This is a genomic window from Pelotomaculum sp. FP (assembly GCF_004369245.1).
Lineage (GTDB): Bacteria > Bacillota > Desulfotomaculia > Desulfotomaculales > Pelotomaculaceae > Pelotomaculum_C > Pelotomaculum_C schinkii.
The window spans coordinates 1-43,033 of record NZ_QFGB01000034.1 but is presented as its reverse complement, the minus strand read 5'-3'; the positions used below and the strand labels follow the sequence as shown (position 1 = coordinate 43,033).

At 44.4% G+C, this 43,033-nt stretch carries 38 protein-coding genes and 1 pseudogene; 32 read left to right on the top strand and 7 right to left on the bottom strand.

Annotation, left to right across the window (positions count from 1 at the left end; genetic code table 11):
• Nucleotides 1-128 precede the first annotated feature (128 nt).
• The 5 genes from Psfp_RS13495 to Psfp_RS13460 all read left to right on the top strand — a co-directional run bounded on the left by Psfp_RS13495 (nucleotide 129) and on the right by Psfp_RS13460 (nucleotide 6,109).
• On the top strand, nucleotides 129-1,676 hold the full coding sequence (locus tag Psfp_RS13495) for an IS1634 family transposase (RefSeq protein ID WP_243120645.1): 1,548 nt from the start codon (nucleotides 129-131) through the stop codon (nucleotides 1,674-1,676).
• Between the two features lie 449 nt (nucleotides 1,677-2,125).
• Nucleotides 2,126-2,836, top strand: coding sequence for an ABC transporter ATP-binding protein (locus Psfp_RS13485; RefSeq protein ID WP_134219062.1), 711 nt, complete (start codon nucleotides 2,126-2,128; stop codon nucleotides 2,834-2,836).
• Nucleotides 2,833-4,062, top strand: a complete 1,230-nt coding sequence (locus Psfp_RS13480; protein WP_134219061.1) for an ABC transporter permease — start codon at nucleotides 2,833-2,835, stop codon at nucleotides 4,060-4,062. The genes Psfp_RS13485 and Psfp_RS13480 overlap by 4 nt, the downstream gene beginning before the upstream one ends.
• A 560-nt stretch (nucleotides 4,063-4,622) precedes the next feature.
• Nucleotides 4,623-4,946 (top strand): cupin domain-containing protein, encoded by a 324-nt coding sequence (locus Psfp_RS13470; protein ID WP_134219060.1) that lies wholly within the window; start codon nucleotides 4,623-4,625, stop codon nucleotides 4,944-4,946.
• A gap of 332 nt (nucleotides 4,947-5,278) precedes the next feature.
• Nucleotides 5,279-6,109, top strand: coding sequence for an endonuclease VIII (locus Psfp_RS13460; protein WP_134219058.1), 831 nt, complete (start codon nucleotides 5,279-5,281; stop codon nucleotides 6,107-6,109).
• A 483-nt stretch (nucleotides 6,110-6,592) separates the two neighbouring features.
• Here the strand turns inward: Psfp_RS13460 and Psfp_RS21745 are convergent, their stop codons facing one another.
• The 3 genes from Psfp_RS21745 to Psfp_RS13450 are packed head-to-tail and all read right to left on the bottom strand — an operon-like array spanning nucleotide 6,593 to nucleotide 7,363.
• Nucleotides 6,593-6,733: a hypothetical protein gene (locus Psfp_RS21745; protein ID WP_192895427.1), complete on the bottom strand. Its 141-nt coding sequence runs from the start codon at nucleotides 6,731-6,733 to the stop codon at nucleotides 6,593-6,595.
• On the bottom strand, nucleotides 6,730-7,086 hold the full coding sequence (locus Psfp_RS13455) for a type II toxin-antitoxin system RelE/ParE family toxin (RefSeq protein ID WP_134219057.1): 357 nt from the start codon (nucleotides 7,084-7,086) through the stop codon (nucleotides 6,730-6,732). Before Psfp_RS13455 ends, Psfp_RS21745 begins: the two co-directional genes overlap by 4 nt.
• Complete coding sequence (locus tag Psfp_RS13450) at nucleotides 7,079-7,363, bottom strand: type II toxin-antitoxin system Phd/YefM family antitoxin (protein WP_134219056.1); 285 nt, start codon at nucleotides 7,361-7,363, stop codon at nucleotides 7,079-7,081. The genes Psfp_RS13455 and Psfp_RS13450 overlap by 8 nt, the downstream gene beginning before the upstream one ends.
• 95 nt (nucleotides 7,364-7,458) lie before the next feature.
• On the opposite strand from Psfp_RS13450, the gene Psfp_RS13445 reads away from it, so the two are divergent.
• The 21 genes from Psfp_RS13445 (at nucleotide 7,459) to Psfp_RS13350 (ending at nucleotide 34,079) form a co-directional block, all read left to right on the top strand.
• On the top strand, nucleotides 7,459-7,788 hold the full coding sequence (locus Psfp_RS13445; protein ID WP_134219055.1) for a hypothetical protein: 330 nt from the start codon (nucleotides 7,459-7,461) through the stop codon (nucleotides 7,786-7,788).
• A 71-nt stretch (nucleotides 7,789-7,859) separates the two neighbouring features.
• Nucleotides 7,860-8,198, top strand: coding sequence for a hypothetical protein (locus tag Psfp_RS13440; protein ID WP_134219054.1), 339 nt, complete (start codon nucleotides 7,860-7,862; stop codon nucleotides 8,196-8,198).
• A 157-nt stretch (nucleotides 8,199-8,355) separates the two neighbouring features.
• Nucleotides 8,356-10,044 carry an AarF/UbiB family protein gene (locus Psfp_RS13435; RefSeq protein WP_134219053.1) on the top strand — a complete coding sequence of 563 codons (1,689 nt, stop codon included), beginning with the start codon at nucleotides 8,356-8,358 and terminating at the stop codon, nucleotides 10,042-10,044.
• Between the two features lie 371 nt (nucleotides 10,045-10,415).
• Nucleotides 10,416-10,703 (top strand): hypothetical protein, encoded by a 288-nt coding sequence (locus tag Psfp_RS22280; RefSeq protein WP_243120644.1) that lies wholly within the window; start codon nucleotides 10,416-10,418, stop codon nucleotides 10,701-10,703.
• A complete protein-coding gene (locus tag Psfp_RS21740; protein ID WP_192895426.1) occupies nucleotides 10,700-10,864 on the top strand; it encodes a hypothetical protein in 165 nt (54 codons plus the stop codon). The genes Psfp_RS22280 and Psfp_RS21740 overlap by 4 nt, the downstream gene beginning before the upstream one ends.
• Before the next feature lie 1,089 nt (nucleotides 10,865-11,953).
• Nucleotides 11,954-12,988 carry a MutS family DNA mismatch repair protein gene (locus Psfp_RS22275; protein WP_243120643.1) on the top strand — a complete coding sequence of 345 codons (1,035 nt, stop codon included), beginning with the start codon at nucleotides 11,954-11,956 and terminating at the stop codon, nucleotides 12,986-12,988.
• A gap of 490 nt (nucleotides 12,989-13,478) precedes the next feature.
• Complete coding sequence (locus tag Psfp_RS13420) at nucleotides 13,479-14,702, top strand: MFS transporter (RefSeq protein WP_134219051.1); 1,224 nt, start codon at nucleotides 13,479-13,481, stop codon at nucleotides 14,700-14,702.
• A 125-nt stretch (nucleotides 14,703-14,827) separates the two neighbouring features.
• Nucleotides 14,828-15,925, top strand: coding sequence for an NAD(P)-dependent alcohol dehydrogenase (locus Psfp_RS13415; RefSeq protein WP_134219050.1), 1,098 nt, complete (start codon nucleotides 14,828-14,830; stop codon nucleotides 15,923-15,925).
• Between the two features lie 180 nt (nucleotides 15,926-16,105).
• The gene (locus Psfp_RS13410; RefSeq protein WP_134219049.1) at nucleotides 16,106-18,928 is read left to right on the top strand and encodes a molybdopterin cofactor-binding domain-containing protein; all 2,823 of its coding nucleotides are present in this window, start codon (nucleotides 16,106-16,108) and stop codon (nucleotides 18,926-18,928) included.
• Nucleotides 18,929-19,017: 89 nt separating this feature from the next.
• Nucleotides 19,018-21,276, top strand: a complete 2,259-nt coding sequence (locus Psfp_RS13405; RefSeq protein WP_134219048.1) for a pyridine nucleotide-disulfide oxidoreductase/dicluster-binding protein — start codon at nucleotides 19,018-19,020, stop codon at nucleotides 21,274-21,276.
• A complete protein-coding gene (locus Psfp_RS13400) occupies nucleotides 21,263-21,454 on the top strand; it encodes a DVU_1557 family redox protein (protein ID WP_134219047.1) in 192 nt (63 codons plus the stop codon). The genes Psfp_RS13405 and Psfp_RS13400 overlap by 14 nt, the downstream gene beginning before the upstream one ends.
• A gap of 17 nt (nucleotides 21,455-21,471) precedes the next feature.
• The gene (locus Psfp_RS13395; protein WP_134219046.1) at nucleotides 21,472-21,873 is read left to right on the top strand and encodes a DVU_1555 family C-GCAxxG-C-C protein; all 402 of its coding nucleotides are present in this window, start codon (nucleotides 21,472-21,474) and stop codon (nucleotides 21,871-21,873) included.
• A gap of 174 nt (nucleotides 21,874-22,047) precedes the next feature.
• Complete coding sequence (locus tag Psfp_RS13390) at nucleotides 22,048-24,000, top strand: XylR N-terminal domain-containing protein (protein WP_192895425.1); 1,953 nt, start codon at nucleotides 22,048-22,050, stop codon at nucleotides 23,998-24,000.
• A 926-nt stretch (nucleotides 24,001-24,926) separates the two neighbouring features.
• Nucleotides 24,927-25,511: a 2-oxoacid:acceptor oxidoreductase family protein gene (locus Psfp_RS13385; RefSeq protein ID WP_134219044.1), complete on the top strand. Its 585-nt coding sequence runs from the start codon at nucleotides 24,927-24,929 to the stop codon at nucleotides 25,509-25,511.
• A complete protein-coding gene (locus Psfp_RS13380; RefSeq protein ID WP_134219043.1) occupies nucleotides 25,508-25,816 on the top strand; it encodes a 4Fe-4S binding protein in 309 nt (102 codons plus the stop codon). The genes Psfp_RS13385 and Psfp_RS13380 overlap by 4 nt, the downstream gene beginning before the upstream one ends.
• Nucleotides 25,813-27,003 carry a pyruvate ferredoxin oxidoreductase gene (porA, locus tag Psfp_RS13375; protein WP_134219042.1) on the top strand — a complete coding sequence of 397 codons (1,191 nt, stop codon included), beginning with the start codon at nucleotides 25,813-25,815 and terminating at the stop codon, nucleotides 27,001-27,003. The genes Psfp_RS13380 and porA overlap by 4 nt, the downstream gene beginning before the upstream one ends.
• Nucleotides 27,000-27,938, top strand: a complete 939-nt coding sequence (locus tag Psfp_RS13370; protein WP_134219041.1) for a thiamine pyrophosphate-dependent enzyme — start codon at nucleotides 27,000-27,002, stop codon at nucleotides 27,936-27,938. The genes porA and Psfp_RS13370 overlap by 4 nt, the downstream gene beginning before the upstream one ends.
• A gap of 67 nt (nucleotides 27,939-28,005) precedes the next feature.
• Entirely contained in the window at nucleotides 28,006-28,914 is a 909-nt protein-coding gene (locus Psfp_RS13365; protein WP_134219040.1) for a precorrin-6B methylase, read from the top strand.
• A gap of 956 nt (nucleotides 28,915-29,870) precedes the next feature.
• A complete protein-coding gene (locus tag Psfp_RS13360; protein ID WP_134219065.1) occupies nucleotides 29,871-30,656 on the top strand; it encodes an electron transfer flavoprotein subunit beta/FixA family protein in 786 nt (261 codons plus the stop codon).
• Between the two features lie 14 nt (nucleotides 30,657-30,670).
• Entirely contained in the window at nucleotides 30,671-31,879 is a 1,209-nt protein-coding gene (locus Psfp_RS13355) for an electron transfer flavoprotein subunit alpha (protein ID WP_134219039.1), read from the top strand.
• Between the two features lie 154 nt (nucleotides 31,880-32,033).
• Nucleotides 32,034-34,079 (top strand): (Fe-S)-binding protein, encoded by a 2,046-nt coding sequence (locus Psfp_RS13350; RefSeq protein ID WP_134219038.1) that lies wholly within the window; start codon nucleotides 32,034-32,036, stop codon nucleotides 34,077-34,079.
• 120 nt (nucleotides 34,080-34,199) lie between these two features.
• On the opposite strand, the gene Psfp_RS13345 is transcribed toward Psfp_RS13350, so the two are convergent.
• From Psfp_RS13345 to Psfp_RS13335, 3 genes are all read right to left on the bottom strand, one after another.
• Nucleotides 34,200-34,385, bottom strand: coding sequence for a hypothetical protein (locus Psfp_RS13345; protein WP_134219037.1), 186 nt, complete (start codon nucleotides 34,383-34,385; stop codon nucleotides 34,200-34,202).
• Nucleotides 34,386-34,574: 189 nt separating this feature from the next.
• Nucleotides 34,575-35,111, bottom strand: a complete 537-nt coding sequence (locus Psfp_RS13340; RefSeq protein WP_348981148.1) for a cell wall hydrolase — start codon at nucleotides 35,109-35,111, stop codon at nucleotides 34,575-34,577.
• A gap of 224 nt (nucleotides 35,112-35,335) precedes the next feature.
• Complete coding sequence (locus tag Psfp_RS13335; RefSeq protein ID WP_134219035.1) at nucleotides 35,336-36,643, bottom strand: radical SAM protein; 1,308 nt, start codon at nucleotides 36,641-36,643, stop codon at nucleotides 35,336-35,338.
• A 720-nt stretch (nucleotides 36,644-37,363) separates the two neighbouring features.
• Between Psfp_RS13335 and Psfp_RS13330 the strand changes: the two genes are divergently transcribed.
• From Psfp_RS13330 to Psfp_RS13310, 5 genes and pseudogenes are all read left to right on the top strand, one after another.
• Nucleotides 37,364-37,567, top strand: coding sequence for a hypothetical protein (locus Psfp_RS13330; RefSeq protein ID WP_348981147.1), 204 nt, complete (start codon nucleotides 37,364-37,366; stop codon nucleotides 37,565-37,567).
• A gap of 35 nt (nucleotides 37,568-37,602) precedes the next feature.
• Entirely contained in the window at nucleotides 37,603-38,592 is a 990-nt protein-coding gene (locus tag Psfp_RS13325) for an ECF transporter S component (RefSeq protein WP_134219034.1), read from the top strand.
• Nucleotides 38,589-39,704, top strand: coding sequence for an aldo/keto reductase (locus Psfp_RS13320; RefSeq protein ID WP_134219033.1), 1,116 nt, complete (start codon nucleotides 38,589-38,591; stop codon nucleotides 39,702-39,704). Before Psfp_RS13325 ends, Psfp_RS13320 begins: the two co-directional genes overlap by 4 nt.
• A gap of 110 nt (nucleotides 39,705-39,814) precedes the next feature.
• Entirely contained in the window at nucleotides 39,815-40,171 is a 357-nt protein-coding gene (locus Psfp_RS13315) for a MerR family transcriptional regulator (protein WP_134219032.1), read from the top strand.
• Between the two features lie 33 nt (nucleotides 40,172-40,204).
• Nucleotides 40,205-40,435: pseudogene (locus Psfp_RS13310) on the top strand (iron-containing alcohol dehydrogenase); the annotation flags it as partial.
• A gap of 93 nt (nucleotides 40,436-40,528) precedes the next feature.
• On the opposite strand, the gene Psfp_RS13305 reads toward Psfp_RS13310, so the two are convergent.
• Nucleotides 40,529-41,335: a DUF169 domain-containing protein gene (locus Psfp_RS13305; RefSeq protein WP_348981149.1), complete on the bottom strand. Its 807-nt coding sequence runs from the start codon at nucleotides 41,333-41,335 to the stop codon at nucleotides 40,529-40,531.
• Nucleotides 41,336-42,332: 997 nt separating this feature from the next.
• Between Psfp_RS13305 and Psfp_RS13300 the strand changes: the two genes are divergently transcribed.
• Nucleotides 42,333-42,929 (top strand): PadR family transcriptional regulator, encoded by a 597-nt coding sequence (locus tag Psfp_RS13300; protein WP_243120642.1) that lies wholly within the window; start codon nucleotides 42,333-42,335, stop codon nucleotides 42,927-42,929.
• The last annotated feature ends 104 nt before the right edge of the window (nucleotides 42,930-43,033 follow it).

Sequence of the window (43,033 nt, the reverse complement as noted above, 5' to 3'; positions counted from 1 at the left end):
CTTCTTTAACAAGCTGCTCTTTGAAATCCTGAGGATATCTTTTACGTTTCATCCATACCCCTCCGTTAATATTAGTTTATATTAATAAGGGGGTATGGCTCAAACTCAATTAAGGGGCTTAATAGAACATGGGCCGCATTGAAGACCTGCAGGATGGGGATATAGACCGCCTGATCGCCAGTCTGGCTAAGTTCTCCGAGAAAAAGTGGATCCAGTCTGAGGCTCAAAAATTATTGGTCCACAATGCCAAAGAGTGGGGACTAGAATTCACCTTTCGTCATCTCTGGGACAAGCTTCACCTGGATGCTATTTTGCAGCAGTCTTTCTCCAGCGCCTATACATCTGAACAACTTGCCGAGGCTGTTTATGCCATGGTACTTAATAGAATTAGCGACCCACTCTCCAAGCGCGGCGTGAACCATTGGATCAATGAGGTGTACCGGCCAGCTTTTTCAAACTTGGAGTTGCACCATTTTTACCGCTCCCTCGATCTGCTCGCCGAACACAAGGAAAGCATCGAGCTTGAGCTGTTTAATCGCACTCAAACCTATTTTGACTTAAAGGTGGACATGATTTTCTGGGATACCACCTCAACATATTTTGAGGGAAAAGGGCCTGCTGAACTGGCTCACTACGGTTATTCCAAAGATCACCGTCCGGATCGTCTCCAGGTGATGATTGGGGTTGTGATGACTCAGACGGGTATTCCTATCGCCCATGAGGTATTTCCGGGCAACACCCCTGATTCTGTGACTTTCAAGCTAATTATTGCTGACTTTCGCAAACGGTTTAACCTGGGCCGGGTGGTCTTTGTCGGAGACCGGGGCATGGTTAGTAAAGAAATCTTGTATGAACTGGACCGAAACCACATTGAATATATAGTCGGCATGCGTATGCGCAAAGCCAAAGAAGTCGGCGAGGTACTTAAAACCGGCGTTAAGTACAAGGTTGTGCGGGATAAACTGAGAGTAAAAGAAGTCTGGTGCGATGCCAACCGCTACATTATCTACTACAACCCTCTGCAGGCTGAGTATGACAAAAAAGCCCGTGAGGAAATGGTAGCAAAGCTGGAAAGCCAGATTAAAAGCTATGGGGTCAAGTCACTGGTCGGCAATAGCGGTTACCGCCGCTACCTGGTGCTGGATAAAGATGCAGTCGTCGATATTAACCGGCAGCTTCTGAAAAGAGAAGCCCGCTATGACGGTAAGTATGTACTTCGCACTAATTCCCAGCTTCACACAGCCGAGGCAGCCTTTGCTTACAAGGACCTGTGGCGGGTAGAACGGGCTTTCCGGGAGATTAAATCCAGTCTTGATTTGCGACCGGTTTATCACTGGAAAGACAGCCGGGTACGTGGTCACATTATGGTGTGCTTCTTGGCCTTGGTACTGGAATCAGCCCTGCGAAGAAAGCTTCTTGAGAAAAATATTGAAGTTGAGTACCTTTATTTGCTACGTGATTTGCAACAGCTAAGGGCTGTTGAAATGACCATCGGTGAAGACCGATATTTGTGCCGCACAGAACTGGTTGGCAAAGCTAATGAAGCCTTTCGAGCGCTTGGCATTCGCCCGCCACTGCAGATTGCTAAGTTAGAGAACAAAAGTAAACCTACGAAAGAACGAGAAAAACCGGAATATATTGACCTAACACTCTTTCCTGAAACGGAAGGAGTGTAGTGGTACGTCTGTTAATATTGCCTTCGAAGCCTTGTTATTAGGGGATTTCTAAATTTAAAGTTTCAAACTTGAAGAAGTTAAAGAAAATCAAAGAGCAAGACGTTTCTACGAAAAGAATAAGTTGCAATGCAATAAAGATGAATGCATTTTCGAAATTATGGGAAAACAACTTACTGACATACGGTATATTTTTTCTTTTGACAATTCCGATAAATGAGCAAAATCTGTACAAATTAAGTCACATTCTTTATATTAGCGAATAAAATCAGTGTTGAAGTCCACCGCCCTTATTATATAATTCAACGAATAGCGTAATGAGAAAAATCAAGAAAGTTTTAGAAGTAAAGAAGTTAAATCAAGTGAAAAGCTAAATAAAATTCTTATCTGAGCAAATATCCCATAATCTGCTTAGTTGTAGCTGAAATCTATTTTTAAGGATGTGTTACCGAATGAATGTCTTGGAAGTGGAAATTAAACAGGCAGGTTATACTGAGAAAAAGGAGGCGATTAATAATATTAATTTTTCCATTAAAAGAGGTGAAATGGCGGGTTTGATTGGCCCTAACGGTGCTGGAAAAAGTACCATTATTAAAGCCATTTTAGGTCTCTTACCAGAGATAGCAGGAAAAGTGCAATTTGTAGGTCAAAATAGGAATTTTGCCTATATACCTGAACAGCCAGTTCTTTATGAAGAACTAACTTTATGGGAACATTTGGAGTTGGCAGCAGCAGTCTATGGGATAGAGAGAAATATTTTTCTGGACAAAGGCGAGAAACTATTGAACATATTCCGTTTGCAGGAAGTAAAACATCATTTCCCAGCCACTTTTTCTAAAGGCATGCAGCAAAAGGTCATGATTGTTATAGGTCTAATAATTGAACCAGAGATCTATATCATAGACGAGCCTTTTGTGGGACTGGACCCTCGTGCAATTATGGAGTTTTTGCGATTCTTAAACGAGGAAAGAATACGGGGGGCCGGGATACTTATCTCAACCCACCAATTAGATATAGCTGAAAGGATATGTGATACTATCATTTTGATAGCCGACGGTCAACTAGTAGCCCAGGGAAAACTGGATGAGATTCGGAGAGAATGCCATCTGCCGGGGGCATCTCTTTTTGATTGCTTTAATTTTATTTTGGAGAAGCAATCATGATGTCACCAAAAAAATTATTCTTTAGACGGCTTTCATCGGAATTAAAGTTTCAGTTTAGTGTTTGGAAGACCATCATTGATTGGACCGTGGCTTTATATATCGTGATTCCTGCCATTGCTCTGGGAATTAATCAATATCTGCTCTGGTGGCAAGATCCTCCTTATTGGCTTAATCTACTGCCGGTAGGCTTACTTTTCGCTATCTTTTTTTTCTTTGCCTGGTCAGGGAAGATCAGGATATTTCTCCGGGAAGGGGATCAACTTTTTTTACTATATGAAAAACAATGGCTAAAACAAATTATCAAGTATGGACTTATATACTCTTTTTCCCTGAACTTTCTGTTAAGTATGTTTTTCGTTTTATTTCTGGCTCCTTTTATCCTTCAGCATTATCAGTTTTCTCAAATTCAGTTGATATCCCTTTTCTTTATAACCTTCTTGTCAAAAGTATTTCTGGGGCTGACCAAACAGCTTTTGACATTACGCTTTTATGGTTGGCGGCAATTTGTTGTTGTAAGAGGTTTGATGGTCTTGGGAAGTTTACTTTTCGCAACCTTCGTTCCTAACATCCTCAATGATTCCATAATTTACATGATAACTATCCTGATCTTATTTATTGCTATCGGAATGTTAAGTATAAAAAGGCTTAACTACAAAGGCAGCTTTTTTGTGGATGTTGCGAGGGAGCAGAGTGAAAAATTAAAATATGTAAGTTTTTTACTAGGCTTCTCGGGGGTAAATATTAAAAAGCCTAGGAAGCAAAGAAAACGCCCTTGGCTTTTCTCTCGTTCGAATCTCATCTTTAAAAAGCGTAATGCAGTGAACGGATTGGCTGAGTTATGTATTAAATCAACACTAAGAAATGGTCGGAGTTTATCACAGTACCTTCAATTTGTATTGATTTGTATCTTGTTCATAATGGGTATACCATGCAATTTAAAGTGGCTGATTTGGTTAGTTTTTGCATTTGTTTTTATAAATTTTGTCGGTCTATATTGGAAAGAAAGCTTGGCCTCCGAGTTCATTGAACTATTTTATTGGAATCATGAGGACAAGCATCTTGCTTTACGTAAATTTTTATTCATCATGACACTTCCTGGTTTTCTTTTAATTAGTATTACTGCTGGTTTTCAGGTCTTTTCCTGGCTGGGAGCCTTGTTAATTCTTCCTGTAAGCATTGGTTTAGTTTTTTATCTCTGTAGAATTGTGGCCTTTTATTTAGTATAAATAAAGTATACCTAATAAATCTTGAACTAATGAAGGTGAATTTTTTAACTGTTATAATATCCGTTGTCCCTTATTGCTGTTATAATAGTTGCTCAAACAACCCTCGTCCTGTTCCAGCTTATCAAGCACTATGCTGATAATACTTCCAACCCTTTCATCAGTTATCTCCCTGCTTACCGATTTATTTTTAATGCTGTCGCTTCTATATGTAGTAATAATTTAGAATATTTTTTCCAAGAAAAAAGGACTACCCGTTCCTCATGTGGAAAATATTACTATAGAGATTAGCAACGGGTAAACCATTTTTCTATTATCTTTTCCGGTATTATTCTTCTCATAAGGCTAATTGCCCAATATGTGGAGAACCATGGGAACTAGAAAAGGATAATCAGCTATTTATTGATTATCGTTGTGAATACTGCAGATTAGTTGCAGACAAGGTTTGAGACTGATTAATTTAGGATAAACCTGTAATGGATTAACTTCGATTGCTATAATGCATAATTCAGCTTGAGTATCTTGAAGCAATTTTTAGGAGTAAGGAAGGAGTTAGTATATTGATGTTTAAGGTTAAAAGTGACCAAGGATATATTGCTGTTTTTGACGGGATTAAAAGAAAAACCCTTGTTCATGGTGAACAGACCTTGATGACCGAATTTCTTTTGAAAAAAGGGAAAATCTTACCTAATCACAGCCACCCGCAGGAACAAACAGGCTACTTGGTTTCTGGAAAGACAGTTCTCTTTATTGCAGGTGAGGAATTTGAGGTTAATCCAGGGGACAGTTGGGTTATTCCTGGTGATGCGGAACATTCCGCGAAAATAATTAAAGATTCCGTAGCGGTGGAAGTCTTTGCCCCGGTGCGGGAGGATTATCTTCCGTAATATTGTAAGTGTCTATTAGGCGAAGTTGAAATATTTGCAGTATTCGCGAAGTAAGTGCGGTAAATCGTTCTCCATTTGTAGTATTTACGAGGGACAAGATTATATGACAGAAGTGGTGCAGACAATCGTGCGATACGGCTTTGACACACTCGACCTTGATTTGCTATCCGCCTACTGCTATCCACACAATGTCCGCTCAAAGCGTGTACACTTTAAAAAAGCGGCTTTACCTATGAAGAAACTCTGAAGCTAGCCGAAAAGCCATATAATGGAAACATGTGACAATGAATGCTGGCTACTGTCGCGTCATCATTATCTGGGAGGTCCAATATATGCTCGAAATACCAGAGAGTACGACTATCGCCAGACAGCTGAATGAAACGGTGCGTGGAAAAGCAATCCGCAGGGTCGTCGCCAGTGCCTCACCCCACAAGTTCGCGTTTTATCACGGCGACCCGGCGGATTATGATGCGCTCCTTACCGGGCAGGTAGTCGGAGACAGTTTCGGCATCGGGGCGATGGTGGAAATCGCCGCCGGCAACCGCCGCATCGTCCTCGGTGACGGTGCTAACCTGCGTTATTATGATGATTCGACCAAAGCGCCGTCGAAGCACCAGCTTTTGATTGAGCTTGATGACAGGAGTGTGCTAGCCTGCTCTGTACAGATGTACGGTTCGGTTCTGGCATTTATGGATGGTGAGCATGATAATAAATATTACCTTGTTGCCAAAGAAAAGCCCCAGCCTCTGACCGATGCCTTTGACAGATCGTACTTTGACGCACTGTACATCGGCGTACCGGAAAAACTATCAAGCAAGGCGTTTCTCGCCACTGGGCAGCGCATCCCTGGCCTCGGCAACGGTGTGCTGCAGGATATCCTGTTCTATGCCGGCATCCATCCAAAACGCAAGATGGGAACGCTTTCGGAGAAAGAGCTTGACGGGATGTTCCACGCGGTAAAGGATATACTTGCGGATATGACAAGTCTGTGCGGGCGCGACACCGAAAAGGATTTGTTCGGCAATTCGGGCGGATACAAGACCATTCTCAGTAAAAACACAGTTGGGAAACCCTGCTCCGTCTGCGGCGCGGAAATACAAAAGGCTGCCTACATGGGCGGCGCGGTCTACTGGTGCCCGGTTTGCCAGCCGCTTACAGAATAACGGGAGACATTTCCGGAAAGCCGCGATATTGGAGACAAGACATGAATAAAGAGTCAGAGTGATATCGTCCATTATCAGGCTGCTGGCGGTACATAGCTTTGCGCTGTCGCTGGGGTTGATTCAATGATTTTCATACAAATAAAAGGAAATAGTAACATCAATATATTATCACTGTAATAGCTGTTATCGCCGATGTTGCATTGTGCGCCGCTGTATGGCCTCGGAGCGCCGAGAATGTTAAAAACACCTGTCGAGCCGCACCCAAACTATGGCAGACAGATAATTGCCGCAGAAGGAAGCAATCCCCTTCCGGCCTCATAGCAGCAGACAGAACCAAGCGCTGTTGAAATCCCATAGCATGTTCGTTAAGGTGACTTAGAAGAACAGCACCCGCCGACGCGCAGGCCAGATACCAACGTGCCGCCATGCCCTGTTCCCAAGACTAAATTATATACGAAACGCCCCGAAGCAGACTTAACATGGTCATGCCTCGGGGCATTTAATATTTAGGTGTTTGTAATCCACCTTTATAGAAGCTGCGGGCTTCATTTTTAGGGGACAGTAGTCGATTGCAGCTTCGATGTCAACTGTGTTGCCCTCATTTTTTCTTTCTGTACTCCTCAAGAAGGCTCAACCCTCCCTTCTGGAATCCCGTGACTGTTCGGTAGCGGAAGCTGTTTTTCAAGATCACGCTTTGCGTAGATTACGCGATAAATCTCCGCGAGCTTTTCCTGTTCGTTGACGGTGTAAAAGACGGCGTAGTTTTTGACGGCCATGATGCGATACTCCCGCTCCAAAGGTTTTACCGGCTGATAAACGCGACGGGAATACGGAAAATCCTTCAGGCGGGATATGGATCCGTCCAATGCGTTGAGCAGGTCGAAAGCTGCCTTCGGCGCGGCGAGCGTTTCGGCAATATAATTTACGGCGTCAGCTATATCACGGTTGGCGAGTGGCAGGTACGATAGCTTATACATCCTCCGCCGCCTTCTCCTGAAGCTTGCGCCTCAGGGCTGAAAACACTTCGTTATGCGTAAAGCGCTTGCCGGTGGTCTTGGCTTCCAGCTCCGCCTCCTTCAGTTTGAAGTAGACCTCGCTGTCAAACTGAAGGCGCTCAAAGGCCTCCATGCTCATGACAACCATGTCGCCGTAACCGTTCTTTGTTAAAAAAACAGGCTCGGCGCTTTCATGGACGGTCCTTGATATATCGGCAAAATTGTTGCGAAGGTCGGATACGGGTCTGATATGCGGCATGTTTTTCACCCCTAATATAGTTTAGCTTAATATTATCATAATTATGCTAAGTATGAAATAACTGATCGAAGAAAAAAGAAAGGAACAATGATTTTATGATCACATCAGAACAATCGGTCACCTATGAAAAGAAGATAGGCGAGGTCGTTTACGTCATAAAAAGCGAGAGCCTGCCCGATACCAAGGGTGTTAATATTTCTCCGGTGGTTACTTCCTCCATGCATTACTGGCTGTTGAAGCCTTCTCTTCAAGGCGTGAGGTGGCACGAGTTTCACCGGGTTAAAGAGTGCATCCAAACTGGGGAAATAGTAGGCAGCTATGTGGCCGAAGAGATTAGTAGATGCCTAAAGACCAGCGACCCCAGTGAAGGAAGTGAATATAAATATCGAAAAAGAGAGATAATGGGGGAGACAATGAAGGCTTAGAGCCGGATCTGGTGTTGGCTGACTCAACACATAATGTTATTAAACCTATAAATTAAAAAGGAGTGCGTTTTATGTCAAATTCATTTAAAAAATCAATCAACTTGGGATTGGGGCTTTTGATGTATTCTCGTGAAAAAGTGGAAGAGCTGGTAGAAGAATTGATCGATAAAGGCGAGGTAGCGAAAAAGGATGCCCGTGAGTTTGCGGACGATCTTGTGCGAAGAGGAGAAGAGCAGAAAGAAGAACTGAAAAAGCTGATTCAAGGTGAGGTTATAAAAGCTCTGGATAATGTTAATGTGGCAAGAAAAGAAGATCTTGTTAGAACCGGTGAAATCAGAGAAATTGTTAGAGAGCAAATACAGCAAGCATTCCGTGAACAAGGGTTCATTAAAAATGAGGACGTTAAGTAAAGAGAAAGATGCTTCATAGGACTGAAAAATCGGCAGATTTGGGAAAGGGCACAGAATTAACCGGGTACTTTTTCATGGTAGTAATGTGCCCTTTCCATTCTGCTTTAAGGGCCTTTTATGTTTTTAAAATATTTAAAGATCGCGGGATAGAGCTGATATGATGGATTACAGGCACATTCGTGTCAACAGATATAGGGAGATTATCGCTGTTTTTACAAAGCAAGGTTTCGGGCTGCTGCTGAAGCGGCTTGGTTTCCCCAATCCTCTAAAGAAAAAACCCAGGGTTCTGGATGATGGTATCATACCTGACAATACCGAAGCTTCAACAGGAAAAAGATTGAGGTTAGCCTTGGAAGAACTTGGCCCGGCATTTATTAAGCTGGGTCAAATTTTGAGTATAAGACAGGATATTTTACCGCTTGATATCACGGAAGAACTTAAAAAACTTCAGGATTCGGTGCATCCATTCCCCTTTTCAGAAGTAAAGACGCTTATTGAAACTGAATTTAAAGACAGACTAGAAAACATCTATAAAGAATTTGATGAAGAACCTGTAGCTGCGGCATCTATCTCCCAGGTCCATCGTGCAAAACTGTTCTCGGGAAAACAAGTCGCCGTAAAGGTTCAGAGGCCGGGAATAGAAAAGCTAATAGAGCTGGATTTAGACATTTTACATGATATAGCGCGTTTTGTTGATCACCATACAAAATACGGAGAGTTTTATGATTTCGGCGGCATGGTGGCGGATTTTGAAAACATGATCAAAAATGAATTGGATTTTACTAAAGAGGGAGAAAATGCTGATATCTTCATGTGCAATTTTAGTTGCGACGAAGGTGTCACTGTTCCCAAAGTAAAATGGATCTATACAACAAAGTACGTACTTACAATGGAATATTCTGAAGGTATCAAGATCAGCGATTTAAAAGCCCTGGAGCAGGCCGGCATTGATCGAAGAAAGGTCGCTGAGAAGCTTGCCACGTCCATGTGCAATCAAGTACTCAGAGACGGTTTTTTTCACGCGGATCCGCATCCGGGCAATGTTCAGGTTATGCCGGATGGGACGATCGTATTTCTAGATTTGGGGATGGTAGGTTGCCTCAATGAATCCCGGAAAGGTATGATCTCAAATTTTTTTATAGGGGTTGCCTTCAAAGATAGTCGAATGGTCGTCAGTTCTATCCTTGATATGGAGGCCATGACTGATCGAAGCAATGTGAAAAAATTTGAAAAGGATGTAGACGCAATTATTGAAAAATATCTTATTATGCCTATGAGCGAGATGAAAATTGATGGGCTTCTTCATGAAATCTTTCAAATTGCGTTTTTAAATCATATAAAAATACCCCGTGAATTTGCGTTGTTAGCCAAGTCGCTGGGAACTCTCCAAGGGTTGTTGGAAAAGCTTGCCCCTGATCTTAACCCCCTTGTTATTGCAGAACCCATTGCTAAAAAACTACTCTTTCAGCCATTTTCAGCCAAGAAATTGAGAGCCCAAATAAAAAATAGCTTATTGGATTACGGGAATTTTTTGAACGATTTTACAACTGCTATACGCAACCTATTTCATAAAGCGGCGGATGAAAATTTTACCGTTCAATTTGAGATGAAAAAGATGGATACGTTTCAAAGGCGACTGGAACGGATTTTCAACAGGATATCCTTCAGTGTAATATTACTTGCTGTAAGCATTATTATCGCCGGAGTCCTTATTAGTTCCGGTCTTAGTGCGGACACAAGCAGTGAAATGTATCTTTTCAATATGGCAGTATTAAAAATAAGTTTGGCATTGGCCGTTATGATTGTTTTAGGACTTGTGATTTCAATGATCAGGTCAAGACACTGAAAAATAACAAGGGCCAATGGTAAACTGGAAATTCATAGAGTGCGGGAATATTGCGGAACTGTTTCAGAAACTTGGTGAAATGCATGTCCTTTTAACGGATCAGGAGGTTACTTCCGTCAGGCTGGTGGTGAATCCCGAGAAGATGGTGATCCGGGAAGCCGAAAGGAGCTTTATGTATTTAAACCTGTATGGCTTCAGCACTGACGCCGTGATTGTTAACCGGCTGCTACCCGATGTGGAGCTGGGGCGGTATTTTGAAAAATGGGGGGAACTGCAGCATTCCTACCTGCGGTATATCAAGGCCCAGTTCAGCCCTATACCCGTTTTCACCGTTCCGTTATTCCGCCAGGAAGTCGTAGGTTTTGCGGACCTTGAAAAAAGGCGAGTGTTTCGAAGGAAATCCTCCCGGACAGTTTTTCTACTGCGGACAGTCACAGAAAATCAGTCAAACGGACGAGGGGTATATTTTGGACATGGCCCTGCCGTTTGCACAAAAAGGAGATATCACGCTCTCCCAGCGAGGAGACGAACTGACCGTCAGGGTCGGAGATTACAAGCGCAATATCTTTTTGCCCCGTATACTCCTGGGGCGGGATGCGCTGGGCGCTAAACTGGAGTCGGGTGTGTTGAAAATTAAATTTGGAGGTGTAAACAAATGACAAATAGAGCATGTGATGAATGCCCCGTCAGAGATCTGCAAAAAATCCAGCAGTTACTTGAAAAAAAGGCCCTTGCAAGAATACCGGAAGAAGTTCGCGAACCGCTGCTTGAGGCAAAGAAACAAATGAGGCTGGCGGTGCGGGGTATTATCGGGTACTGAGGGAAGAAAGCCCCGGCGATAAAAAGTGTCTGGCTAAATCGCGGCATATAAAACTGGAATAGATATGCAGAGGACTTTTGTAAGCTTGCTTGTGCGGCGTTTTTTTATGCCGGTCCAGTGGTCATGTTCCCGATCTTTGGAATTTTCAATTTTACCAAAAGCGTTGGCGCTCTTGCGGTAAGCCAATGAAAAAGTTGAAAATAAGGGAATAATTTATTGCCGGTAGGCCTTTTTTTCTCTTTTCTATTTGCTTCATTCAGGGATACTGATTACAATATTTAAAAAGAAAGGATTGGAGATTTGACCGGAATAGAACAGAGATATAAAAAAAGAGAAGACAATTATAATAAGCTGCTTAAGAAACAGGAAAAGGCGGAGCGTTATATTATAAATTTACGACCGGCAGTATTTATCGCGGGAATTGGGGCATCTGTACCGCTGTATATGGTGCAGAGCTACATCCTCTTAACTGCTGTTCTTGTTGCGTTTGGAGCCATGTTTGTTTATTTGGTCGTACGCCATGAAAAGCTTAAAAATAATATGGAATATACAACTTTGCTTCGTGATATCAATACCTATTCGCTTAAAAGGTTAAAAGGTGAATGGAATACATTTGCGGATAGTGGGGAGGATTTTAGGGATAGCGGCCATAGCTATTCGGAAGATCTTGATATTTTCGGTAAAAATTCCTTATTTCAATGGATGAATACGGCAAACACGTTTACGGGAAGACACCAGCTCAGCAGATTGTTTCTGGGTTTGGTAGGAAACAGCAACGATATCCGTGAAAGACAAGAAGCAGTGGACGAATTGGCGGCAACGCTTTCATGGAGGCAAAGGTTTCAAGCGGAAGGAATGTTGACAAAAGGTAAAATGCATGATCCGGAAGAGCTTATACATTGGGCAAGTGAAAGCAGTGGCTTCTTCAGGAATTTTTGGGTGATATCTATATTCAGGATCTGTCCAATTGTTACCGTCATACTGGTTATAGCAGGATTTGTGTTGAATAAAATACCCTGGTACTTGCCGGCGGCCGCGCTGGTTCTTCAGTTTGCGTCCCTTTCCTACAAAATCAGTGAGCGTTACAGGATGTTCAGTATAGCAGAGAAATTTGCTGATGATTTAAAGGTCTATTATAAAATGATGGAACGGTTTGAAAAACATAATTTTAAATCTTCATATATCAAGAAAATAAAAGACGGGATTAAAGATAAAAGAGGGGCAGAGGTCTTTAAACAGGTTGATAAGCTTTCTTCAATAATAGATTCAATCTCAAACAGAAGAAATTTATTTTATATTTTTTTTAACATATTGGCATTATGGGATTTCCAAAATATCATAGCCCTCGAACGCTGGAAACAGAAATCGGGACATCTTCTAAGGAAATGGTTTGACGCGCTGGGGAAAATTGAAGCGCTGGCCAGCCTTTCAGTAATAAGATTTGAAAATCCGGATTGGGTAATACCTGCTATTTGTGAAGGAGACGAAACGGTTTTAGCAGCAAAAAGTATAGGCCATCCGCTGCTGACAGGAAAGAGAATATATAATGACCTTGCAATTGATAGTAAAATAAAGGTTTTACTGATTACCGGTTCCAATATGTCCGGGAAAAGTACTCTTTTACGGACAGCGGGTATTAACCTGGTTCTTGCCTATGCCGGGGCGCCGGTATGCGCAAGGTGTTTTCAAGCTTCACTTATGGAAATAAATACCTGCATGAGAGTCGCCGATAATCTTGGAGAGAACATGTCTTCTTTTTATGCGGAAATCTTGAGGATAAAAAAAATCGTAACGGAAGCTGATACCGGAAGAAGAGTTTTTTTCTTGTTAGATGAGATTTTTAAAGGCACCAATTCGTTGGATCGTCATACCGGCGCAAAAGTGCTCATTAACAAGTTATGCCTCACCAACTCCATCGGTCTGGTTTCAACGCATGATCTTGAACTTTGTGAACTTGAACGGGAAAATGGCAACATAGCAAACTATCACTTCCAGGAGTATTATAAAGACGAAATGATTTATTTCGATTATAAATTACGTCCAGGTCCATCTACTACTCGGAACGCTCGTTACCTTATGCAGCTAGCGGGAATTGATGTGGAAAGTAGTGGAGAATGCGAATGAAACTTGTTTCATGGAATGTCAACGGTTTACGAGCATGTATGAATAAAGGGTTTGACGAGGTCATGGGCAGCGATCATTGCCCTGTCGGACTGGGAATTTCAATATGACCTTTTTGAAATTAATTTTTTGTACCACTTGAAGTCAAAACCTCCTTTTGCTTCATAATGCGGTTGGCAAACCTGCATCATGCAAGCAAAAGGAGGTTTTCTTATAAAAAAGAAAAAGGCCGGTTGTTTTTGGACGTATGTATACCAAAAATAATAAAAGGACAACTCTTTCATCAATTCCCGGCTTACCGTTGTGACGAAATTTTATATATTCTGTCTAATTCGGGCGAAATAGAAACGGATCTTCGTCCAGTCTGGCCGTAGTTTAGTTGACTGAAAATTATTTATAATATAGACACTTCCTCCAGCCGGCGGAGGATACACACGGGCTCTCCGGAGAGCAGAAAGCATTTCATATTTTAGTTTTTAGGAGGTGTCCAGAAATGTCAGTAGATTCACCCACCGTTAAATACCGGGAAGCAGACTCCCCCGGCGTCAAATACCAGAATTACTTGTTGGTCACGGTTGTCATTATGTTAACGGGCGCTGCAGTTGCCCTGAATCAGTTTAAAGTTCCAACCTTGATGACGAATCTGTCGGATATATTCTCAATGCCTATGAGTAAAACGGCCTGGACGATGTCCATCTTTACTGTCGCGGGTATTTTTCTTGCTTTACCTACGGGTGGTCTTGCCCAGAAATTTGACCCTAAAAAGCTTCTTATTGCCGCGGCATTGTTCGTTGGGGTAGGGGCGTTACTGGGTTCCTTTGCAACTAGCGGCAACATGCTTATTTTTTCGCGGGGAGTCGAAGGCGTCGGACAAGTTTTCTTTGCCATTGCGGGGCCGCTTGCTGTGGCAAGGTATGTTGAGCCGGCAAAAATCGGATCAGCCATGGGAATTTGGGCAACCTGGCTGCCAATTGGACAAATCGTGGCCTTTAACTTATCTCCTGTATTATTCGGCTCAATCGGTTGGAGCGGAGTCTGGTTGGTATTCGGGGTTGTCGCATTTATTATGGCTTTAGCGGTTGGTTTTTTAGTTAAAGGCCCTGAAGACTCATCTTCCTCAATAAGCGCGGGCGAATCTCCTGTAATCCGGGAAGCAAATGCCAAAACATCTGAAGCTTTTACCAATAAGAATCTATGGTATCTCTATTTCTCCTGGGTTTTGTTCAATGTGGTGCTTTTCGCAGTGCTCACATATACCCCAACTTTCTTAAAAGAGAGCGGAATGGACGTATCTAAAGCGGCATTTGTCACAAGTCTTCCTATGATTTTGGGCATTTTCGCCTCGATGATTTTGGGGAATATCTCGGATCGGATTAACTCGAAAAAGAAGTTATATGTCTTTACTTCAGTGGTTATAGGTCTGGGCGCCGCGTTAATGTTTACTTCTACCGGAACGCTGCTTTATTTGGGTGTTTTCCTCTGCGGTTTGTCAATGGGCGCTCCTGGACTGGCGATGGCTGCTGTGCCGGAAATTGCAAAGAAGCCGGAATTATTCAGTGTTAGTATGGCCCTAATGATTCTCTGGCAAAATGTGGGGATAGTTGTTGGTTCTTCCTCGTTGATACTAATGATGGGTAGTTGGACTGTTGTAGGTATGGTTTTAATTCCTGCAGCGCTTATTGGCGCAGGTTTGGCGGCAGCCGCTAAATTTAAATAAGATGGGTTAAACTGTATAATTTCCTGAATATGCGTCAGCGGGACATAGCTGCCATGTATGCGGGGTGGTTATATCTGTAAAAGCCCGGGGTAAAACAAATTAACGAATTGGAGGAAATATGTATTATGAAAATTAAAGCTGCTGTAACACATTACCAGGGACAAGAATTTGTGTTCGAAGAGGTGGAGCTTGCCGAACCGAAAGAAAGTGAAATTCTTGTAAAGATGGTTGCTTGCGGCATATGTCATACAGATGCTGTTGCCAGAGACCAGGGACTACCTGTTCCGCTGCCTGCGGTGTTTGGCCATGAAGGCGCTGGAATTGTTGAAAAAGTTGGTTCCGCAGTGCAAAGCTTTAAGCCGGGAGATCATGTCGTACTCTCCTTCTTCTCTTGCGGAAAGTGTGAAGCATGCTTATCGGGTTACCCCTATATTTGTGACCAGTATGATCAGGTTAATTTTACCGGTGTATATAAGGATAATACCAAGCGTTTATCACAAAACGGAGAGAAAATCTCGACATTCTTCGGGCAGTCCAGCTTTGCCACGTATGCGGTTAGCGATGAAAGAAATGCGGTCAAAATTGATGATGACGTTGACCTGGCTTTAATGGGTCCGCTGGGGTGTGGCATACAGACAGGGGCCGGGGCTGTATTCAATAAGCTTCGTCCAAAAGCGAATAGTTCCCTGGTGGTCTTTGGTTGCGGATGTGTTGGGTTATGCGCTGTTATGGCGGCTAAAGTTGCCGGTTGCGGTCAGATAATTGGGGTGGACGCAGTACCGTCAAGACTTGAGCTTGCCAAAGAACTCGGGGCAACCCATGTTATAAATGGTAAGGAAGTTAATGATATTGTTGCGGAAATTATGAAAATCACCGGTAAAGGCGCAGACTACAGCATTGAAACGACAGCCGTGCCGGCGCTTACCAGCCAGGCGCTTTATTGCCTGAAATTATTGGGCACCTGCGTTACGGTGGCTTCAACCGGAGAAGAGGAAATACCTATTAAACTTCAATATGCTCTCATGGGCGTAGGTAAAACCCTGGTGGGGTGTGTAGAAGGGGAATCAATCCCGCAGGTGTTTATCCCACAGCTTGTCCGCTTATACAAAGAAGGTAAATTCCCAATTGATAAACTGGTTAAATTCTATAGCTTTGAGGATATCAATAAAGCATTCGAAGATTCCCATAATGGAGTTGCGATTAAACCGATTATTAAGTTCTAGAATTTATTAGAATTCAACAAAATTGTTGTTTTGTGGCGGGAGTGATGGTTCTAACCGTCACTCCCTGCTTATAACCGATTGCCCCGGCGGCACAGGCTGTAGCTCATCGCTGCCGTGAGCAGGATGATTCCATTGGTCATGCTGCGTTTGTCAATTAGAAATAAAAGGAGAATAAATACAATGGTTTTAAGAAAGATGTTTTTAATCATTAACGGAGTAGAGCGTATGGTTATCTGCGACCCGGAAAAGGATACACTGGCAGGGGTCTTGAGGCGATTAGGACTGACGGGAACAAAAGTGGGCTGCGGCGTGGGACAGTGCGGCGCCTGTTCAGTGATACTGAATGGAAAGGTTGTTCGTTCTTGTGTGCGTAAAATTAAGAGTATTCCCGAGTACAGTCAAATAGAAACGATTGAAGGAATAGGCACGGCCACAAATCTCCATCCGCTTCAACAGGCATGGATTACCTACGGCGGCGTTCAGTGCGGTTTTTGTTCTCCCGGATTTATTGTATCTGCGAAAGCATTGTTGGCTGAAAACGTGAATCCGACCAGAGATGAAGTGCGGGCATGGTTTCAGAAACACCGCAATGTATGCCGTTGTACGGGTTACAAGCCCATTGTAGATGCGGTTATAGCGGCGGCAAAGGTTATGCGTGGTGACGCTACCATGGAGGACATAACCTTCAAATTGGAAAAAGACGGCGTATACGGAACGGCATTGCCCAGACCTGCCGCTTTGGCCAAGGTAACCGGCCTTTGTGATTACGGCGACGATATAAAGTACAAAATGCCCGAGGGTACATTGCATTTGGCTATTGTGCAGCCTAAGATTACCTCTCATGCAAAGATTTTAAATATTGACACTGCGCCTGCCGAAGCAATGCCCGGTGTTGTAAAAGTGGTAACAGCAAAAGATGTAAAGGGCACCAATAAAATTACAATACCTATTGCCCACGCCCGCTCTAAGATGGATGGATGTGAACGCCCCATTATTGCGGACAAGAAAATATTCAGATATGGCGATGTGGTTGCCGTTGTAATCGCAGATACCGAGACGAATGCCCGCGCTGCCGCAAAAGCGGTAAAAATAGAGGTTGAACCCCTGCCGGAGTACTTGAGCTTATTGGATGCGGTCGCGCCGGATGCGGTTCGGATTCACGAGGGGTCTACAAACACCTATGTTTTGCAGCCGGTGTTAAAGGGTGAAGAAGCAAGAAATGTCATTGATAAATCTTATTGTTCCATTGAAGGCAGTTTCCATTCCTCCAGAGAACCGCATCTGTCTGTTGAAGGTGATACAATACAGGGCTATTGGGATGAAAACGGCAATTTGACCATCCACTGCAAATCGCAGTCCATTGAATGGAACAGACCGCAAATGGCGGAAGGTATCGGGATGCCCATGGATAAAATCAGAATCATAGAAAACCCAACAGGCGCAAGCTTTGGGTGGGCAACATCACCGGGTAGCTACGCCTTGATGGCCGCTTGTTTGATGGTGGTGGACAAGCCCCTGACACTAACTATGTCTTATGAGGAATTTATGCATTACAGCGGGAAACGGACTCCGTCCTATTGTAATGGTAAATTGGCGTGTGATGAAAATGGAAAACTGACCGCAATGGAATTTGACATGGCCATTGACCACGGTGCGTATACAGAAGTGGCGGACCACTTGACAGAGAAGGTTTCGCGTTTTATCGGTTGGCCTTACAGCATCCCAAACGTTACCGGACTGACAAGAATAGTGAGCACCAATCACTCTTTCGGCACTTCTTACAGAGGTTTCGGTTCTGTGCAGGCGTATACTACCGGTGAAGCAATGATGGATATGCTGGCTGAAAAAATGGGGATTGACCCCTTTGAATTCAGATATTTAAATATCGCACGTAAGGGTCAGACAAACATTAACAGCTATCCGTTTAAGGAATACCCGATGGCAGAACTGATGGACAAAATGCGTCCCCTCTACCAGGCAGCGCTGGCAAAAGCAAAGGCAGAAAGCACATCTGAAATTAAGCGGGGAGTGGGTGTTAGCTGCGGCGGTTTCAATGTGACACTTGGCGCTTTTGATCATGCCGAAGTTGAACTTGAACTTAATCCTGACGGCACGGTAACCCATTTTAACACCTGGGAAGACCAGGGGCAGGGCGGCGATATCGGTACGCTGGTTCTTACGCATGAAGCCTTGAAACCGTTGAGACTGAAAGTTGACCAGATAAAACTGTGCATGAATGACAGCTATATTTGCCCCATGACAGGTATTGCGGCAGGAAGCCGATCACATTTTATGGCGGGGAATGCCACCATAGACGCGGCGAATAAATTAATGAACGCCATGCGCAAGGAAGACGGAACCTATAGAACCTACGCTGAAATGGTGGCGGACGGCATCCCGACGAAATACCTGGGCGTGTATGACACCACCGGTACCTGTTCACCGTTGGACCCCAATACAGGTGTGGGCGACCCTACCCAGGCGTATATGTATGGCGTATTTATGGCGGAAGTTGCAGTGGAAGTCGCCACGGGCAAAACAGCCTGTTTAGGTGTTACCGCAGTTAGCGATGTGGGTAAATTGGGAAGCGTTCAAGCAGTGGAGGGTCAGGCTTACGGTGGAATTGCGCATAGCATAGGATTTGCGCTGCAGGAAGATTATGATGATTTGAAAAAACACGGTACAATGGCAGGCGCCGGTATCGCGTATTGTCAGGATATTCCGGATAAAATTGATCTCGTGTTTGTGGAGAACTATAGAAAAGTAGGACCTTTTGGTTCCTCGGGCTGTTCGGAGCTCTTCCAGTCCAGCGGACATATGGCAATAATTAACGCAATCAATAATGCTGCAGGTGTGAGAATATACGAGTTGCCGGCAAAACCGGAAAAAGTTAAGGCTGCTTTGGATGCTAAAGCGGGAGGTAAGGAACTGAAACCCAAAAAATATTATCTTGGTTCCGACCTGTATGATGAATTAGACGACATGAAAGCAAATCCCGTCTAAAAAAGCTTTGAAGAGGGATGTGATGAGGACGCATGGAAAATGCGTCTGCAATTGCCTAAAGTGGGATAATGTGATTGAGGTGCGCCGTAATGGAAATCGATGATTTTAAAAGATATACGGACGGGTGTTTTCGCGGAACGTTTCCGCCCTGTATGTGCGAATGTCCGCTTGGGGTGGACATTCGCTCCTTTATCGACAAGGTGCAAAAGGGTAATTTTACCACCGCTTATCGTTTATATCGGAATCAGGTATTGTTTCCGCGTATAGTAAGTATGATTTGCAATCAACCATGTAAAGCAATTTGTATACGAAAAGCGATTGATGCGCCGGTTGACATGCAATATATTGAACGGGCCTGTGTGGAATTCTCACGTGACAAAGAACCGATTGATTATAATGTACCCAAAAAAAATCACAGCATTGCCGTCATCGGCGCCGGGCTGAGCGGTATGGCCTGCGCCCTGAAATTGGCAAGCAGACGGTATGATGTAACCGTATACGAAAGACGGGATGCTCCCGGAGGCATGCTGTCCGGGCTGTTGCCCAAAGATGTGTATCTTTCGGAATTTGAACATGAATTTAAATATGTTTCGTATAACCTGGTATTATCAAAAGAAATTGCTGATGTTTCAGAGCTGCAAGCGGATGTGGTATATGTGGCAACCGGTGTTGGCGGAAATGACTTTGGTTTGCGGAAAGAAATGAACCAAAACTCGCTGGGAACCAAGAAGGAAGGAGTGTTTTTGGGGGGGAGCTTGATTGGCGCGACACCGGTAGAAGCCATTGAGCATGGAGCCCGTGTGTCTCAATCTATTGAAAAATATGTAAAAGTCGGGCTTATGGATGGGGTTCCCGAGACATACGAGAAGCACACTGTAAATGAAAATTACTTCAGACTATCGGTGACACCTGATTTCCCTAAAGAAAGTACGCAGGGTGAACCCGACAGGGATAAAGTCATTGCCGAAGCAAAACGATGCTTGAAGTGCGATTGCGCCAGGTGCAGGGACGGCTGCGATTTAATGCAGAGTTTCAACAAATACCCGCAGCGAATCACGGTGGATGTAGTTGCGACCCTGCATCCCATTGAGCAGTTGACCAAAAGGGTGGCGAGCAGGCTTTTAAACACATGCAATCAATGCGGGCTGTGTAAAGAAATGTGCCCGGAGGATGTAGACATGGAGGATTGCTTGCTGCAGGCAAGGCGTTATCTATTTAAAGACGGAGTATTACCGGCGGCATTTCACGATTTTTGGCTGCGCGACATGGAATTTGCCAATTCGGAACAGGCCTATACACTGGTGCAACCGGGGAAGAATAGCCGTTATCTGTTCTTCCCCGGTTGCCAACTCGGAGCATCGGATCCAAATTATGTTCTGAATGCATATGCCTTCCTGAAAAAAATATGCGATAATACTTCTCTGTTGGCAGGGTGTTGCGGTGTGCCTGCCGACTGGGCGGGAGACGAGATGCTGCGGGATAAGGTGCAGAACAATATACTTCATGAATGGCACAACCTGGGTGAGCCTGTCATGATTATGGCATGTCCAACGTGTTTAAAAACCTTTGCCCGCTATTTACCTCAAATTGAAACGGTGTCTTTGTATGATATCATGGTAAAACACGCCTTGCCGCAGTGGAAAGGGAAGGGAGGGGGGAACACCGTATCGGTATATGACCCCTGTTCCAGCAGATATGACAGTGTCATGCAAAGGAGTATACGCAAACTGCTTCATTGGGTGGGCTATGAGATTGAAGAATTGTCCTGTCACGGGAAAGAGGCACAATGCTGTAGTTTCGGGGGGCATATTCATGCGGCAAACCCTGGACAAGTCAGGAAAATCACAGCCAAGCGCATAATGGAAAATGATAACTTGTATGTGACCTACTGCTCAAACTGCCGCGACACGTTTGCGGCGGCTGGAAAAGAGTGCAGCCATATACTGGATATTGTCTTTGGGACAGGCTCCCCGGGACATTGCGCGCCTGATTTATCTCAACGAAGGCGAAACAGGGTGGAATTAAAAAATAAGCTATTGCCCAAGGCAGTTAAGGAGGGCGGGAAAGTCATTAAGGAGGAGATTATCTCCCTGAATATTTCACCTGGATTGAAAAAAAAGATGAACGAACATTTGATACTGGAAGAGGATATTTATGCTGTGATAGAGCATTGTGAAAAAACTGGTAATAAATTGATAAATAGAGATACAGGGGAGTTTACCGGACATTTATGCCAGGGGGCGGTAACGTTTTGGGTAACATATACAGAGGAGGAAACCGGCTACATGTTGAAAAATGTATACTCCCACCGGATGAAAATCAAGGAGAACGGCAATGAAAGAAGCTGAGCTGGTTTGTGCGAAATGCAATGTGCCCCTGGCGCCGGCAAAGACCACTTTTGTGTATTTGAAACATGAATTTTACGCTGATTTACCCAGATGCCCTGTTTGCGGGCAGGTGTTTGTATCCGAGGAGCTTACCACAGGTAAAATGGCGGAAGTTGAAACTCAATTAGAAGACAAATAAAGCTGAGGAGCTTTAATATGACGGATCAAATGAGAATAGAAGAGCTTGCGGCTAAGGGCCTTTGCTGTACGCAGATTATGGTTCAAATAGCGCTTGAAAAACTGGGAAGAGAAAATGAAGAGATGGTTTCAGCGGTATCAGGTTTGTGTCGGGGGATGTTTTCGGGTAAAACTTGCGGCGTTTTAACGGGCGCGGCTATGGCATTGTCTCTATTCGATAAAAATAAGGCTGCAAAATACATGATACCTGATTTGGTTGATTGGTTTGAATGTGAAATTGGGGAACAGTACGGCGGTATTGCCTGCAGCAATATTCTGGGCGACAATCCATTGTATAAGGCGGCGCGGTGCCGGGAATTAATGATTGCAACGCAAGGAAAGGTAAGGGAGATTCTTAACAATTTCTGTTTTGAAACATAAAAAAACCTTGCCCGGGTTGATGCAAAATGATTAAAACCCAACAGGGTGTCTATTCGCTTAACTTATGGGATAGTGATAACGGGTGTCCGGTAAAGTCAGGTAATTATATCCCAGAGTAAATACTATAATGTAATATTTTGACCTGGCTCCGATTTAATGGCAGGGGGGAGCATATTGAGGGCTGTCGACTTGAAAATGGATGAGTTGTTGGACTTCCGGCCGGATGAAGGTACTGTTTTTTTGAAAGATACCCGTGTCCTGATAGAAAATGCGGATGCATTTGGAGCCTTAAGAAAAGATCTGATTTCCACGCTGGGTTTTGAACGGGCGAAGGGCTTTCTGATTCGATACGGTTGGGCATGTGGACGTAACGATGCGTTTAATATGAAGGATAAATTCAAATGGGAAGATGAACTGGAATGGGAGTTCGGCGGTATTGCGCTGCACACTCTTGAAGGAAAAACAAAAGTAGATCACGACATAATTAATATTGATTTAAAGAAAAAAAAGTGGCTTTTAAAAGGCAGATGGACAAACTCCTATGAAGCGGAACAGCACCTTCATTACATTGGAACGCACAACAGCCCTGTATGCTGGACACTGATAGGTTATGCCGGGGGTTATGCTTCCGTCTTTCTGGGTAAGCGGGTGATTTATAAGGAAATCAAGTGCCTGGGGATGGGAGCTCCTCATTGTGAGTTTATAGGTAAGACTGAGGAAGAGTGGGGCGATGAGATTGCCTCTGAACTTCCCTACTATGAGGAAATGAGGATTAGTGAGGAATTAGAGGCGGCACAAAGAAGAATCCAACTGCAAAATCAGGAACTGCAGCGTGCTTTTGCTATTAACAAAAAATTAACTGAACTGGTTTTAAACGGAGAAGGGATGAATGGGATTACTCAGACTCTGGCAAGTATTATCGATGAATCGGTACTGGTATTTGATAACAGGATTCATCTAATTACAACGCATATTGTTAGCAAACAAAAATACTTATCCAATTTACAAAAAAGGATTAAAGATACTCTTAAGAATATCATGGCTGTACCCGGCAAGGAACAGGAATATAATACTTTAATAACTAGAAAGGTTCCTCTGCCGTTAAGGTTCAAAATAGAGGGATTTATTCTTTCCTGTGTGATTTACCCGCTTGTAGTCGGTAATGAGATTCTTGGATTTATTACGACTGTCAAAAATAAGGATGAGGAAACAAGTACGGATAGCATAATGGCTATTCAACACTCGACCAGCGTTTTTGCTCTGGAGATAATCAAGCAGAAAAGTATTGTAGATCTGGAGCAGCAACTACGGGGAGATTTCCTGGAGAGTCTGCTCTTTGACAATAAAACCAGCGAAGAGTCGATGTATGCCTGGGCTTTGCGGTTGGGCCACGACCTCAAGGGTAACCATAGCATACTGGTATTTGATATAACGAATGACCAATTCCTTAAAGATTATACGGAAGAAAAGATTCTATTGTTAAGAAAGGATATCCTGCGGTTTAGTGATGGTTTTATCAAAAAATACTATCCATCAGTTTTTTGCGGCATAGTGAATGATAAATATGTAATATTATTTCCTCAAACCGGGGACGGGGTTATCAAAAATGATCTACTGGAATTTATTTCATCGATAAATGAAAGATTTAAGCGCCATTACCCAAAAATGATTCTATCAATGGGAGTGGGGAAGATTGTCGCCAGCATTGACCAGTATCCGGGAGCCTATAAGCAGGCCGCTAAGGCACTCGATATTTGCCATAACTTTAAACCCGGCAAGGTAATTTTTTACGATGAGCTGGGTTCGCTGGCTGTACTTATCGAGACCCAGAATAAGGCAGAATTATTAAACTTTATGAATGAAAAATTGGGTCCGCTTTTTGAGCACGACCGTAAATACAAAAGCAATCTGATCGAAACCCTGGAGCAGTACCTTGAGAGCAGCAGTATTCAGCAAACGTCAAAAAAAGCTTCTATGTCGATCAGCGGCTTGAAGTACCGGTTGGGTAAAATCAAGGAATTGAAATATAATCTTCAGTCACAGCAGGAAAGATTCGATCTGCAGCTGGCGCTAAAAATATTTAAACTTGTTCAAGTGGAGTGCGGTTCGGAAAAACCGTCAAGCTAGGATTGGGAGGGGCTAACCAATTCGAGAAAAAAAGCAGGTTCATCAAATCGCCAGCTGCTGGGCGGAAAACAACATCAGTAAACAAGTGAGTCTGGCGCCATCAACGGTTATCCCGACGGCAGCTTCTTTAAGTAGCGAAGCTGATTGATCCTTTACTCATTGACAATGTATAGGAATTACTATAAACTTTTATCATATTAAGATCGAAAAGGCAGTGTCTGTTTGACTATTGTTCTGTAAGGAACACATAATTGTACATGTTAGAAAAGGCAATATGCGATTGCTTTTATTTGTGTGCAATTTTTGTCTTCATACAGAACTATGTCAAGCTGATCTTAAGATATAATCTTGGATTTGGCATAGTATTGTACTATGTTTTTTTCTTTTCTGTATGGAAAGTGTGTTCCAAATTGAAAATCGCTTATTCAGTGTTCTTGCCTATTACTGTGGCCCGGTGGTTGTTATGATTCTTTCACCAATTCTTTTTAAAGATAAAGATAACATGGGCGGAAGTTCTTGGTTTCCTTGCCGTGCTGGTTGGTATGTTCTTTTACTTGGTTATCTGATTTGACAATTAACGTGAAAATTTGACAAAGTGATTGACAGAAGACGGTAAAGCGGGTATATTTATTTATAATTTAAAATTTCAAAGGCATTGACGGAGAGAGTACGTTTCAGCCGAACGTTTCAGAGAGCCGGGGATGGTGCAAGCCCGGTACCAGTAGTCTGAACCCGAAAATCACTCCTGAGCTGCGGACTGAACGAGTAATCCAGTAGGCTCCGACGGTTTTCCCCCGTCACAGGGAACGCATATGATGGTATGCTTGTATGAATGGGTGGTATAGCGAATGCCTTTTAGGCTTTCGTCCCTTTGCGGGACGAAAGCTTTTTTAATTTTATTAATTATTTGACTGGAGGAAAAAGCAATGGCAACCAATGATATGGTAGAAATTCGCTGGCACGGCCGGGGCGGACAGGGAGCCAAGTCGGCCTGCATGCTGTTGGCGGATGTAGCCGGTTTAGAAGGAAAATTCGTGCAGGGATTCCCGGAGTATGGACCGGAACGTATGGGAGCCCCTATTACGGCTTATAATCGCATCAGTGAAAAACGCTGTTCGGTCCATTCCAACATTTACTATCCAGACTACGTGGTCGTGGTAGATGAAACTTTGCTGGACAGCGTCGACGTTACCGGAGGACTGAAAGAGGGCGGTGCGATCATCATTAACACTCCCAGCTCTCCCCGTGAGATGCGCGAGAGGCTCGCGGGATGGACCGGAAAAGTCTGTACCATAGATGCCCGCCGCATTTCGGAAGAGAATCTGGGCGCAAACTTCCCGAATACCCCTATGCTGGCCGCTGCGGTTAAGGTGAGCGGCGTTTTGGAAATAGAGCGTTTTTTAGCGGATATGGAAGAATCCTTTAAAAATAAATTTGCCTCCAAGCCCCATGTTATCGAGGGGAATGTGGCAACACTAAAAAAATCCATGGATGAGGTGCAGGTAGGATGATTTGTGCGAAGGATATCAACGAACGTACCCCCTGGCAGGATCTGACCCCCGGCGGGGAGATCTACGAACCGGGAACCGCACGGGCTTTCAATACTGGCGCTTGGCGGACCAACACGCCTGTTTTTCACGAGGAAGCATGTAAACACTGTATGCTTTGTGTTCCATTCTGCCCGGACTGTGCTATTCCGGTGAAGGGCGGGAAACGTCTGGACTTCGAATATATGCACTGCAAGGGCTGCGGTATCTGTGAGAACGTGTGCCCCTTCTCGGCAATTAGCATGGTGAGTGGGGGTGCGGCCAGATGAGCGACCGTCTTTCCGGCAACGAGGCTGTAGCTTATGCCATGAAGCAGATCAACCCTGATGTCATGGGAGCGTTCCCGATCACTCCCTCCACGGAAATTCCTGAATACTTCGCCGGTTATGTGGCCAACGGCGAAGTAAACACTGAATACGTAACCGTGGAGTCTGAGCACAGTTCAATGTCCGTGTGCCTTGCCGCGCAAGCTGCAGGAGCCAGAACCGTCTGTGCGACTTCATCCTGCGGGTTGGCGCTGATGTACGAGCTTTTGTACGTGGCGGCCTCATGCCGTCTGCCTGTTACCCTGGCTTGCGTCAACCGGGCCCTTTCGGGGCCGATTAACATAAACAACGACCACTCCGACTCTATGGGAGCCCGTGATACCGGCTGGATCCAAATCTATGCCGAAAATAATCAGGAGGCCTACGATAATTTTCTCATGGCCATGCCTATCGGCGAGACCCCAAGCGTTCGCCTGCCGGTGATGACCTGTATGGACGGCTTCATTACCAGTCATGCCGTGGAGAATATAGACCTTTTGGAGACGGATGTTGTGCGCAAGTTTATCGGGGAATATAACCCTGAAAACTATTTGCTCAAAAAAGAAAATCCGCTGGCGGTCGGACCGTACGATGTGAGTCCCTATTACATGGAACACAAGGTCCAGGAGGCTGAGGCCATGAAGGCGGCCAAGGCCCGCATACTGGAGGTAGCCGCAGAGTTTGAAAAGATTTCCGGCCGGCGCTATGGCCTGTTTGAAGAATACAGGATGGAGGATGCACAACTTGCTCTGGTCCTAATCGGATCGAGTGCCGGAACTGCTAAAGCAGCTGTCGACAAACTGCGGGAGGACGGGGTAAAGGCAGGGCTTGTTAAAATCAGGGTATTCCGTCCTTTCCCGGGCGAGGAACTGGCCCGGGTTCTGGCCAACACCAGGGCCGTAGCCGTCATGGATAAGTCCGAAGGCTTTTCGGCAAACGGAGGTCCTTTATTTGCCGAGACCCGCAGTGCTTTGTATGATCTGAAGGAACGCCCGTATCTGATTGATATCGTTTACGGTCTGGGCGGCCGCGACATAAAAGTCGAGGATTTTGAAAAAGTGTTCGGCCGGCTGGCCGGTATTGCTGCGACCGGCGAGACCGGACCGGTATATACCCATATGGGACAGAGGTCGAAGGAGGAGATAGCGTGAGCACGGTATATAACCTGAAACAGGAAGTAGAAAAGCCGGAACGCCTCACCGGAGGGCATCGGCTCTGCGCCGGCTGCGGCGCCGGGATCGTTGTGTCAGGGGTTCTGCGCGCCCTGGATAAAGAGGACAGGGCGGTGGTGGTTAACGCTACCAGCTGTCTGGAAGTCTCCACCTTTATGTATCCTTACACGGCCTATACGGACAGCTATATTCATTCCGCCTTTGAAAACTCCGCGGCTACCTGTTCCGGAGTGGAAGCGGCCTATAACGCTTTGAAACGCCGCGGCAAGGTGGAAGGAACCGTCAAGTTCATTACTTTTGCAGGGGACGGCGGCACCTATGATATAGGGCTTCAATCCCTGTCAGGCGCTATGGAACGCGGTCATGACATGGTCTACGTCTGCTATGACAACGAGGCTTACATGAATACCGGAATCCAGCGTTCATCTGCAACGCCTCCTTTTGCCCGCACGACTACCACGCCTGTAGGTTCTGTTGGGCAGGGCAAGAAACAGAATAAAAAAGATCTGACGGAGATTTTGGTTGCACATCATATCCCTTATGCAGCACAGACTGCCCCTATCGGCAATTTCAAGGATCTGCACACCAGGGCGTATAATGCCATTTATACTGAGGGCCCTTGCTTTTTGAACGTATTGTCCCCATGTCCCCGCGGATGGGACTATCCCACGGCCAAGCTTGCGGAGATCATTAAGCTGGCGGTGGATACCTGCGTCTGGCCCCTTTTCGAAGTAGAGGAGGGGGTGTGGCGTCTGAGCTATACACCGAAGAAAAAGCTGCCCGTGGTAGACTTTCTTCGCCCCCAGGGTAGATTCCGCCATATGTTCCAGAAAGGCAACGAGTGGATGATTGAAGAAGCGCAAGCCTATGTGGATCAAAAATGGGAACGCTTGCTGGAGCGCACAGGCGCTTAAACTTAGCTGAGACTGGGCATAAATCCAAAAAATATGGTATGATATCGTTACAAAGGAGGTTTTGCCTGTGGAACAGACAATGTTCACGAATGAGGTTATTTTATCCTGGCTCCGGTATTTTTCAGAGAACGTTGCGATCAACCTGGCAAAACTGAAAATGCTGGACATTACAGGGAAGAGCAAGAACCTGATTCCGAGCGTTATGAGCAACCGGGCAGTGCTGGTCTTTACGGATGCCGGACATCCGGATATCTTCTACGACATGTGGAATGCGGAACTGGGCGACTGCGATATCTGGTACAACGAGGGTTCGGATCCATCCGGCGAGATCAAGCACGACAAGGTCTCAGACATGATCAACCGCGGGATCAACGCCTCTGCGGCCATGTTGATTCTAAATCCTAACGCCGCAACAAATTATCATATAGGTATGGAGAACAGCCGTTTCTCCTACGGCTCTGTTCAGTATGTGTGCCGGGAAGTCCGGGCTGTTATAATGAATAAGCTCAATCTGGGCGACCGGGATAATATATGTATAATCTCAGGTGAGAGCATCGCGGTGGAGGCCGCCATGATTGCTGCTGAGGGTAGTGTCATTGCTGTGGAATATGATCACAGGGATCGGAAAACCATGAAATGTAATGTTGACAAATTTGGCCTGAGCAACGTAATAATCGTTGATTCTCTGGAAGACGGTATCCTGGATCAGCTGCCGGTACCGGACACAGCGTTTATAGTGGGTTCTCCGAGGATCGGCAGTGAAATAAAGAGTTTGCTGGCCATTAATCCCGCCATGAATTTTGTGATCTACACCTTGGACTTCGAAATTCTAACGTCTCTTCCTGCGTTGTTTCGGGAAAACGGCTTGGAGCGCACTGAAGCAATCCATATAGAGGTATCGCGGGTCACCAGCAAAAACATGACGGAGCCGTTTCCAGCTCCTTGGCTGATCTCTGGTAGAAGCGTTAAAGGATAGTAATAACGTTTGGTATGTAAAATAGTAAATTGGTTTGGGTCTTTGTTAAAGGCTGTAGGTAAAAATAGTTATTAGATAGATTTGTTGATACAAAAATAAAATCGTTCTCAAACACCTTCCTGTGGAAGGTGTTTATGCATAGCTCGTTGAGGTTATCTCCCTGCCTACCGATTACGTGGAATTTAAAATTCAGCTGCCGAGAGGAAATCTGTTTAAGGAATCTCTGTCAATTGATATCCATAGTCATTCTGCGGGGCTATGGCCAGATTAAGCCGCCTAATTATAATTATTAGAAACCATTATAAAATTAAGAAACACCGTTTGTCTCAAGGATAAGTCATAATTGGTTCTACAATTTAGACAAAATTCAACATTCTGTTCTGTCTTGCAAATGGCTGGCATAATTGAAGCCGGCACGGCAAAGATGCTGTATTATCAAAGGATTAGATAAGAACCATAATGCAAAAAAGATGCTCTTGACAAGGTCATTACCGCAGTGGTACGGATCTTGCTTTTTTATTCATAGGAAAAGTGGTAGCTGCCATACAGCGGGAAGGTATTCCGCGATGCGGGAGGAATGAGATATTAATTACTTTAAGGAGGTGCTGGAACTCATCCACCGGGGGCTGTCAAGCGCCCGCAGTGTTCCAAGGAGGTGGACGCTATTTACATTGAAAGCCCAATAAATTAAAAGGAGGTTGGATCATTACAGATATTTATACCAGACTAAGCCAGGCAATTTTGGATACCGATGAAGATGCTTCCGGAGAGTTAACTAAAAAGAATTAGTTGCCTCAGACGGCTATTGTGTCGGATGATATACATCTAAAACAATTTGTAAATATGAGAATATTTTTTTTGCTACAGTATTATAGGCTATAATAATATAAACCAAAATAATATTCACTAAATGAGTTATTAACTGGGGTACATTCTCGTTGGAAAGGATGGAAAAAGTGGAGATAGTTGTTTGTATTAAACAAGTACCAGATACTACTGAAGTGAAGATCGACCCGGTAAAAAACACGTTGATCCGTGACGGTGTGCCGAGTATTGTTAATCCTACAGACGAATGCGCCGCCGAAGCCGCTATTAGAATTAAAGAACAATACGGCGGTAAAGTTACCGTCCTGGCGATGGGACCGCCCATGGCGGCAACCGCGCTGCGCAAATGCCTGGCGATGGGTGCGGACGAAGCGGTACTGATCAGTGACTTTGCGTTTGCAGGCGCCGATACCTGGGCTACCTCATATTCTTTAGCCAAAGCGATTGAGCACGTTGGCAAACCGGACATTATTTTCTGCGGGAAACAGGCGATTGACGGGGATACCGGCCAGGTAGGACCGGGTATTGCCGAGCATTTAGGCCTTTCGCAGACGACCTATGTCCAAAAGATCAGAGAAGTCCATGACGATTATCTGGTCGTTGAACGTGCTTTTGAAGGCGGATTTGAAGTGATTAAAGTCAGATTGCCGGCGGTTATCACAGTCGATAAAAGTATTGAACCCCGGTATCCCAGTGTCAAGGGTTCAATAAAGGCATCAAGAACCGAGGTAACGACCTGGAATGCTAAAGACATCAAGGCTTCTCCCGAAAAGACCGGATTGAATGGCTCCACCACACAGGTCGCGCAGGTTTTTAACCCTGAGGTCAAATTCACAAGTGAGATGCTGAAGGGAAAAAATGAAGAAGAATTATGCGACTTGCTCATCGGTAAACTCAAGGAAAGAGAAATATTGTAAAGGAGGAGCGGTAAATGAGCGTAAAGATACTCGATAATTTATGTAACGGCTGCGGTGCATGTGTAGATAAATGCCCTTTTGGCGCCGTTGAAATCGTAGCCGGTATTGCGAAGTTCAAAGATAATTGCACCGGCTGTGGCGTATGCGGCAAAGCCTGTCCGAATAAAGCCATCGAAGTAACCAGAAAAGCAAAAAAAACGCCGGAAAATAAGCTTGATGAATACAAAGGTGTTTGGGTCTTTATTGAACAACGCAACGGCAAGATTGATACTGTAGCGCTCGAACTTTTGAGCGAGGGACGCAAACTCGCAAATGAGCTGGAGGTAGAGCTGGCCGGCGTTTTGCTTGGTGAAAATGTCGGCGAATTAGCAAAAGAATGTTTTGCTTATGGCGCCGAAAAAGTTTATTTAATTGACGCGCCGGTATTTAAGGATTACCGTACGGATGCCTATACCACTGCGATTTGTGAACTAATCAACACCTACAAACCGGAAATCGTCCTGTTCGGAGCCACCAATAACGGACGTGACTTTGCAGCGCGGATTGGTGTAAGGATTACGACCGGTCTCACGGCGGATTGCACCCAGCTTTCCATTGATCCGGAAACACGGCTTTTGAGACAGACCCGGCCAGCCTTCGGAGGCAACGTTATGGCCACGATTTTGTGCCAAAACCACCGGCCGCAGATGGCGACTGTCCGTCCAAAAGTCATGAAAATGGCTGAGCCGGATTATACCCGCACCGGAGAAATCATCCGTTGTCAAACCTCCGTTAAGGAAGAGGATGTTACCACCAAAATTATGGATATCGTGAAAAACCTCGGCCATAGTGTGAATCTGCAGGATGCTGAAATCGTTGTATCCGGAGGCAGAGGGATCGGCGGTCCGGAACATTACCATTTAATTCTGGAATTGGCCGAAGCCCTTGGCGGCGTAGCCGGCGCATCCCGTGTAGCAGTTGATTCCGGGTGGGTTCCGCATGAACGTCAGGTCGGGCAAACGGGTAAGACCGTATCACCGAAGCTCTATGTTGCCTGTGGTATTTCGGGAGCTATCCAGCATCAAGCCGGGATGAAAACCTCTGAAATTATTGTCGCGATCAATACTGACCCCGAAGCGCCGATATTCAGTATTGCCACCTATGGCATAGTCGGTGATCTCCATAAAATTGTACCGCTGCTGACCCAAAAGATTAAGGAACTGAAGCTCAAGGCAACGGCGTAAACGATAAGGTTTATACCATATAGGTTAACCTGCAGCCTTCAAACTGCAAGCTTTCAACTATACGCTTTAAACCAAAAAGTTGACTGTTTTAAATATAACCACTGTTTCATTAGCCGTATCAGGGAGGATTCTTAAAGCAAAGGGAGGTATTGGTTTGCTTTCTTTAAAATTAATTATATTTTTAATAGTTGCTGTTCTTTCTGTTAGCGCTTTTGCATATGCCCTGAATAAAAAAATACGCATTCTGGCTCTGGGAGCAAAAGAGGACAGGTTTGACCACCCGGGCAAGCGATTTAAGAATTTTGTTGTGAACGTATTGCTGCATGGGAAAATGCTGAAAGAATACTATGGGTTTATCCACTTATTAATCTTTTGGGGATTCATCAGTATTGGTTTAGGAGAAATTCCACTTGTGATCGAAGGGCTGTTTCCTTCTGTTCATGTGCCTTTCTTGGGAACAAATCCTTACTTCTTTTTGGTAAAAGATATTCTGGCATCACTCGTATTTATCGGCTTAATCATCGGCGTTATTCGGAGATGGATCGTCAGGCCGAAGCGTCTTTACCGGACCGCGGAAGCTGCCATTGTTGTTATTTTGATCTTTGCAGTCATCATCACTGACTGGTTAACCAGTGGCGCCAAAGTTGCCCTGGACCCAAACCCTGCTTACAGCCTGGCCTTTGTCTATAATATGTTTGCCGGAATATATCAAGGATACAGCCCTGAGACCCTGGGTGCTGTCAGCGAAATATTTTGGTGGATGCACGTCCTAATACTTTTCGGATTTTTGGTATATATCCCGAATTCCAAACACCTGCACCTGCTGGCTACGCCGTTTAATAGCTATTTCGCGACCCTGAAACCAGCCGGCGCTCAAATCACGGCCATGGATCTGGAAGATGAAAAGCTGACGGAGTACGGTGTCGGAAAGATTGAAAACTTCACCTGGAAACAGCTGCTCGACAGCTTTTCCTGCGGGGAATGTGGCCGTTGTATGGACAACTGTCCTGCCAATATTTCAGGCAAACCCTTAAATCCTAAACAACTGCTCAGCAGAACGTTAAAAGACCATCTCCTGGAAAAGGGCGCCGTGCTGAATAAGCTGGGTATCCAACACGCTGATGATCTTAGCGCTGAGGACCTGGCCAAGCTGACGAAAACGGACCGCGAAGCGGCTCAGATCCTCCAGAAAGAATTGATCGGAGACATCTTTACCCGTGATGAACTGTGGGCCTGCACTACGTGCAGAGCTTGTCAAACCTTATGCCCCGTATCCAACGAACATGTCAATAAGATCATTGATATGCGCCGGTATGAAGTCATGAATGAAAATAATTATCCGGAGGAGCTGCAGCTTGCATTCCGCAATATTGAAAGCAAATTCAATCCGTGGGGTATCAGCTGGAGTGATCGCGCATCATGGACGAAGGGCCTTGATGTGAATATCATGAAAACAGCCGAAAATCCGGAGTACCTTTTCTGGGTCGGCTGCGCAGGTTCGTTTGATAACAGGGCCAAGAAAGTGTCTGTCGCAACAGCGAAAATCCTTAAAGCTGCCGGTGTTGATTTCGCCATCCTGGGCAAAGAAGAAAAGTGTTGCGGCGACTTTGTCCGCAGAGGCGGTAATGAATATCTCTTCCAGTTAATAGCCAAAGAAAATATCGGTATCTTAAACAACTATAAAGTCAAGAAAATCATTACGAACTGTCCACACTGCTTCAATACGCTGAAAAATGAATATCCGCAGTTTGGCGGCAATTTTGAAGTCATCCATCATACCCAGTTAATCAACCAGCTCATCAAAGATGGCAGGCTGAAACTGAATAAGAATGTCCAGCTGCCTGAACAGAAGATCGTCTACCATGATTCCTGCTACCTTGGACGTTATCAGCAAGAATTTGACGCGCCGAGAGCATTGTTCAAGATGGTCCCGGGTGTACAGCTTATTGAGATGGACCGCAACCACGAAAAGAGCTTCTGCTGCGGCGCAGGCGGATCAAGGATGTGGATGGAAGAAAATATCGGCGACCGTATCAACAACCTGAGGGTCGAACAGGCTTTGGCCAAAGAGCCGCAGGCGATTGGCGCCAACTGTCCATTTTGTATCACTATGCTGGAAGATGGCGTCAAAGACAAGACTACCCCTGAACAAAATGTCCCTGTCCTCGATCCGGCAGAACTTATTGCCAAAATGATCTAGAGCATAAAATCAATCCCCGCATAAAAAAATGATATCCATTGGGTATCATTTTTTTATGCAGCAAAGGCAAGGCGCCCCTTCTTATAGTAATTTATGGAAGCTAGTACACAACTGAGCAAATTATTCAATCCATGCGGAAGCGATAATCTGCCGTATGCCGAAGAATTCTTTGACGCAGTGGTAAGCATAGATTCCTATCACTATTTTGGACGTGATGAGAAGTACCTGGGCAAGCATTTGCTGCCTTTTGTAAAGCATAGAGGATACTTGCTGTTTGCCGTTCCCGGGCTTAAAAAGGATATTCACGCCAACCTGCCGCCTGAAATGTTGCTTTCATGGACAGCAGAAGATATAGAAACTTTACATGATACCGCATATTGGCGGAAGATGCTTGAGATTACTGATGGCAGCCATAGCGTTTCTTTTAATCTCCCACGGTTTGCTTCAAGCTGTGGCTTGAGCAAAAGAGGCGACCGGTTAACGGTCGCCTCTATTTCATGTGCTGGTTGCAAAAACATGGTTGCCGATTTTGGTTACGACCGGCAGGGTCTGAATCCAGGTATCTTTGCTGATATCGGGATTGTAAAAGAACAGCGCCCCACCTGTGGGATCCTTCCCTGCGAGAGCCTGCTCAGCTGCGCTAACTGCTTTCTCGTCAGGTTCCAGGTTGATGGACCCATCTTCTACTGGTGAGAACTGGTAGACTCTGCTGTTTTTTTGCAGAATGACCTCCGGTATTGTTTTGGGGAAATACGGGCTGTTAATCCTGTTCAAGATAACGGCGCCGACGGCCACCTGACCCTCGAAGCTCTCGCCCCTTGCTTCAGCGTGAATCAATCTGGCCAGAAGCATTAACTCGTCCCTGGGTACATCCCCGCGGGAAAATCCGCTCCTGTAAGGCAGGCTCTCGGGGATTTGCAGGACCTCCTCCGGCCGGATCAGGCTGTCGCTGAGGTTATTAACTCTCATCAATTCCCGGAGCATAACCTGGTGTTTATAGGCGATACTGCAAAGATTATCTCCTTCTTTCACAGTATAAGTCACCTGAATGGGAACGTTTTTTTCTAAAGATTGAGTATTTGTATTCTGTGAAGCCTCGTTAGCTGAAGCCGCCGTGTTTACTATCAAAAGTACAGATATTATTAACACAGCCGGTATGGTCACAACCCTTAATATGCATCTAAATATATCCATACCGATTTATTATTTACAAGAATAATCAAAAAAATACTCTCTATGGGTATTTTAGGCAAAAATCAGGGACACTGTATCACACCCTGTGCCCATAAACAACCTCCACAGGTAGGAAATTTGTTACCAAAACAGTCTTCCTCGTTTTTTTCGGCAAGGTCACAGGGACCGCACTGCAAGCAAGGTGAAAAATCAAATTCATCAACTTTTTCCCTGAAATCATGATATTCCTGTCCGTCCCATATCTCCTTCAAGCTGTTTTTGCGGGTATCTCCCAAAACATAGGCTGTAACTTCCCTTTCTGCCCGTCCTGTGGTGAAATAAGTCTTATAGGAATGTAAAAGGCCCATGCAGGAACTTACGGTGCCGTCCCATTTAATGAAGGTGCAGCGTTCCTTAACAAACCGGCAGCTGCCTGCTTCCGTGTCAATATGGTTCCGCATGATACTGATATTGTTATAATCCCGGAATAGCTCGAACAAGGTCTGTTTGGTGGTTTCCGTTCTATCGATAAATGGTAAATTGATTGGCAGGGATCTCGAGTAATACGAGATGCTATTAGCCCAGAGGATCCTTTCACATACCATCTGATCGAGCATGTCGCTGCTGTAGGGGATCACATTGCTGACAGAGACCATCTCCGCGCCCACCGTTTGGGCCAGTGTTCCCAGCTTTCTTAATTCCTTGATATTCCTTTTCATGACTACAAACGCGATTCCAACTTTGATTTTGTGCGTAGTCTGTTGATTCAGTTCCTTGAGCCGTCTCAGGTTTTGCACCACCTCAATAAAACTGGCTCCCGCCCGGATATCATCAAAACTGTCCTCACTCGTTCCGTCAAAGGATACCCATAGTGTATCCAGGCCGTTATCCAGCATACCTTGCAGCATAGCTTCATTGAGCAGGGTGCCGTTGGTTACCATCTCCGCCTTAAGGCCCAGTGCTTTGACTTTCCCGATCATATAGAGAATGTCTTTATGGAAGGTGGGTTCACCGAAACCGCCAAACATCACGGTTTGCAGGCTTTTGAACTCTTTAAGCTGTTCGAGCAGGCCGTCAAACACTTCCAGTTTCATACTTCCCAAAGGCTCATGCCAGGTTTTCCGGATGCAGGTGCGGCAATTCAGGTTGCATAGGGTTGTCGGCTCAATATAAACCTTTGCCAGGCTGTGAATATTGGGGTAGATTTCGATCTTGTTTTGACGCTTGACGACCCGGAAGGTAGTTGTATCCTCGGCACCGAGGAGTTTCGCCAACTCATCAGTTAGAAATAATTGTTTTTGGTTGCCACTAATCAGGGTTTCGTTTTGCGCTTTAAGTTCTGCCTGATTAAATACCACTTCATCCTTCTGCTGCTGGCTTAACCAACTCATTAACCCACCTAAGGCCGCATCCTTCACGGGATCGGAGCTTAATGACAGATTTTTCCGCGGTTCACAAACACTCAACTTGATGTCCTCCACTTTTCTGCTTATTTTTTTGTAGCCTGTTTGTTAAAAGAATTGAAACCCCTCTAGTGATATAAAAAACCAAATCAAATATATAAGTTTTATATGCCCATAGTCAAGAAGTTCCCTAATTTAACCCAAGAGAATAATTAAAGACGGATACTGTTTTTCCATGACACATTTTTCATCACGATATTTAATATACGCTATGGCGTATTTATTCAAAATTTACTGTTCTTGCTAAAGCATAGGACCAATCAAGTGTTTTAATTTTCAACTTAAAATTACTTGTCTAAATATAAAACAATCTATTCTTAATAGAAATAGGTTATTATTAAATTATTTGTTAATTAACCCATTTATTAGGATAAAGAGACAAAATTAATATCATCCAGGTATAGACTCAAAAATAGAGTAAAAGAAATAGTAAGAACATTTTTCCAGTTGGTGATTATATGATGGGAGTGCAGCTTAAATATATTCCAAAAAAAATACTTGACTTGGAGTTAACTCCAAGTGCTAGACTGTGTGACGACAGATTAATACAAATGGCAAATGCCATGGGAATGGAAGGTGCGAAAGAGCCGATGGATTCATCACAATGTAAGTAAAATTGCAGGAAGAATGCGGAGTTGCAGACCTCAAATGTCCGATTATGGAATCAGACCGGAAGAATTTAAGAATATGGAGGCAATGGAAAGGACTATAGAAGGATTTAGAGGATTTACTTCCTGCCTTTACGGAGCAAAAGAAAAGGGTATTATCTATGGAACCGGCGCCTGGAATGTGGGAGACATTAAAGGAAGCAGGGCAATGGTTCAGGCATATGAAATGGGGAAAAAAGTATAAGAAGTTATAAAATTTCAAATTACGGAGATGATTTCATGACACATTCGTTAACTCTGAACAAATCAGCCGTCAAAACCCAAACGCTCACCACTGCTGCAGCCGTCTTTGCCGCTGTAGCTCTGCCTCAGATCTTTCACGGGATGGGAGCTATTTCCGGGCTTGGATCTGCCTTAGGCGAAGCCTTTTTGCCCATGCACCTGCCGGTGCTGCTGGTCGGATTGCTGGCCGGGCCTGCTGTCGGTATGGTTGCCGGCGCCCTAAGCCCCTTAATCAGTTTTGCTTTGTCCGGGATGCCCACAGTGGCGCTGCTCCCTTTTTTAATGATTGAACTGGCTGGCTATGGTCTGGCTGCCGGAGCGCTGCACAAAGTTAAAATGCCGGTATTTGGCAAGCTGCTGCTGGCACAGATTGTCGGACGGATACTTAAAGCCGGAGCGCTCCTCCTTGCCGTTTACGGACTGGGCAGTCAGACTGTGGAAGTTTCCCTGATCTGGAACTGCGTGATCACCGGCCTGCCAGGCGTCCTGCTACAGTGGTGTCTAATCCCATTGCTGATGTTTTGGATGGAAAGCAGGGGAAAACGCTATAATGATATGGATCACGCAAAAGCGCTCTTTCAAAGCGGCAACTATACCTGCGTGCTTTGCAAAGACGACATCATCCATACCAGCACCCTAAGCGGCATTTCTCCCATGGTGGAATTTATAACTGCCGGAACAAACTTAAGCGGATATTCTGCCGCAGACAAAATCGTGGGCAAAGCGGCAGCCATGCTCTTTGTGTTGGCCGGAGTCAGAGAGGTATACGCCTGCGTAATGAGCGAGCAAGCGGTAAAAGTTTTTTTGCAAAACGGTGTTCGGTATTCCTGTGACACGCTCACTCATGTTATCATCAACCGCGCCGGAACCGGCCTTTGCCCCATGGAACAGACCGTCAAATATATTGAGAATCCATCTGATGCCTTTGACGCAATAAAGCACACATTGAATCTTTTAAAAACAAAGAAAATGGAGAATGCGGTATGAAGAAATTAGGATTCGGAATGATGCGGTTACCAATAACAGAAGAGGAAAATCTGAAAAGTATCAATCAAGAACTTTTAAATAAGATGGTGCATTACTATCTGGAAAATGGTTTTACCTATTTTGATACGGCATACGTGTACCATCTGGGAATGAGCGAAGTCGCTGCAAGAAAGGCTCTTGTTGAAAGATACCCAAGAGAAGCGTTTACATTGACGGATAAAATGCCTACTTTTATAGTAACCAGTAGTGGTGATTATCAGAGAATTTTTAATGAGCAGTTAGAAAGATGCGGGGTTGAATACTTTGACTATTATCTGTTGCATAACCTCGGTGTGAAGAACTATGCGGACACTTTGAAATATGGCGGCTTCGAATTTATGAAGAAATTAAAGGGAGAGGGTAAGGTAAAACACATAGGGTTTTCTTTTCATGACAAGGCAGAATTGTTAGACCGGATATTAACAGAACATCCGGAGATGGAATATGTGCAGCTTCAAATCAACTATATTGACTGGGACAATGAAACAATCGAATCCCGTAAGTGCTATGAAGTGGCAACAAAGCATAAGAAGCCTGTCAGTGTAATGGAGCCGGTCAAAGGAGGTGCGCTTGCTAACGTACCTGATGAAGCGGAATTACTGTTTAAGGATTATCACCCGGATATGAGCGTGGCATCGTGGGCAGTCCGGTTTGCAGCTTCTTTGGAAAATGTTTTTATGGTGCTTAGCGGTATGAGCGATTACGAACAGGTCGTTGACAACGTAAGTTATATGCAGGATATTATGCCTTTGAAGGATGAAGAAAGAGAAATTATAAAAAAGGCCGCTGAGATTATTAACAGCAGTATTGCAATCCCATGCACCGCATGCCGGTATTGCGTGGATGACTGCCCGAAGGAGATACCAATACCGAAATACTTTTCTTTGTATAATAACCAGGAGCAGTTTGGACTGGTACCTTACCATATGGTTTACTATATGAATTTAACGCAGGACTTTGGGAAAGCTTCTGACTGTATCGGCTGTAAGCAGTGTGAACAGCACTGTCCACAGCATATAGATGTTGTGGAGCAGTTGAAAAAAGTGGCTGAGGTATTTGACACGGAAATCTAATCAGAAGCCTGAGCAGATATAAAGACATCATTTCGTCTTGTTGGAATGGTTTTTGGACTTTACTTGGAGTTAGCTCCAAGTGGTAGACTGCATTTCGAGGAGGTAAAGACATGAATATTGCAGAGGTAAGTAAACAACTCGATATCTCTCCAGATACGTTACGGTATTATGAAAGAATTGGTTTGATACCACCTGTAAAGAGAAATAAAAGTGGAATTAGGGATTATGGAGAAACTGACTTAAAATGGATTGAATTTATCAAGTGCATGAGAAGTGCAGGACTTATGGTTGAGGTGTTGATTGAGTACGTAGAACTCTTCAGGCAAGGAGAAGAAACCATTGCAGCCAGAAAAAATATTCTAATTGAACAAAGGAATCAACTGGCAGCCAAGATGGAAGATTTAAAAAAAACAATTGATAAACTGGACTATAAAATCGAAGTTTACGAAAATGCAATTTTAAAATAAAGAAAAAGAACTAATGAATATGGAGGATTTGATATAAGCTTTAACATGTATGTACCTACAAGAGTTTTCTTCGGAGCAGGCCAATTAAGTAATTTGCATGCACAAAAAATGCCTGGCAAAAAAGCTATGATTGTTATTCCAGACGGAAAATCCGCAAGAACAAACGGTTATCTTGCAAGAACAGAAGAACAGTTGAAAATTGCAGGTGTAGAATCTGTTTTATTCGATAAAGTGGAAGCAAATCCATTGAAGACAACAGTAATGTGCATTTACACCGCAGTGCCTATTATGGTGAAAAAACGGGAATGGCAAATCCTTTGTCTTCGAGTGCGTTTGTTGGTTTACCAAACGGCATATTTACCCATTATTTGTCTGGGAACCATCGGTTCCTGCCGAAACTTCGGAAGGAACGCTGGTAATACGCTCGGCTATCTTGTTCCATGTGCTTTTAGTTAAAAAGCTGTCCGGAATGTTGGCCTCCATCTCCAGGAACCGCTTGTACGGCACGGTGAAGGTGACCTGACCAGGGTCTATAAAGGGGCGAGCGGAAGGATCCATCATGCCCACAACAGCCCGTGGGTTTTCACTTTTCACCTCGTTGTAGGGAATGAGAAAGAGCCCCTGGCAACCAGCACAATGAGGAATGATCACGTTATTGAGATCCGGGCGGTCATAGTTTGCCATCACCACTAAGCCGCATAACTGGTCGGCATTGACGAAGAAGGTAACTAAACAAGGCTGCTCCAGGGATGGGTCAACCTGCTCCAGCGGTTTGAAGACCCGGTAGGTATACGGCAGGTCGATAATCGGTAGATTGCTAACAAAACAGGAGGCAAGTTCGGGCGTCTTACGGTAACCTTCACCCTCGGGGTAACCCTCCCCCCGGCCTGTGGAAAGGAAATACTCGATACCACCTGTGTCACCCGCCCCACTTGTGTGGAATGCATTGCCGAAACCTAAGCCCACCCCGCCACCGCCGCAACCGACGGTCTCCCGGTCGAAGACGGCTGTCTTGCCGAGGGAGGCGGCTTTTAGCATAGCCATCACGCAACCCCAGCTTCCCGGCCGAAATTGTGAGGCTCCTTCTGGTTTTTCGTTTGTCAGAAGGATTGCCACCGGCTTAACGGTCAGATGTAATTCCTTGGCCAGAAGGCTTTCCATCATTATCAACTCCTTTTGTTATAATCTGGTTATCCGACTTACTTCCATATTATCATAGATAAAGAATAGTTCAATATGCAACATAGGTGAATGTAGGTAAACTGTTTGGACTGCTCCTTTTTTATGTGTTTAAGAATAGCGTTCGATAACCGATTTTATTTGTTGGCGGACAGACGGGATATCGTGAGAGGATACAACAAACCTCACATTTGACTCATCCGTTGCGAGGGCTCTGATAATAACCCTCTCAGTCCGCGTGCCCTGCGGTCAACCTGCATGAAGACTTCACCTCCACAGGTTTTATTGTACCAGTCATTCTATGTGTCCATCAAACTGGGTCAGGTTTACTATATCAGAATTGAAGAGTCGAGAGTAGTCTATTTGTCTCAGGGTAGAAGAAGGTAAGCAGGGATTTTATTTATTTTAAAGAATGTGTAATAGACTACAGGTATTAGAAAGTTGGTGTGTAAGATATGGCGCTACCTTAATATTCGGGATATTAAGTGTATTATTAAGTGACGCTTACGGACAGGCAGATGAAAAAGAAGATATTGCCACTTTACACCGCATATTAGAGTTGGGCCTATGCAAATTTGGGAGGATTAAAACGAAAAATGAATAGAATTCGTCAGAAAGTATTTGATGTTATGGAAAGTATGAATATACCTTATGATGTCATTGAGCATCCAGCTGTATATACCAAGATAAATTGCTTGCCTTAATTTCGATACGGGATCTGATTTGGAGTTTCTTACCTGTAGAATTCCCTCATTGACATTGTGAGACAGGAGAGCAATCACTTCTTCTGATAGAGCTTACCAGCACTTTTCCTGATACTGGAAAAGCAGAAGTAAAAAATTGAAATAATTTACTTACATGCGCAATTGAATACATGGTAAAATATGCGTATAACGTGCGGTTCTGACGGAACGTAAGTCCAGTTAACCGGACGTTTTTCTCTTATCTTGGTTGTTCGTAAGGGCCCTCGGAAGGTATCTGAATGAGAGCCTATGAAACGGAGGATGGGTTTGCTGTGAATAAAATAATACTGTCAAATATAGAAGCAATTTTACTCAGTATTGTAAGAGAAAAACCTTCCTACGCATACGAAATTAATAAAGTGATTGAGTACCGGAATTTAAGGATGTGGGTTAGGGTCGGAGTAGCTTCTATTTACCAGGTATTAAAGAGGTTAGAGGAAAACGGGTTGGTCATTTCACATAATGAGAGAGACGGGCGAATGCCGGACCGAAAAAGATACTATATAACAGATTCCGGCAAGACAGCGCTTACTGAAACTTCAAAAAGGCTTTTATCCAATCTAGAGTGGTTTTACCTGGATTTAAACGTTGGGTTGGAAGCTTCTAATGCGCTAACGCCAAGGGAAATGGCTCAATGTTTAACAAAAAGACTTGCTAAAGTTAAAACAAATATAAATAGAGTGAAGGAAATCAGTATATCCGATAGAGAGGCGCGATTTAAGAAAAAAGCCATTATTAAAAATCTAACTTTTTTACGTGAATCAGAAGAAGCCTTCTTGCAAGAATTTCTACGGGAAATGTCTGTTGGTATTGCATCCGTGATCGGTTTACCATAATATGTAATTAACAAGTCATAATAATTATATGGTTATACTAACCAATAGTGGAAACTGAGGTTTACTTCGGTTCATATGTTGTCCAGGGATCAATTAACCGTTCC

Bases quoted from the DNA above. Each gene is read 5' to 3' on its own strand.
- Psfp_RS13495 (WP_243120645.1), top strand. From the start codon at position 129: ATGGGCCGCATTGAAGACCTGCAGGATGGGGATATAGACCGCCTGATC.
- Psfp_RS13485 (WP_134219062.1), top strand. From the start codon at position 2,126: ATGAATGTCTTGGAAGTGGAAATTAAACAGGCAGGTTATACTGAGAAA.
- Psfp_RS13480 (WP_134219061.1), top strand. From the start codon at position 2,833: ATGATGTCACCAAAAAAATTATTCTTTAGACGGCTTTCATCGGAATTA.
- Psfp_RS13470 (WP_134219060.1), top strand. From the start codon at position 4,623: ATGTTTAAGGTTAAAAGTGACCAAGGATATATTGCTGTTTTTGACGGG.
- Psfp_RS13460 (WP_134219058.1), top strand. From the start codon at position 5,279: ATGCTCGAAATACCAGAGAGTACGACTATCGCCAGACAGCTGAATGAA.
- Psfp_RS13455 (WP_134219057.1), bottom strand. From the start codon at position 7,086: ATGTATAAGCTATCGTACCTGCCACTCGCCAACCGTGATATAGCTGAC.
- Psfp_RS13450 (WP_134219056.1), bottom strand. From the start codon at position 7,363: ATGCCGCATATCAGACCCGTATCCGACCTTCGCAACAATTTTGCCGAT.
- Psfp_RS13445 (WP_134219055.1), top strand. From the start codon at position 7,459: ATGATCACATCAGAACAATCGGTCACCTATGAAAAGAAGATAGGCGAG.
- Psfp_RS13440 (WP_134219054.1), top strand. From the start codon at position 7,860: ATGTCAAATTCATTTAAAAAATCAATCAACTTGGGATTGGGGCTTTTG.
- Psfp_RS13435 (WP_134219053.1), top strand. From the start codon at position 8,356: ATGATGGATTACAGGCACATTCGTGTCAACAGATATAGGGAGATTATC.
- Psfp_RS21740 (WP_192895426.1), top strand. From the start codon at position 10,700: ATGACAAATAGAGCATGTGATGAATGCCCCGTCAGAGATCTGCAAAAA.
- Psfp_RS22275 (WP_243120643.1), top strand. From the start codon at position 11,954: ATGTTCAGTATAGCAGAGAAATTTGCTGATGATTTAAAGGTCTATTAT.
- Psfp_RS13420 (WP_134219051.1), top strand. From the start codon at position 13,479: ATGTCAGTAGATTCACCCACCGTTAAATACCGGGAAGCAGACTCCCCC.
- Psfp_RS13415 (WP_134219050.1), top strand. From the start codon at position 14,828: ATGAAAATTAAAGCTGCTGTAACACATTACCAGGGACAAGAATTTGTG.
- Psfp_RS13410 (WP_134219049.1), top strand. From the start codon at position 16,106: ATGGTTTTAAGAAAGATGTTTTTAATCATTAACGGAGTAGAGCGTATG.
- Psfp_RS13405 (WP_134219048.1), top strand. From the start codon at position 19,018: ATGGAAATCGATGATTTTAAAAGATATACGGACGGGTGTTTTCGCGGA.
- Psfp_RS13400 (WP_134219047.1), top strand. From the start codon at position 21,263: ATGAAAGAAGCTGAGCTGGTTTGTGCGAAATGCAATGTGCCCCTGGCG.
- Psfp_RS13395 (WP_134219046.1), top strand. From the start codon at position 21,472: ATGACGGATCAAATGAGAATAGAAGAGCTTGCGGCTAAGGGCCTTTGC.
- Psfp_RS13385 (WP_134219044.1), top strand. From the start codon at position 24,927: ATGGCAACCAATGATATGGTAGAAATTCGCTGGCACGGCCGGGGCGGA.
- Psfp_RS13380 (WP_134219043.1), top strand. From the start codon at position 25,508: ATGATTTGTGCGAAGGATATCAACGAACGTACCCCCTGGCAGGATCTG.
- porA (WP_134219042.1), top strand. From the start codon at position 25,813: ATGAGCGACCGTCTTTCCGGCAACGAGGCTGTAGCTTATGCCATGAAG.
- Psfp_RS13355 (WP_134219039.1), top strand. From the start codon at position 30,671: ATGAGCGTAAAGATACTCGATAATTTATGTAACGGCTGCGGTGCATGT.
- Psfp_RS13335 (WP_134219035.1), bottom strand. From the start codon at position 36,643: ATGAGTTGGTTAAGCCAGCAGCAGAAGGATGAAGTGGTATTTAATCAG.
- Psfp_RS13330 (WP_348981147.1), top strand. From the start codon at position 37,364: ATGTCCGATTATGGAATCAGACCGGAAGAATTTAAGAATATGGAGGCA.
- Psfp_RS13325 (WP_134219034.1), top strand. From the start codon at position 37,603: ATGACACATTCGTTAACTCTGAACAAATCAGCCGTCAAAACCCAAACG.
- Psfp_RS13320 (WP_134219033.1), top strand. From the start codon at position 38,589: ATGAAGAAATTAGGATTCGGAATGATGCGGTTACCAATAACAGAAGAG.
- Psfp_RS13315 (WP_134219032.1), top strand. From the start codon at position 39,815: ATGAATATTGCAGAGGTAAGTAAACAACTCGATATCTCTCCAGATACG.
- Psfp_RS13305 (WP_348981149.1), bottom strand. From the start codon at position 41,335: ATGATGGAAAGCCTTCTGGCCAAGGAATTACATCTGACCGTTAAGCCG.
- Psfp_RS13300 (WP_243120642.1), top strand. From the start codon at position 42,333: ATGAGAGCCTATGAAACGGAGGATGGGTTTGCTGTGAATAAAATAATA.